The following is a 57,671-nucleotide window of genomic DNA, read 5'->3' as shown; positions in this document are numbered from 1 at the left end:
GCGCAGGATCGCCTTCGAGGAGGAGTACAGGAGCGCGGTCTGCTCTTCGGTGAGGAACGGCGCCGGAGCCTCCTCCACGAGCTTCTGGTGTCGGCGCTGCAGCGAGCAGTCGCGGGTGGAGATGATGACGACGTTGCCGTGCGCATCCGCGAGGCACTGCGTCTCGACGTGCCGCGGCTCGTCGAGGTACTTCTCCACGAAACACTCACCGCGACCGAAGGCGGCGACCGCCTCGCGCGTCGCGGAGTCGAACAGTTCGGGGATCTCCTCGCGGGTGCGGGCCACCTTGAGCCCGCGACCGCCACCGCCGAACGCGGCCTTGATCGCGACGGGAAGCCCGTGGGTGTCGACGAAGTCGAGCACCTCGGATGCGCCGGAGACGGGATTCAGGGTTCCGGGTGCCAGCGGCGCGCCCACCTTCTCGGCGATGTGTCGTGCGGAAACCTTGTCGCCGAGCTTCTCGATCGCGTCGGGCGATGGGCCGATCCAGAGGATGCCTGCGTCGATGACGGCGCGGGCGAATTCTGCGTTCTCGGCGAGGAACCCGTAGCCCGGGTGGATCGCATTCGCCCCGGAGCGCCTGGCGATGGAGAGGATCTTGTCGATGACGAGGTAGGTGTCTGCGCTGGTCGAGCCGTCGAGCGCGTAGGCCTCGTCGGCGAGCTTGACGTGCCGCGCATCCCTGTCCTGGTCGGCATAGATCGCGACGGAGGGTATGCCGCTGTCCTTCGCTGCCCGGATGACTCGTACGGCGATTTCGCCGCGATTGGCGATCAGGACCTTCGTGATACTGGGCATAATTCCTTAGCTTATTGGTCGGTGGTCACGGGTCTTTGGCACAGACCTCCAAAAAAGACGGGCGAATCTCTCGCAGGCCCTACAAGTGGCCCTCGACCGTGCGGGTGTCCGTCTCGGATGCCGCACCGCGGTTCCAGAGGCTCGGCCAGCTCACCTCGAACCCCAGCAGCAGTTGCCTGAGCATAGCGAGCGAGAGTCCGACGATCGCGTGAGCGTCGCCCTCGATGGAGGAGATGAACGGCGCACCGAGGCTGTCGATGGTGAATGCGCCGGCGACCTTGAGTGGCTCGCCGGTGGCGACGTACGCGTCGATCTCCTCGTCGGAGATGTTGTCGGCGAAGGTGACGGCGGAGCTCGAGACCGCGCCGCGTGCGTCGCCAAGCACGCCGCCTCGGTGATCGATGAGCCAGTGGCCGCTGTGCAGATGGCCGGTGCGGCCGCGCTGCAGCAGCCAGCGCTCCCTCGCGACCTCCGGCAGGTGCGGCTTGCCATAGGTCACGCCGTCGAGCTCGAACGCAGAGTCCCCGCCGAGAACGAAGCCATCGATGGGCTGCCCGTCGACCAACCGACCCGTCACGGCCTCTGCCTTCAGACGCGCGAGCAACTGCACCATCTGCGCGGTCGTGAGCGGGCCGGCGGCGGCGACCGCAGCATCCTCGTCGACCTCGGAGGGGAGGACAACAGGCTCGATGCCGGCCGCGCGCAGCGTCGCGAGCCTGGCCGGTGAGGTCGAGGCGAGATACAGTCGCACGGCACCTCCTGTGGGAGTCTTGGGGGATGGCTGAAAATCAGGGCACGGAGATCGAGCTGGAGGTTACCAAGGTAGCCCACGGCGGCATCGCGGTCGCGCGGTACGAGGGCCGGGTCGTGTTCGTGAGCGACGCGATTCCGGGTGAGACCGTGCGTGCGAGGGTCAGTGATGACTCCAGGCCATCGTTCTGGCGAGCCGAGACGACGGAGGTGCTCGAGCCCTCGGAGTTTCGGCAGCCACACATCTGGGCGGCCGCTTCTGTCGAACGCGCTCCGAAGAATCGCGCGGGCGGCGCGGAGTTCGGCCACATCGTGCCAGATCACCAGCGTGAGTTGAAGCGGCAGGTGTTGACCGAGGCGCTGCAGCGTATGGCGGGCATCGACTCCGACGTCACCGTCGAGGCACTGCCCGGCGCCGAAGATGGCACCGGATGGCGCACCCGCGTGCGCCTGCATGTAGCAGAAGACGGCACGCCCGGCCCCTATTCCGCGCGCTCGCATCGTGTGGTGCCCGTGCAGGAGCTGCCGCTGGCCACGCCGGAACTCGCGGCGATCGCGCCGCTCACCGAGACCTTTCCCGGCGAATCCGTCATCGACGTCATCGCGCCGTCGAGCGGCAACCCCTGGGTGCTCACGGGCGAGACGCCCCAGTCTGCACGGCAGCAGCGCGGTCGAGGCAAAGGTGCGCGACAGAAGAAGGCCGCGGCACCGAAGCCGCAGACGATTGTCGAGACCGTCGGTGATCGCGAGTTCCGGCTCGACGTTCGCGGCTTCTGGCAGGTGCATCGCGCCGCCCCCCAGACGCTCACCCGCGCCGTGCAGGAGGCCGTCGACGAGTCACTCTTCGACCCGCACGCGGCGAACCTCGACCTCTATGGCGGCGTCGGACTGCTTGCCGCTGCACTCGGCGACCGCTTCGGGCAGGCCCTGCGCATCACGACCGTCGAGAGCGACTCCCGCGCGACGGAGCACGCCGCGGAGAACCTGGCCGAGTGGGTCGGTGCGGTGTCGGTGACCGCGCGAGTGGAGAGGTACCTGCAGCAGCTGCGCGCATCCGCGGGGCCTGCCGAGAGCGGGCGCCTCAAGCAGGCGACGGTGATTCTCGACCCGCCGCGCTCCGGCGCGGGCAAGGCGGTCGTCGATGAACTCGTCCAACTGGCGCCCGCCCAGCTGATCTACGTCGCGTGCGACCCGGTCGCTCTCGCGCGGGATGTCGCGCTGTTCAGCGCGCGGGGCTATGAACTCGTGCGCTTGCGCGCTTTCGACCTATTCCCGAACACGCACCACGTCGAGGCCGTCGCGACCCTGCGGCGCTAGGAGCAGGATCACGGCGCGAGAGCACGTATCGCTGCTTGCCGCCGACGGTGGCGTTCTTATTGCCCACCCTGATCTGCAGTGCGTTCGACAGCCTCGTTGAGAACAGGGCGGATGCTCCGCTCGGGCTGGTCACCGAGACGTTGCTATAGCGATACACGCGCTCGGTGCCGTCGGCATTCGCGAAGCGCGAAGCGAGGAATCGGTTACGCGAACTCGAGCACCCGCACAATGCCAACAGGGAGACCGCCGTCGCGAGCAGGACCTTGGCGACGCGGGAATTCATCTGCAGACTCTATCGGCGCGTGAGCGCTGCCGCCCGATACGATGGGGGCGGCAGCCGGTGGCTGCCGCGTTGGCGGGGGAGACAGGAACGGCGATGGTCGAAGAGAAGGTATCCGAAGGCGGCACAAGGGCCCCATCCGGCATTCGCGTCGCTGTCGTCGATGACCACGAGTCCGTTCGATTGGGCCTCAAGGCCGCCTGCCTCGAGGCCGGCTTCGACTTCGTCATGGCGGCGGCATCGGTGCGCGAGCTCGTGGATGGACTCGCCGGTCGCGAGTGCGACGTGGTCGTGCTCGACCTCTCGCTCGGCGATGGATCGACGGTCACTGACAACGTCAAGCGCGTGCAGGCCATGGGCTCGGCCGTCCTGATCCACAGCATTGCCGACCGCGTTGCTTCGGTGCGCGAGGCGCTCGCCGCGGGCGCTGCCGGCGTCATCCCCAAGGCCTCCGCGACCAAGACGGTCATGGCCGCTGTCGAGACGGTGGCCAGGGGAGATGTGCTCAACAACCTGGAGTGGGCGACCGCGATCGATGCCGACCGCGACTTCTCGAAGGCCCAGCTGGGGCGCCGCGAGCGCGAGATCCTGCATCTCTACGCCTCCGGTCTTCCACTCAAGCTTGCGGCAGAGCAACTCGGCATCGGCTACTCGACCGCCCGGGAATATCTCGATCGCATCCGGGTCAAGTACGTCGAGGTCGGCCGACCGGCGCCCACCAAGGTCGACCTCCTGCGCCGCGCGGTCGAAGACGGCATCCTTCCGGGTCTTGATCCGGATGGCGGAGATGGCCGCTAAGACTTACGAGGCCGCTGCGGCGACGGCGAAGCAGCCGCGCAGCCCCATCAGCAGGCGGCAGATCGAGACGGTCGTGTCGCGATCCGTGGGGATCGTCGGCCTCGTGTTCGGGGCGCAGACCTTTCCGATCACCCTCGGCCAGTTCGGCGGTCAGCGCCCCGGGTGGGGGCTCGCGATCGTGGTTGCGATCTATGGCGGCATCGTGCTGCTGCTCATCGCGGCATTCACCAAGCGGCTCGTGCGACCTGCCGGTGCGTTTCTCTGCTTTGCCTGGCTGATCGCCATGGCCACCTGGTCGCTCACCGTCTCACCCTCGCTCGTCGCCTCGAACGAGCGCCCGTGGTTGTGGTATCTCTGCACGATCGCCACGGGTGCCGCGGCCCTGTCGTTCAAACCGTGGCCCGCCACGGTGTATCTCATCGCCGCGCCGGTCGCCTACGGCCTCACCCGCACCGCGGAGGCGGGGGGAGCACGGGGTTGGGGGCCGGCCGCGCTCGACACGCTCTACGCCATCATTCTGGGCGGCGCGGTACTGATCCTCATCACCCTGCTTCGCCAGGCCGCGGCCTCGGTCGACTCCGCTCAGGCGACCGCGCTCGAACGGTATTCGCACGCCGTGCGCCAGCACGCCACCGAGGTGGAGCGCGTGCAGGTCGACTCGATCGTGCACGACAGCGTTCTGACCACGCTTCTCTCGGCCGCATCCGCCGACACTCCGGAGGCTCAGGAGCTGGCGACGCGCATGGCGAGGAACGCGATGGGCCACCTCAAGGCGGCCGCCGCCGCCTCTCCCGATGACGACGCCGTCGTCACGAACAGCCAGCTTTCGCACCGGATCATGGGGGCGACGGCGACGCTCTCGGCGCCATTCGAGCTTCGCACCACCGACATCGGGCAGGGCTCGATCCCTGTTCACGTGGCCGAGGCTCTGTATTCCGCGTCGGTGCAGGCGATGGTCAACAGCCTCCAGCACGCAGGTCAGGGCCCGGGAGTCTCGCGCTGGCTCAGCATCCGCGGTAAGGCCTACGGCGGCATCCAGGTCGATATCGGTGACACGGGATATGGATTCGACGCGTCCACGGTTCCGACCGAGCGCCTCGGCTTGCGGGTATCGATCCTCGAGCGCGTCGCGAGCGCCGGTGGCGCGGTCAAGATCGATTCCGCGGAGGGTCGCGGCACGGTCATCACGATCCAGTGGCCGGATCCTGCACACGACACCGTGGACCGCGACGAGTCCCCGATCGAGGAGCTGCTGCCGTGATCATTTCGGTTCCCCGATACCTCATCGTTGGCCTGGCCGCCGTGTTCTCGGCCTATCACGTGCTTCTCGGCGTCGTCTCGCTGGGTGTGCCACGGCACCCCGGACCCTACGTCGCAGCCCTTCTCTTGTACGCCCTGGCCACAATCGCGAGCCTGTGGCCTTCGAAGCGATCGCGGATGCCCGTCTGGGTGGCCTCGTTCAACGTCGCGGTGGCGGTCTCGGTGCCCTTGCTCGTCACGAGCCAGTTGTCGGGCCCGGTGGGCGACAACTACGCCGCGTGGTACGTGGCCGCTGTCGGAACGCTGATGGTGATCACCTCGACGAGGCGACGGCACGGCTTCGCCTGGCTCGGCGTCGGCGCGCTCGCAGTGCAGACCGTGGCGTGGGCCGGTTTCGGTGCGCTCACCGCTCTCGGCGTCGTCGGGAGCGTCTCGTGGGTAGCGATCTCGCATGTGTTGTCGCGATCGCTCGCCAAGGCGGGCAGAGACGCCAGGCAGTACGCGATGGCCGAGCGCGAGGCCGTGGAGTGGCGTGCGGCGCAGGAGGCGCACGTCTCCGAACGACAGTTCCGACTCGGCCAGACCAGCCGGATGGCCCTGCCCATGCTGCGACAGATCGTCGCGAGCGGCGGCCAGCTCACCGCGGGCCAGCGTCGCGAGTGCCTCTACCTCGAGGGAGCCATCCGTGATGAGATCCGCGGCCGCAAGCTGCTGAACGACCGCGTGCGCGAGCAGATCATGATCGCCAGGCGTAAGGGCACGATCGTCACGCTCCTCGACGAGGGCGGCCTCGACGACCTGCCGGATGACGAGCTCGAGCGGGTGCACAACCGCCTCGCCGTCGCCATCCGCGACACCGTGACAGGCAAGCTCATCGCGCGCACCGTTCCCGAGGGTTCAGACACGGCCGTGACGGTCGTCGGGCTGAGCTCACCCGACGACGGCCACTCGAGCGCTCTCGGCGAACACGCGGCCGAGGAAGGCGATGGCGACCGGGTGGACCTCTGGCTCGAGATTCCCCGGGTGGCCGCGGAGTAGCTCTCGCGCCCGGGAGGGCGAATTCGGCCTCAGCGCACCCCTCTGATGGGCAGGACGAGGAGCGCCGCCGCGATCACCGCGACGATGCCCGTTCCGAAGAGTGCCGGATAGCTCACGGCGCTCCCGATGAGGGCGGCCGCAATTGCGGGAGCGAGCACCTGGGCGAGATTGGTGGCGACGTTGAAGATGCCGAGATCCTTCGCCGCTGAACCGCCATCGTGCGGCAGTACTTCGGTGAACAGCGCGGCAGCGCTCGAGAGGAAGATGCCGAAGCCGAGTCCCTTGACGGCTGCGAACACGACCATGCCGCCGACCGTGGGCACCAGCAGCGGGGCCGTGAGCGCGATCACCAGGAACACGGATGCCGCCGCCACGAAGATCTTCCTCCGCCCGGCACGATCGCTCCACCAGCCCGCCACCACCACGGCGAGGAGCGTGGTGATGAAGGTCAGCACGGTGAGCAGACCGAGCAGTCGGTTAGCGTCGTCGAGCGGCATCCCGATGTAGTCGGTGAGCACGAACAGCTGGAAGCTGTAGACGAGGTTGTAGCCGAGGATGAACAGGAAGCGCGCGGCGAAGGCCCAGGTGAAATCCGGATGCTGCCGCGGATCGACCCAGAAGCCGCGCAGGAAGCCGCTCCACGAGAACGGTGGCACGCTCGCCTGCCGCGCGAGGGTGATCTCCGCGGGTTCTCGGCCGAAGACCGCGAAGACTGCCACGCCGACGATCACGGCGACTCCGAGCGCGGTGTAGGCGACGGGCAACTCGTCCGCTAACTCGGCGGCGCCCACCGTGCCGAGGGCCGCTCCAGCCATCATGCCGATGCCGATGATGGCGGATGCTGTGCCGCGCCTCGATCGCGGAATCCGGTCGGGCACGACGGCGGACACGGGGCCGTCCACGGCGTTCAGCGCGAACTGAATGACGACCCAGAACACGCAGACCCAGAGCACGCTGCCGATCCCGCCGAGCGCGAAGAGGAAGGCCGCCGCGACCACGGCGCCACCCGCCATCCACGGCAGGCGCCTGCCGAGCCTGCCACGAGTGCGATCGCTGAGCGCTCCGACGAGCGGCTGTGCGAACAGGGTGAAGCCGAAGGACACGGAGGTGACAATGGCGAGGCTATGTACTTTGTTCGCGGGGTCGATGTGAGCGATCTGGTTGGGAAGCAGCACCGCGATGATCGCCGCGAAGTTCGCCGAGAGCACGAGCGCAACGACCGACAGGGAGGGCAGCAGGGCACGCCCGCCGCTGGTCGTCCGACGAGGACGGGCGCGCGAGGGTGCGGTCGCGCGGTTAATCGCGGATCACCTGGCGCTCCGTGGCGACCAGCAGCGCTTCCTCTCGGGAACTCACCCCGAGCTTGCGGTAGATGCTGCGCAGTTGGCTCTTGATCGTATTCGTGGAGACGAAGAGTTGTTCAGCGATCTCCGCAACGTTTCCCGTGGTGATCAGATGCTCGAGGACCACCCGTTCGCGCTCTGTCAGGGAGGCGGTGGCGAGCGACGCGGGCAGGACATCCGGGATGTCGTCGAGCGTGTCGAGAATTCCGCCCGCGAGCGTGACTCCGTTGTCGTCCGCACTGCGCTTCAGAGCCTCGAGGTCTTCGTGCGGGATGAGCATGAGTGGAAAGCGCATGCGGTGGTCGCACAGCACCACCGCGGCGCGCCCGAGCGCCGACAGGGCGCGCTCGTCGTGTCCGCGGCGCAGTGCAGCAGCGGCCTGCACCAACAGAATCTGGGCGAGCGTGCGCGGCGACAGTTCCTGTTCCTTCGATGCCATCGCCGCAAGCAGTCGCGTCGCCTCCTCCGGCCTGTTGCCGACCAGCGCGATCCTGGCGAGCGCGAGCGCAGCTGCAGGCAGGGTCTTCGGCAGCTTCCTGACGGCGGCGTCGGCCTCGGCCGGACGGCCCGCGGCCAGCAGGAGGAGCGAGGTCGTTGCGTCGAGCTGCGCGCTCGTGAAGGAGTTCGGCCTTCGAGCGTGCTTGGATGGCTCGCTGCCCAGAAGGGCGAGACCTTCGGCGGCGCGGCCCCCGGTCAGGCAGATCATGGCATTCAGATGCAGGATCAGCGGCCAGTGCTCGATCGTGTCGAGGTGCGGCGCAAGCGCCTGGATGTGCCTCTCGGCCAGGTCGGTGTCGAACGCCTCGAGCGCAAGGAAGGACTCGGCCAGCTGATACATGGCGCCGTAGTATCCGTCGCGCCAGCCCTCAGGCCAGGTCTCGGTGCGGGCGGTCTCGATGAACTGCGCAGCGTCATCCATCTGCCCGCGCACCGCGCTCGCGCCGGCGGTGAGGGCCAGGCCGTGGTACCAGCCCCGTGGCGCCCTGCTCTTCGGGTAGGCGAGTGCCTCCCGAAACAGCTCAAGTGAACGGAGCACCTGCCCGTGGTAAAAGTAGGTCTGGCCGATCTGGTTGAGGAAGGTCGGCAGGGTGCGTGCGAGCGCGTCCTGCTCGTCGAAGCTCAGCTCTCGTCGCAGCTCGATCGCGCGATCTGCCGCCCGCACTGCGCCCTCGATGCGGCCGGTCAACCGCAGCGCGCTGCTCTCGAGGAGGAGCAGAAGCAGCCGCATCGTCTTCGGCTGAGACTTCGCCCGCACGCGGGTCGACAGCGCGACAATGCCGAACATCTCCATCGCGCGGATCTTATGCACCGCAGTGGCGTTGTAGGTGAGCCCGAGCATCATGGCGAGGATCGGATGCCGATGCAGCGCTCGCAGGGACAGCGAGCCGAGTTGGTCAATGATCGTGGCGCGCCGATGCGTCGCCGTCATGGCGTGCCAGTCCTGCATGACGATCGTCGAGGCGAGGTCGAGGTCTCCCGCGGCAAGCGCATGGGTCAGCGCCTCGAAGACGCGACCGTTCCGGTGCGCCCACTCGGCCGAGATGCGCTCGAGCCGCGCGATCTCGCCGGGAAAACGGCGACCGAGTTCGGCTCGCAGAATTGATCTGAAGACGGGCGAGAGCGAGAACACGAGCCCCTCGGCGCCGTCGGACCACATGCCGATTCCCGATCGCTCGCCCTTATCGAGCAGCGCCCCGGCGTCACGGCGACCGGTCAATTCCTCGGCCAGCTCTGCCGTGAGCACGTCAGGGACCGAGCAGCGCACGGCGAAGTCGATGTCCTCGGACGCCGCGGAGCGTGCAAGCACCGCCTCGATCAGCGACTCGGTACCCGGAGCGGTGAGCACGTCCTGAATCGAGACGACGCCGGCAGGCAGTTCGCCTCGCTGAATCGCGAGGATGATGCCTCTGACGAGGAGTGGGTTTCCTCCCGTGGCGGTGCGGAGTGCGCCGGCGAACTCGTGGCCGGACACCTCGAGCCCGCCCGCTTGGAGTGCGGCCATGGTGTCGTCAAAGTTCAGTTCCAGGTCCTCCGCCCCGACGATCACCGGCGAAAGCGACAGCCGAACGCCCGCCGACTCAAGGGGGCTCAGTGCCCTCGAGATCACGATGGCACGCAGCCGCGGGGTGCTGGCGAGCAGCTCGGCCAGGTCTTCGTAGAACTCGGGATCGGTGATCGGCTGCACGCCGTCCAGGATGAGCACGATCGGTTGCGGCACCTGCGCGAAGCCGCGGATGAGCAGGTCGCGTAGCCGCACGACCTCGTCGAGTGATTCCATCGATCGCTCGAGCACGCCGTCTGGAGGAAGCAGGTTCGCGTCGGCGAGCACCCGGAGCAGGGCAGCCCAGAGCGCTCGCGGGCTGGACATCTCCTCGCGCACGCTGAGCCAGACGCCGTCGGTCACGCACTGTGTGGCCCAGTCCGCGACGGCGACGGTCTTGCCTGCACCTGCCGGAGCGCGAACAACGACGAGCGCGCTATCAGTCTCGAACCGTGTTCGGATGCGGGATCTGGGCACGAAGGCCTGAGGAATGCGGGGTGTCCCGTAGATTCCCGTCACAGCGCGTGTCCCCTCCGAGCACGTGCCACTCTACCGGAGCGACACGTAAGGGTTCGGGCGTCGCGCTGCGACGAGTTCGGTTCCGCGGGAGCCCGACCCGTCGTCGGCGCAATCGCGGCGGAACGGCAGAAGGGCCGGAACGATTGTTCCGGCCCTTCGCAATTCCCCGGGTCAGGACGATAACCCGAATATCGTCCTGACCCGCCCCCAAGTCATTAGCCCGCTTACCCTAGTCGGCTAATGACCGGTGGTGTAACTCAAAGAGAGACACCTAGCACTAGTTATTCTGCAACGTCGTAACCCCCGTGCAAAGTCGTCTCTTTGGGGGACTAATGGGGGACAATTTGATGGAACGCCCCCCAAACCCCAGCAGAAAGTGCCGATTTTCCGGGCTTTAGGCTCCGAAATCAGGGGTACATTTTGCGAAATCCGGGCAAAGTTGCCGTGGCGAGCACGTTCCGCGGACGGATTCCGCTGCCATTGCTTCGGATTTCGTTGTCTCGTACCCCGAAATATCGCGACTGCGTAGGTTTGACCCCCGTTTGGGGGCGGTATCGGTTGCTCAGCCGCTAAAGCTGCGCCACGTTCCGGCGCCGCGCGACAGGGGAACGCGAATGGGCCGCTGGACGCGCTGCCAGGCGCTGCGTCTCGGCTCCGCCGTCTCGGCTCCCGAGCTGCGCGCATCCTCGATCGCGGCGGAGAGCACAGCGGTGACCGCCGCGAGCTCCGTCGGGGTGGGCGCACCCGCGACAACCATGAAGTCGGTGCTCGCCGAGTGAGCTCCGGATGCGGACGCGGTCACAGTGGAATGTTCCCGTGCTTCTTCGGGGGCAGCGCCGCACGCTTGGTCCTGAAGGCTCGCAGCCCCTTGATCACCGTGACCCTGGTGGCCGCCGGTTCGATCACGCCGTCGAGCTCGCCACGCTCCGCCGCCAGGAACGGGCTTGCGACGTTGTAGGTGTACTCGTTGGCGAGCTTCGTGCGCACGGCAGCGACATCCTCGCCGTTCACCTCGGCCGCCTTGATTTCGCTGCGGTACAGGATCTGCACGGCGCCCTGGCCGCCCATCACGGCAATCTCAGCGGTCGGCCACGCGTAGTTGAGGTCCGCGCCGAGTTGCTTGGAGCCCATCACGATGTATGCGCCGCCGTAGGCCTTGCGCACGATGACTGTCACGAGCGGCACGGTTGCCTCGGCATAGGCGTAGAGCAGCTTCGCGCCACGGCGGATGACGCCGGTCCACTCCTGGTCGGTGCCCGGGAGGTATCCGGGGGTGTCGACGAGGGTGATGATCGGAATCGAGAAGGAGTCGCAAAATCGCACGAACCGCGCCGCCTTCTCTCCGGCGTCGATGTTGAGCGTGCCCGCCATCGTCGAGGGCTGGTTCGCGACGATGCCGACGGACCGACCTTCGACGCGACCGAATCCGATGACGATGTTGGGGGCGAACAGCGGCTGCACTTCGAGGAAGTCCCCGCCGTCGACGATGTGCTCGATGACGGCGGTGACGTCGTACGGCTGGTTCGGGCTGTCGGGGATGAGCGTGTTGAGCCGGCGGTCCGCGTCGGTGATCTCGAGCTCAATGTCGTTCTCGTAGACGGGCAGCTCGGCCAGGTTGTTGTCCGGCAGAAAGCCGAGGAGCGTGCGCGCGTAGTCGAGCGCGTCATCCTCGTCGCTCGCCAGCCAGTGCGCGACCCCCGAGATCTTGTTGTGGGTGAGCGCGCCGCCGAGCTCTTCCATCCCTACGTCTTCACCCGTAACGGTCTTGATCACGTCGGGGCCGGTGACGAACATCTGGCTCGTCTTGTCGACCATGATCACGAAGTCGGTGAGCGCGGGGGAGTAGACCGCGCCGCCCGCGGCCGGACCCATGATGATCGAGATCTGCGGGATGACACCGGATGCCGCCGTGTTGCGGCGGAAGATCTCGCCGTACTTGCCGAGAGCGACGACGCCCTCCTGAATGCGTGCGCCGCCCGAGTCGAGGATGCCGATGATGGGCACGCCGGTCTTGAGCGCGAGGTCCATGACCTTGATGATCTTCTCGCCGGCGACCTCACCGAGCGAGCCGCCGAAGATCGTGAAGTCCTGGCTGTACACCGCCACCTGGCGCCCGTGGATGGTTCCGGTACCCGTGACGACGGCGTCACCATATGGCCGCTTCTTCTCCATGCCGAAGGCGTGGGTGCGGTGACGCACGAACTCGTCGAGCTCGACGAAGGAGCCGTGATCGAGCAGTTGCTCGATGCGCTCGCGGGCGGTCTTCTTGCCCTTGGAGTGCTGCTTCTCAATGGCGGCCTCGCCGCTCGCGGTCACCGCCTCGTGGTAGCGCTTCTTGAGGTCGGCGAGCTTGCCCGCTGTCGTGAAAATGTCTTGCCCGGCGTTCTCGTCTGCAGTCACGGCCTTCACTTTACCTGCGTGCCGCATCCGTGGGCCTGTAAGGAACCTCTGCCGTGTGCCGCGCTCGCTTGTCGGTATGGAACAACCCGTACGCTGGATGGATGGACCTTCCGCTCAGCTCCGCGCAGGCGGCCTCCCTTCTCATCCTCGACGAGACCGGTTCGACCAACGACGAGCTGGTGCGTCGCTCGGTCGCGAGCGAGCAGCCCGAGTTCGCCGTGGTGCTCACGACGAGTCAGACCGCCGGTCGTGGTCGTCTCGGGCGGGTCTGGGTGGCGCCCGCGGGCAAGACGCTCGCGGTCTCGGTGCTGCTGCGTCCGGCCACTCCCGCCGGTCAACCGCTCGGCTTCGAGCATCTCGGGTGGCTTCCGCTGCTCGCGGGCGTCGCGATGACGCGCGCGGTAGCCTCGCAGGTTCCCGAGCGACGCGTCACGCTGAAGTGGCCGAACGACGTGCAGGTCGACGGGGCAAAGATCGCGGGCATCCTCGCGGAGCTTCTGCCGAACGCGGGCGGCGTGGTCATCGGGGTCGGGGTGAACCTCTCCTTCGAGCGAGACGAACTGCCCACTTCGACATCCACCTCGCTCATGCTCGCCGGTGCCGAGCGCACCGGCGACGAACTGGTGGATGCGGTGCTCTCGGCATACCTCACCGAGCTGCGCGCCCTCTACCGCGACTTTCTCGATCACGGTGCGGACCCCGACGCGAGCGGACTGCGCGCGGCCGTCGTCGCGCTGTGCAGCACGCTCGGCCAGCGAGTCAAGGTGCAGCTGCCCGGCGACGAACTACTCTTCGGCGAGGCGACGGGGATCGATGAGAGCGGCAGACTACTCGTCGCGGGCGATGGCGGCGTTCAGGCTGTCGCCGCAGGCGACGTGACCCATCTGCGGTATGAATGACACATGTCGAGCCAGAATCCGGACGGTGAGCGCGTCGTCGCACGACTGCGCCCGCACGGCCGGGCGCTCTTCTGGCCCTCGATCATCCTGATCGCGGCTGTCGGGGCGGCGGGTTATCTGCAGGGCAGCTTTCCGCTCGACTGGGAGAACCTGCTCGTTCCCGTGGCGGCCGCGATCGTCGCGGTACTGCTGTGGCTCCTGCCCCTGCTGAGTTGGCTCGGCACGCGCTACATCATCACCACCCGGCGCGTCGTGCTGCGCCACGGCCTCTTCACCAGGGTGCGTCAGGAGTTGCTGCACAGCAGGGGCTACGACGTGACGGTGCGTAAGGGCGCGATGCAGAGCATGTTGGGAAGCGGCAACGTCGAAATTAACACCGGCCTCGATCATCCGGTCGTGCTGAGCGATGTGCCGAATGCCGACCTGGTGCAGGCGGCGCTGCACGACCTCATGGAGGCGAGCCTCAATCCGATTGCCGCCAGGCGTCAGGCGGAGGCCTCGCGCGCGCCAGACGAGACGACGGCCTGGGGCACGCGCTAGCGGCCACCCTCGATCCGATACCCTGCGTTAGGGTCCCTGCAGTATGGAGCGTTAAAACAACCTATGAAAATCTCAGTGATCGGTTGCGGCTATCTTGGCGCAGTCCACGCGGCGTGCCTTGCTTCGTTGGGCCACGAGGTCGTCGGAATCGACATCGACAGTTCCAAGATCGAGATGCTCGCGAACGGCAATCCGCCGTTCTTCGAACCGGGGCTGCCGGAACTCCTCACCTCCGCGGTCGCGAGCGGGCGCCTCACATTCAGCACCGAGCTTTCCGCCGCAGCGGGCAGTCGCGTGCACTTCATCGCGGTAGGAACGCCACAGCTCCCCGACAGCTACGCCGCAGACATCAGCTACGTTGACGCAGCATTCAATGCTCTCGTTCCGCACCTCGCCGCGGGGGACCTGGTCGTCGGCAAATCCACCGTTCCGGTGGGAACCGCGGCGCGGCTTGCGCAAGTGCTGAAGGACAGTGGCGCGGATGCCCGACTCGCCTGGAACCCGGAGTTTCTTCGGGAAGGGTTCGCCGTCAAAGACACCGTGGCACCCGACCGACTGGTCTATGGCTTCGACCCCGACGATTCTCTGAGCGAGGCCATCCTCGACGAGGTCTACGCAACGGCGGTGGCGAATGGAACCCCCAAGGTCGTCACCGATTTCGCTACAGCGGAGTTGGTGAAGGTGTCGGCGAACGCGTTTTTGGCGACGAAAATATCGTTCATCAACGCCATGGCCGAGATCGCCGAAGCGACGGGTGCTGACGTCACGCAGTTGGCGGACGCCATCGGACACGATGTGCGAATCGGTCGCCGCTTTCTCAACGCCGGCCTCGGCTTCGGCGGAGGCTGCCTGCCGAAGGACATCAGGGCATTCCAGGCGCGGGCTTCCGAATTGGGGCTGGATCAGAGCCTCGGCTTCCTCCGCGAGGTCGACGCCATCAACCTGCGCCGTAGAGAGCGGATGGTGGCGCTTGCCGCAGAAGCCGTCGGCGGCTCCGTCGTCGGCAAACGCATCGCGGTGCTTGGACTCGCGTTCAAGCCGAACTCCGATGACGTGCGAGACTCCCCGGCCCTCGACGTGGCCATGCGATTGGCTGAGCTTGGCGCGACGGTGGTGGCCACGGATCCGCAGGCCGTCGAGACCGCGCGCGCACGGTATCCGCACCTCGACTATGTCGCGTCGGCCGAGGCCGCGGCGAAGGATGCGGATGCGGTGCTGGTGATGACAGAGTGGAAGAATTACCGCGAACTCGACCCGAGCGTGCTCGGCGCGTTGGTGTGGCAGCGAAGCGTGGTGGACGGCCGCAATTGCCTCGATGCCGCGCTGTGGCAGGGCGCGGGCTGGAACTACCGAGCACTCGGCCGTCGCTGACCTCGGTGCGGGGCGTTTCCCACATCACATAATCGTTCTGGAGGAAATCTGGTGCTCACTGTTGGCGTGATCGGTGGCGGACAACTCGCCCGGATGATGATCCCCGCGGCGGTCGCCCTCGGCATCCGCCTGCGGGTGCTCGCCGAAAACGCGGGAGAATCGGCCGACCTCGCCACCACGGCGCTCGGTGACTACCGCAATCTGGATGATGTGCTGCGGTTTGCGCGCGAGGTGGACGTGGTCACGTTCGACCACGAGCACGTGCCGCAGGAGGTGCTGCGTGCGCTCGTCGAGGCCGGTATCGCCGTGAGACCCGGACCGGATGCGCTGCTCTACGCCCAGGACAAGCTTCTGATGCGCGAACGGCTGAGCGCTCTCGGCCTTCCCGTGCCCGAGTGGGCGAGGGTCGAGTCCACGGCCGAGCTGCAGGCCTTTCTCGACGAGAACGGCGGCAGGGGCGTCGTGAAGACGCCGCGGGGCGGCTACGACGGGCACGGCGTGCGCGTCGTCTCGAGCGCGGAGGAGGCCGCCGACTGGTTCACCGGTGACGCCCTGCTGGTGGAGGAGCTGGTCGAGTACCGGCGGGAGCTCGCCCAGTCCGTGGCGCGCCGACCCTCGGGCGAGATCGTCGCGTGGACCGTGGTCGAAAGCGTGCAGCGCGACGGTGTTTGCGCCGAGGTCATCGCGCCGGCCCCCGCATCCGCCGGGAGGATCGCCGAGGTCGCCTCGGACATCGCCTTCACCATCGCCGAGAGCCTCGGCGTCACGGGTGTGCTCGCGGTCGAGCTGTTCGAGACCACCGACGACCGGCTGCTGGTGAACGAGCTCGCCATGCGCCCGCACAACACCGGACACTGGAGCATCGACGGCTCCACCACGAGCCAGTTCGAGCAGCACCTGCGGGCCGTGCTCGACCTGCCGCTCGGGGCCACGGGCTGCCGCGAACCCTGGTCGGTGATGGTCAACATCCTCGGCGGACCGGAGCACGATTCGCTCGACGACCGTTACGCGGCGGCGATGGCGGATGAGCCCACGGTCAAGATCCACAACTACGGCAAGGACCCACGGCCGGGTCGCAAGGTTGGCCACGTCACGGCCGGTGGCGACGTGCTCGATGACGTCGTGTACCGGGCGCGGGTCACTGCCAGCCATTTTGAGGGTTGACCCATAGCATGGAGCCCATGCCAGCCCCGCTCGTTGCCGTCGTCATGGGCTCCGATTCCGACTGGAGCGTGATGGCGGATGCCGCCGCCGCGCTCACCGAGTTCGGCATCGCCCACGAGGTCGAGGTGCTCTCCGCGCACCGCACGCCCGAGCGGATGATCGCGTTCGGCAAGGCGGCCGCCGGTCGCGGCATCCGGGTCATCATCGCCGGTGCGGGCGGCGCCGCCCACCTGCCAGGCATGCTCGCCTCGGTCACGACGCTCCCCGTCGTCGGAGTGCCGGTGCCGCTGTCGAGGCTCGACGGCCTCGACTCGCTGCTCTCGATCGTGCAGATGCCCGCGGGCATCCCCGTCGCCACCGTCTCGATCGGCGGCGCGCGCAATGCGGGGCTCCTCGCCGCGCGCATCCTCGGCTCGTCCGACCCGGATCTCGCTACCGCGCTCGCCGAATACGCCTCGAGCCTCGAGGCCATGGTCGACGAGAAGAACCAGGCTCTTAAGTCGAAACTGTGAGCCAGTCTGCTTCCGCGGCCGCGCATCCGGTCCGTTACCCCGACCTCGGTTCGCGACCGATCATGACGAAACGCGCCTGGTGGCTGATCGGGCTCAACCTGCTCATCCCGGGCTCTGCGCAGATGCTCGCGGGCAACCGGCGGCTTGGCCGATTCGGGGTGGGCACGACGTTCCTGCTCTGGGCGCTCGCGATCATCGGGCTCGTCGTGTTCTGGTTGGCGCCCACGGTGATCTACTCCGTCGCAACGAACGTGATCGCGCTCACGGTCGCGCAGATCCTGCTCGTCGGTTACGCCCTCCTCTGGATCGTGCTCACCCTCGACACACTTCGGCTCGTGAAGCTTGTGCGCACTCGTCCGGCAGCCCGCGGGTTTCTCGCCGCTCTCGCGGTGCTCGCGCTCGTCGTCACGGCGGGGACCGCGAGCTACGGCGCGGTCATCGCCGCCTCGGCACGGTCATCGATCTCCTCGGTGTTCAGTGTGGGCAAGGGCTACGTTGCGCCGGTGAATGGGCGGTACAACATCCTGCTGCTCGGCGGCGACGCCGGATCGGACCGGATGGGCCTGCGGCCCGACAGCACCTCCGTCGCAAGCGTGGACGCCGTCACCGGCGACACGACCATCATCGGCATTCCGCGCAATCTCGAGCGTGTGCCCTTCGTCGACAACTCGCCACTGTGGGGCCCTTTCCCGAACGGGTACGACTGCGGCGACCAGTGCCTCATCGACTACCTCTACACGTACGGCGAGGAGCACAAGAGCCTCTATCCGAACGCGGACAAGGAGGGCAGCAACGCCGGTGTCGAGGCGATGAAAGACGCCGTGGAGGCCGTGCTCGGACTGAAGATCCAGTTCTATGCCTTGATCGACATGCAGGGCTTCGCCGACCTCGTCGACGCGCTTGGCGGAGTGACCGTGGATGTGCCGACGCGCACGCCCATCGGAGGCGTCACGGGCAAGCGGCCGGCCGGGTGGATCGAGGCCGGAACGCAGCACATGAACGGCGCCACCGCGCTCTGGTACGGCAGGTCGCGGTACGACTCGAACGACTTCGAGCGGATGGCGCGCCAGCGGCAGGTGCAGGAGGCGATCATCCGGCAGTTCAAACCGGGGGTCGTGCTGAGCAAGTTCCAGGCGGTGGCAAAGGCTGGCACGCAGGTCGTCAAGACGGATGTGCCCGCCGAGATGCTCGGTTCCTTCGTCGAACTGGGGGAGCGCGCACGCAAGCTGCCGGTGAAGCACCTCGAGTTGGTGCCGCCGGAATTCGACTCTGCGCATCCCGATTTCGACAAGATCCGTGCCGCGGTGAAAGCGGCGATAGCTCCGGTCACGCACACGCCGAAGCCCTGAGACGGTCCGAGGCTCTGTCCCGAAGAGTTAGTTGACATCAGTCAACTAGCTGCCTATAGTTGACCTTCGTCAACCATTGGCCCAGCGTCGAGCCGATTTCACTCTTCACTCTTTTCTGGAGTCGCTCCATGTCGCATCCTGTCGACACACCGGCCACTGACGCCGCAACCGAATCACCTGTCATGTCGCGCCGCCAGGTGCTCGAGGCGCTCTCCGGGCTCCTGCTCGGCATGTTCGTCTCGATCCTCGCCGGCACCGTCGTCTCCACGTCGCTGCCCCGCATCATCGCCGACCTGCACGGCGACCAGGCCGCCTTCACCTGGGTCGTCACCGCGACCCTGCTGGCGACGACGGTGTCGACTCCCATTTGGGGAAAGTTTGCCGAGCTGTTCAGCCGCAAGCTGCTCATTCAACTCTCACTCGTGATCTTCGTACTGGGTTCGGCGCTCGCCGGCTTCTCGCAGGACACCGGAACGCTCATCGTCTTCCGGGTGCTGCAGGGGCTCGGCGCCGGTGGCCTCACCGCGCTCAGCCAGATCATCATGGCCGACATCATCAGCCCGCGTGAGCGTGGCCGCTACATGGGACTGTTCGGCGCCGTCATGGCGCTCGGCACCGTCGGTGGCCCGCTCATCGGTGGCGTCATCACCGACTCGATTGGATGGCGTTGGAACTTCTTCGTCGGCGCTCCCGTCGCAATCGCCGCGATCATCCTGCTGCAGCTGACCCTGCACCTGCCGAAGCTGCGCAAGCAGAAGGTGCGCATCGACTACCTGGGCGCCATCCTCATCGCCGGTGGCGTCTCGCTGCTGATGATCTGGGTGACCATGGCCGGCAACCAGTTCGACTGGATGAGCTGGACAACCGCATGGATGGTCGGCGGAGCGGTCGTGATGCTCGTCGCCGCGGTGATCGTGGAACTCAACGTGGCAGAGCCCATCATCCCGATGACCCTGTTCACGAACCGCACGTTCACGCTCGCGGTCATCGCCAGCATCTCCGTGGGTGTCGCCATGTTCGGCACCTCGGTGTTCCTCAGCCAGTACATGCAGCTCGCCCGTGGCGCGACGCCCACCGAGTCCGGCCTGCTGACGCTGCCGATGATCATCGGACTTCTCGTCTCGTCCACCGTGATCGGCCAGCTGATCAGCAAGTACGGCAAGTGGAAGCGCTACATGGTCTCCGGCGCGGCGCTGCTGACCATCGGCATGTTCCTCATGGGAACGATTCACTACAACACGAACTACGTGCTCGTCTCGATCTACATGTTCGTGCTCGGCGCCGGAGTCGGCATGGTCATGCAGAACCTCGTGCTCATCGTGCAGAACACCGTGTCGCCCGCCAACATCGGAACCTCGAGCGCATCGGTGTCGTTCTTCCGCAGCCTCGGTGGCACGATCGGCGTCTCGGTCATGGGATCGGTGCTCGGCACGCAGGTGCTGAACATGATGACCGAGCGTTCGGATGACCTCAAGGCCGCCCTCATGAAGCTGGGTGCCGAAGGGGCCAAGATCGGTCAGGCGCTGCAGAGCGGAACGATCCCGAAGGTCAACGATCTTCCGCCGAGCGTTCGCGTGATCATCGAGTCGATCTACGGACAGTCGGTCGCCGACATCTTCCTCGTGGCCGCGCCGCTCGCCATTGTGAGCCTCATTGCGATCGCCTTCCTGCCGAACATCAAGCTCGGCTCGAAGACCACGATCGAGCAGCTCGCCGAGGAGAAGAAGGCGGTGGGTGAGAACACCGGCTCGATTCTCATCGACATGAGCGAGGGCTTCGTCGCCCAGGAGCCGATCGAAGATGCTCTGCAGCGTCAGGCCGCGGGCAGTGAGTCGACCACTCGGTCATAATGAATGGCATGAGTCTCGACCAGGCGATCGACGGCATCCCCGTGCAGACAACGGATGCCGCGATCGCCCGGGTCGAGGACCAGTTCAGCGTGATGCACCGCCACATGAAGGCCGGAATGCGCAGGCGTGCCAGTCGGGTGCATCCTGATCTCGCTGTGCTCGGATACATGATCCTCAGCACCATCCAGAAGTGCGGACCGACGCATGCGGGCGCATTGGCCGAGCGGCTGGATATCGACAAGGGTTTGCTCAGCCGGCAGCTGCGAGCCCTCGAGGAGCTCGGCCTGTTGGCTCGCGAGTCCGACCCGACAGACAAACGTGCCGCGTTCATCTCGCTCTCGCCGGAGGGCGTCGAACGGGTGGCAGCCGTGCGCGCGGCCGATCGTGCGGTGCTCTACGACCAATTGCGCGACTGGGAGGTCGACGACCTCGAGAAGCTCGCCGAGCTGCTCTCGAGAGTCAACGCGATCGACGCCTGACCGGCACGGTTTCGATACGCTCGTACCTCGCTACTCAACCCGCTGTCACAGGTCGGCGTGCAGCTGCCAGACCTTCTCGGCCGAGTCACGCCAGCTGAAGTTGCGAGCTCGATCCAACCCGCTGAACCGCAGCCTCTCGGCCAGAGCCGGGTCATCGAGCACCGAGCGAACGGCTTCCGCCAGCCGCTTCGGATAGCCCTCACGGTCGTCGCGCTTCACGGTGACCCCGGCGCCCGCGGCGACCTCGACGACGGCCGCATCATCCGAGTGCACCACCGGGGTCCCGAAGTTGAAGGCCTCGATCACCGGCAGGCCGAAGCCCTCGGCGAGGCTCGGGAAGACGAAGACGGATGCGCGGTCGAGCGCGACCGCGAGGTCGGCGTCCGCGAGATACCCGAGGCTCCTCACGCGACCCTCTTCGAGTCCTGCCTCCGCGGCGAGTGTTTTCACATCGAGCCCGCTCGACGTCTCCGGGCCGGCGATGAGCAGCGGCACGCCGGCCAGTGCGGGGTCGGCCATGGCCGAGATGAGCGCGCCGACGCCCTTGTGTGGCTGCAGCGATCCGACACTCAGGATGTAGCGATCCGGGAGTTCCAGTCGCTCGGCACGCACGTCGGGATCCACCGGAACGGTGAGCTTCGAGCTGACCGCGCCGCCGATCACGCGAATGCGATCGCCGAAGTCGTGGATCTCCGCCAGCTGTGAGGCGACGGCGTGGGTGGGCACGACGACCGCATCCGCATATTTGTATGCGCGCTTCGCCATCGCGCGATACCAGTGCACGCGCCGCGACGAGAGGATGTCCGGGTGCGACCACGGAATCGTGTCGTGCACGGTGACCACGACCTGGTCGCCCGCGTTGTTCAGTCGGTCGTGCCTGGCGAGGGGAGCGAAAAGGCTGGGTGCGTGCAGCATGCCCTTGCCGGGCAGACGCGTGAAGCCGTACTGCCAGGCCAGCTGCAGTTGCTTGCGGTCGAGCGCACTCTTGAACAGGCCACTCATGCCGGGAAGCAGTGTCGCGAGTCGTTGGTAGTCGCTCTCGGGTGAGGCAGAAACGATTCCCGTGACCTCGCAGCCCGCGGGCGCTGCATTGATGAGTTCGCGGGTGAGCTCTTCGGTGTAACGTCCGATTCCGCCTGGAGTCGGTCCGACGATCCGATCGACGATCACTCGCAGCGTGGTCATTCCTGCTCTGTCACTCCCGCTTCGTTATTCGTGATTCAGTACCCCGTTCGCCGCGGCGTCCTGGAGGGCAACGCGCCAGTCGCGCATGGCTTCGAGTCCGACCCTGCTCCAGGAGTCGTGGCCAAGCACCGAGTACGCGGGCCGCGGAGCCGGCCGCACGAACTGTGAGCTGTCGGTGGGCCTGACCCTATCAGGATCGAGTTTGGAGACCCTGAAGATCTCCCGGGTGAAGTCGTACCAGCTCGCCTCGCCCGAGGCCGTGGCGTTATGAATCCCGGATGTCGCCCCGGAGTCGAGCAGCGCGACGATCTGCCGTGCAAGGTCGAGGGTCCAGGTCGGCTGCCCCACCTGGTCGGTGACCACGCTCACGGTCTCATGGGTGGCCGCGAGTCGCAGCATCGTCTTCGCGAAGTTCGGGCCGTGTGCGCCGTAGAGCCAGGCGGTGCGGATGATGATGGTGCGTTCCGGGTTCGCCTCCAGTGCCAGCCGCTCGCCCTCCGCCTTCGTGCGGCCGTAGGCGGACACCGGGTTCACCGCGGCGTCCTCCGCATACGGCGAGGTTGCCGCGCCGTCGAAGACGTAGTCGGTGGAGACCTGCACGAGTACCGCTCCGTGGGCGGCGGCCGCGGTGGCGAGGTTCGCGGCGCCCGTCGCGTTGATGGCGTAGGCGTCGGCCTCGTGGGTCTCGGCGTCATCGACCTTCGTGTAGGCGGCAGCGTTGATCACCACGTCGTGGCCCGCGACGGCTGCAAGTACCGCATCGGCGTCCGTGACATCGAGTTCGGCGCGGGACAGTGCGGTGACGTCGCGGCCGGCCAGGGCATCCTGCAGGTCGCGGCCGAGCATCCCGCTGGCCCCGGTGATCAGATATTTCATGTGGCTCCTCAACGTGGGCGACCGCCTCGAGCATTTCGCGGTGGTGGTCTCGAAGCCAACTACTTCCGTGGCCTTACTTAGCCCGGGCAAGCGCGGCCCAAAACAATCCTAGGGTCGAGCGGGGGAGGAGGAGACGGCGGCGCTCTGGGCGCGACGGCGCTGAGTGCCACGGTACCCTTGGTGCGGGCTTCACACTTCTGCTCGACCTTCGGGATTCTCTCGCGGCCATGGTGTGACAGCATGAAAGCGAGCCAATCGCGTGCTTCATCCCTCGTAACCGGAGATTATCTGTGGCAGCTAACAACGACGAAAGCGCACCCCAGGACACTTCTTACGTTGAGTGGAAGGGCTGGGTCACTGAGGTTCCGTTCGGAGACCTGCCTCGCGGCGAAAAGGCGTACTTCAACCGTGAACTTCGAGATGTTACTCGTCGCGCGCGTCCCATCCGCAGCGTGCTCGAGGTGGGCTTTGGAAACGGAGCCTTCCTTGAATATTGCCGCGGGCGCGGCTGGCAGGTTGCGGGCACCGAACTTGAACTCGAGCTTATAGATGCGGCGCGGATTCGCGGTTTCACCGCGTATTCACCGGCCGATGTCGACAAGATCCCGGATGACTCGTTGGACCTGATTGCGGCATTTGATGTGCTCGAACACATTCCTCAGGAACACGTTGTCGCGTTGTTGCAGACTCTGTCCACCAAGCTGCGAAGCGACGGCTGCATGATCTTCCGCTTTCCGAACGTCGACAGCTGGCTCGGGAATCCACTGCAGTTTGGTGACCCGACGCATGTCACGGCGATCGGCTATCTCAAGATGACCAATTTCGCCCTGCGGTCCGGCCTCAGGATCGTCACGTTCCGGGCCGCGACGAGGCACGGTTTCGCCACCTCGATTCCGCACGGAATCTATGGCGTTGTGGTGGCACCGATCGTCGACACCATCGCGTATCTCAAGCGGCTGCTGTACTTCCCGGGAATCCCGGTTGTGCTCTCAACGTCGAATGTCGTGTGCGTGGTGCAGCGGCGATAGCAGGCAGTTCGCTAGAGCGCTGCCCGCTCCTTGAGCGGCTCCCACCAGGCGCGGTTGTCGCGGTACCACTGCACGACATCCGCGAGCCCCTGCTCGAAGGGAACCTGCGGGGCATACCCCAGCTCGGCGCTGATCTTGGCGATGTCTACGGAGTAGCGCAGGTCGTGACCGAGGCGGTCCTCGACGCGGTCGACGTACGACCAGTCCTTGCCGGTCGCATCGAGCAGCAGCTGGGTGAGCTCCTTGTTCGTGAGCTCGGTGCCGCCGCCGATGTTGTAGATCTCGCCCGCGCGACCGCCGGTGAGAACGAGGGCGATGCCGCGGCAGTGGTCGTCCACGTGCAGCCAGTCCCGGATGTTGTTGCCCTCGCCGTAGAGCGGAACGTGCTTGTCGTCGATGAGGTTCGTGACAAACAGCGGGATGACCTTTTCTGGAAAGTGGTAGGGCCCGTAGTTGTTTGAGCAACGCGTGATCGAGAGGTTCAGCCCGTGAGTGCGGAAGTAGCTGCGCGCGAGCAGATCGCTGCCCGCCTTGGACGCGGAATATGGCGAGTTGGGTTCGAGCGGTCGGGTCTCGTCCCAGGAGCCCTCTGCGATCGAGCCGTAGACCTCGTCAGTTGACACGTGCACGAAGCGCTGGAGGTTCGCGCGCAGCGCCGCGTCGAGCAGTCTCTGCGTGCCGAGCACGTTGGTCTCGACGAAGATCGAGGCGTCGCGCACCGAGCGGTCGACGTGCGATTCCGCAGCGAAGTGCACGACGGCGTCGACGGTCGGCAGCAGCTGGTCGAGCAGGTCTGAGTCGCGGATGTCGCCCTGCACGAAGCTGTATCGCGGTGAGGAGGCGACCGGCGCCAGGTTCTCGAGGTTGCCCGAGTAGGTGAGTGCATCGAGCACGACGACCTCCGCGCCCTCGAGGCCGGGGTAGGCATCCTGCAGCGTGCGCCGCACGAAGTTTGAGCCGATGAAGCCGGCTCCGCCGGTGACGAGAATTTTCATGCAATATCCCTTGGTCTTTACAAGCCTTGACGATTCTAACGGGGACGCCCGGCGTGCCGACTGTTCATGGAGGGACCGTCTCCCATCGGCATGTCTTCGGGGGCCGTCGGGCGCGGTGTCGTTTTGACAACGCAACGAGAGGCTAAGCATGCGGACCAGGAATGCCACAAGGCGCCGGACTTCCGCACTCGCGAGCTTTTTACTCGTCGGTCTAGTTGCGTTCGCTCTACCACCCGCGGCAACGGCCGCCGGGCAGGATCACCCCGTCGCTGCGGCATCCAGTACCCCCGCGGACGACACCGTCAGCGCGGCGCAACTCCTGGGCTCGGCGTCCGACCACTTCTCCACGCAGCGTGACGCTCCGCTCAATGCTGCACAAGAGGTGCGGATCGCCGGTCTGGTGCAGGCCGATCACACGATCGATGTCGCGGTTGTTCTTCCGGCTGGATACACCGGATCGTCGTCCTTTATCACCGACAGCGCGGTGTCATCTCTCGTTGCACAGACGGCGAGCTATTGGGAGTCCCAAACCCAACTGCAGGTCAAATCTCTTTCCGAGCCACTGGCACCGGTGCACTATTCCAGCTCCTTGGGCTGCGGCCAGCGCGAGGCCATGTGGCAGGAGGCCGCGCTCAAATTCGGTCACTCCAGCCTGAGCTATTACCTCTCAGCTGCGTCTCATCACCTTCTGGTTATTGTCCCGGGCTCCCCTTCGAGCGGCGGCTGTGCGGCGGCAGGTTACGGGAGTGTCGGAACAGACTCGGTAGGGACTCCGAATACTGCCAACGGCGGCACCCTCTGGATGGGTTCGCTGGGCACGAATGACCTCGACATCCTCGCCCACGAGTTCGGGCACAACCTCGGCCTGGAGCATTCCAATGGGCATTCCTGCCCGACCGTCGGCATGACGGAAGGCGTCTTTGATCCGGCTACCGGCGCTTTTTCGGATGGGTGCAGTGATGACGAATACGGCGACGAGTACGACGTCATGGGTGCTGCCTGGTCCGTTCAATCACAAGGAACGGTCCACGTCAACGCCAAGCCACCTTCGCTGAATGTGACTCACAAGGAGCGGCTGGGAGTGGTCGCGACCGGAGAGGTGCAGGACATATCACTCGCCGCGACTTCGGCAACGTCCTCGACGACGGTGGCTATAGGAACGACGGGCGCTGCATCCGGACGCCGCGCCGTTCGGGTAACGGATCCTCGCACGGGGCTGATCTACTTCGTTGATTTCAGGGGAGGCGGCGGGAACGACACCGGTGCTCTCTACGCGACTGGCCTCTTGAACTGGTACGGCGCAGACATCGGGGTGCGTGTGCTGACGATACGACCCGACGGATCATCGGTGGTATTTCGATCTCCTGGCGCGACCATTGACGGCCGTAAGGAATACCTCACGTCCGGCCAAAGTTTTTCGACGCGGTCGGGAGGCATCACCGTCAAGGTGGTGAGTATGGTCGCGGGGGGAAGTGCGACCATCACGGTGAGTCTCACGAAACTGGCGGCGGGCGCTGCCGTTACCCGTGTGTCAGGCGTCGATCGCTACGCGACTGCTGCGCAGATCTCTCTCGCTGGCTATCCGGGCACGGCGCCGATCGTGTACGTCGCGGCGGGAACAAATTACCCCGATGCGCTAGCTGCTGCGCCCATTGCGGCGCTCAAGGGCGGCCCCTTGTTGCTCACCATGCCGACGACATTGCCCACGGTTGTAGCTGATGCGATCAAGCGGCTAAAGCCCCAAAAAATCGTCATCGTGGGTGGTTCGAACGCCGTATCGTCCGGCGTGGAGGCGAGCTTGCGGCTTCTTGCTCCCACGACCCTTCGATTGGCTGGGACCGATCGATATGACACCGCACGCGCGATTATCGAGGACGCCTATCGGGTCGCACCAGGGGCTTATTCGCCCGTGTCCAGCGCCTACATCGCGACCGGCAGCAACTATCCGGACGCTCTCTCAGCTGCGGCAGCAGCCGGCGCGCGAGGGGTACCTGTTATCCTGGTGAACGGCACGGCCAGCAGCGTCGACGCGGCAAGCCTCGCCCTCATCCGTCTGCTCGGAATCTCAAACGTGACGATAGCGGGCGGCACCGCGGTGGTGTCAGCCGGCGTGGAATCCTCATTGAGGAGTGCTGGGCTGACTGTGTCGCGCAAGGGCGGCGTCGACCGCTTTCAGACCTCCCAATTCGTGAATGAGGCCTTCACGAGCGCCACGCAGGCCCTGTTCGCCACCGGATATCAGTTCCCTGATGCGCTCGCCGGCGCCGCACTTGCCGGCGCGCGCAAGGCGCCGCTCTATGCCGTGCCGTCGACATGCGTCCCGGTTGCGGTTCTGGACCGGCTTTCGAGCCTCAATGTCACGTCGATCACTCTGCTCGGCGGAGAGAACGCTCTCACCGCGGCGGTGCAATCGCTTGCACCATGCGTGTGACTGGTGTTGCAAATGTTATGTCACTGGCTAGTATCGAGTGCAGACAATCTAAACGGGGGCACGGATAGATGAGTATCGTCTCGAGGGGCAGGGCTGTGCGCAGCCAGAGTTGGTTGAGACGCGCGAGTGCCGTACTCATGGCTGGAGCGATGGTCACGCTCGCCTTGATCGCGGTTCAACCTGCTCAGTCGGCCGCGGCACTCGACGGCTCGCAGTTCAACGCCGGCAACATCATCGACGACGCCAAGTTCTACGACGCCAACGCAATGAGCCAGGCTCAGATCCAATCATTCCTTGAGGCGCAGGAACGGGGAACGTGTACCAATGGCTATTGCCTGAAGAACTACCACGAGACAACGCCCAGTCGCTCACTCGTCACGTCCCGCGATACCGGCAACACGCGATGCGGAGCGTACACAGGCGGGACCAACGACAGCGCGGCAGCGATCATCTTCAAGGTGCAGAGGGCCTGTGGGATCAGCGCCAAGGTGATCCTCGTGACCCTTCAGAAGGAGCAGGGTCTGGTCACAAAGTTAGGCCCGTCAGATCCTGCGATGAAGCGTGCCATGGGGTATGCCTGTCCCGACACCGCGCCGTGCGCGACAAACTCCTTGGGATTCGGTAACCAAGTCTACATGGGCGCGCTGCAGCTGAATACCTACAAGGCCGCCAAGTTCGGAAAGCAGCCCGGCCTGCAGACGATCCTCACGGCGCCTCCCTGGAGAGATTCGAGTGGGGTTTGGCACTCGTGTCCTTCTAAGACTTTCGTTGTCGCCAACTACGCGACCGCCGCGCTGTACAACTACACGCCATACACGCCGGATGACGCCACGCTCGCCAATCTCAGTGGCCTGGCGCCGCCGTGTGGTGCCTATGGCAATCGCAACTTCTGGGTGTACTACTCGAACTGGTTCGGTAGCCCCAATGGTGACCCGACGGGTGCACTTCAGTCGGTCACGGCCAGCAATAACCGGGTGACCGTCTCTGGGTGGGCCGTGGACCCGGATGTGCCGACCTGGGCGGTCGACGTACGTGTTCGAGGAGCCGGATGGAGCTACGTCCTCAGAGGACCGCAGACCAGCGGCAACAGTCCGGACTCTGAAGCGGGGATCGCCGGTTCTGGCACGAATCACGGATTTGCCTCGACCCTGTTCGCGTCGGTCGGGACCCAGAGCGTGTGCGTTGACGCCCTCAACCACGGTCTCGGCTCGGATGTGACTCTGGGGTGCTCCACAGTGACGGTACCGTCGGGGATCGCGACCTCAACCAGACTCAGCGACGCGGATCGCTACGGCACCGCCGTCAAGATCTCGCAGCAGTTCGCCGCCGGCGTCCCTGTCGCCTATGTTGCCTCTGGTGAAGATTTCCCGGATGCGCTGAGCGTCGTTCCTGCCGCCGGAAAGCAGGGCGTGCCGTTGCTCCTCGTGACGCAGAACAGCGTCCCCACGACGGTCAAATCCGAGCTCGCAAGGCTCAGGCCCGCGAAGATCGTCGTCATTGGCGGAACGGCGAGAATTTCACCGGCCGTGGCCGCTGACCTGGCAACGATTGCGCCCACCACTCGCATCGATGGAGTGGACCGATACCAGACCTCGTTGAACGTTGGCGATCTGCTCGGTAGCGCGAGATCGGGTCGCGCGTACATTGCCACCGGCTCGAACTTCCCTGACGCGTTGTCGGCGGCGGCGGCGGCCGCGAGTCAGAACGCGCCCCTGCTGCTTGCTGATGGCTCGGCGGGCACTGTTCCGCCCGCGCTCGCAGCAGCTCTGGCGCGCTGGGGGGTCACCCAGGTCGCACTTATTGGTGGTCCAGAGGTCATGTCTGCGCAATTTGAGGCGGCGCTCAAGTCACTGCCAGGTGGGATTGCCGTGACCCGTATTTCCGGAACAGACCGTTACGGCACGTCGAGTGCAATCAACACCACCGTCTTCCCGGCCGCAACGAGCGGTTACGTGGCGACGGGCAACGCCTACGCTGACGGCCTCACCGGTGGTGCCCTCGCCGGTCGTGACGGGAGACCGCTCTACCTCGCACCGTCAAGCTGTGTTCCGCTGGCCACGTTGACACAGCTCGTGTCGGCTCACGCGACTTCGCTCACCCTGCTGGGCGGAACCGAGGCGCTGGGTTCAGGAGTCGTGTCGTTGACGCCGTGCACCTAGCCAAGGTCCTCGCATCGCTTTCACCCCGGTTCATTCAGTAGATTGTCAGGGATGAACCGAGAGGACGATGACGTGACCTCTGCCCCAAAGCGAGTCGTGTATTCCGCACTGACTGGTCGATATGAGAAGCTCAACGAACAGCCGATGGCACGCGACACGGGTGTTGATTTCATCTGCTTCACGGACGATCCGGAGCTCACGAGTGAGACCTGGACGATCCGCCAGATCGATCTGCGTTTTCCCATGGACACCGTTCGGAGTGCTCGCTACCTCAAGGTGCGGGGGACAGAATTATTGTCCGAGTACGACGAGTCACTGTGGATTGACAACAGTGTGATCCTGCAGGCGACCCCGGATGCGCTGCTGGACAGTTGGCTGTCTTCTGCGGATATCGCCATCCCACGCCACAGTTACCGCGGAACTGTCATGGGAGAGTTTGACGCGGTAGTGGCCGACGGTTATGACGATCCCAGCCGCGTATATGAGCAACTCATCCAGTACGCGGCGTTGCGGCCCAGCGCGCTTGAAGAGCATCCGTACTGGACGGCATTGGTGGCCCGCAGACATACGACGCAGGTCACGCACGTCATGCAATTGTGGTACGACCACATCCTGCGCTACTCGCGGCGCGATCAACTCTCGATCAACTTCGTGGTCGGTGCCCTCGATGTCGTGGTGAACCAGCTTGATATCGACAACATGCAGTCGCAGTGGCATCAGTGGCCGGTGCGGGCTGAAAAGAAGTGGGACGTCGCACAGGATCGCTTGGCGAGAGCTCTGAGAACCCCTCACGCTGAATTGGGCAGGTTGGAAAACCTCGTCACGAGGCTTCAGGCCGAAGTGGAGGCTCTCACCGCTGGATTAGAACCGGTACTCGAGCAGCAGAGAGAGCTCGTACGACGCGATTTCCAGTCGAGTTGGTCCTGGAGGCTAACCGGACCATTGCGTGCGCTGACCGGATTGTTCAGAAGAAACTAGGTTCGGGGCAGAGGCCGCAGCAATTCGAGGTGTCGGTTTACCGAGCTCCTAGCCGTGACGGCTCGTTTGACCGTTTCCTGGGGCCCGCGGGATATGGGCCGGGCGCTGCAGCCAGCGATAAAACTCTTCCTTGTACGGGAAGAGCGCGTGGCCCTGATCTAGCTCGCTCATCGTGAATTCGAACGGTGAAGAGACCATAGTGAGTCGGCCGCCGTTGCGCTGCACGTAGTGGCTCATCCAGATGTCCTCCATGAAGAGGAATCGAGTTGGAATCGCGGTGAAGAACCTCTCGTCCGTGACCAGCGCCGAATCGCAAATCGATCCGCCGGTTCCGACGTGGTCTGCCGGCGCTCCCGTTGTCTCCAACTGGCTTCGGTTCCAGTAGGCACCGGAATTGGTCCACGCCCAGACGCCTGCAAAGGAGCCGGGGTGTGCCACGGCGAGGAGATCTTCGACGAAGCTCGGAGTGAAGTTCTGGTCGTCATCCATCATGATGAAATGACCGGTGTACCCGCGCGCAACGAGTTCTCGTGCTGCGACGAATCTTCCCATTCCACCGATGTTGGTCGGCGAGTTGACGAACTCGACGCTGTCTAGCGCAGCGAGCGGTGTGAACCCCGCGATAACGCTTCGGTAGTACTCCAGATTGCGAGCATCGTTGTTCCACAGGACGAGACGGAGCCTGCGGGTGGTGTGCTGTGAATCGACGATGCGCAGCACCTCGGCAAGGCGCTCCGGTCGATTCCAGAGGCACACCACGATGGCGAGCGCGTCGGTGCTCGGTGTGCCCACGAGTTCGTCAAAATGTATCCGCTGTTTCAGCATCCGCCGGTAGCGCCCGGTCAGCGCCCATTCTCCCGGTAGTTTGGCACTGCGGCGCGCAGCGCTGGCAAGCCGTGACGAGGCGGTGGCCGCACTTGCGCGTGCACGCCGGGCTGTGACGAGGGACCGCCTGGCAATGGGTTCAAGCCGAGGCCGACGGATCAGGCCGATCAAGCTGGAGCGCAGAGTCATCGCTGCCTACTCTCGTGACATTCTGTGCCGGACGAGAGCGGACCGCACCGATAGTCCCACGGTGAGGGCGGAGCGAACCGGCCACAGCCAGGCAGCGGAGTACTTCTTCTTCAAGAACCGTTTGGCACTCTCATGGTGCGCGGAGATCATGTGACTGGATTCGGTGCTCGTGGAGTGAGCGCCAGCGTGGGTCACGACCGCGGACGGTTGATAGACGTTGCGATATCCGAGCTGGCCCAGCCGAAATCCGAGGTCGACGTCTTCGAAATACATGAAGTAATCGGAGTCGAACCCGCCGATCTCATCGAATGCAGATCTGCGCACAAGAACGCAGGCACCGGAGAGCCAACCGACATCGCGACGGTGCGGGGGCGTCTCGGACTCATTGCGGTAGGCGCGACTCCAGGGATTGCTGATCCAAAGATTCGCAAAGAGCGCGTGCCCCACGCCGTTTCGGAGTGAGGGCACTGAGCGGGCAGAGGGGTAAACGTCTCCTGTGGCGGTGAGAATGACGGGTCCCACCGAGCCGATTCGGTCATCCTCTTCGCCGGTGGCGACCATAAGATCAATGGCCTCGGGCGCCAGAATGACATCGGGATTACTAATCAACACCCAGCGGATCTCGCGAGGGAGCGACGCCGCTGCGGCGTTCATTCCGGCGCCATACCCGCGGTTATCGCTGAGCGGCAGGTATGCGGCACCGGCCTCGTCGGCGATTCTCGCCACGGCAGTGCCCGAGGCGGCCTTGTTGTCGGCTACCACGATTAAGCATCGTTCAGTGCTGGCAGCGGAAATCGACGCAAGAAAGCCTGAAAGGACGGCCTCCGATCCATAGCTCACCGTGATGACCGCGACGGTCGGCGAATCGCTCGGAGGTCTCAGGGTGGCCATAGCTGTTCAATCCTAGTTAGGGACCCCCAGCGACTAGGGATACTGTCTCCTAGGCTAGATTGTTTCGAGTCCGACCCGTTCGATTCCAGTGAGGTTGAATGAACTACCTGAAAGAAGTGTGGGCTTCGCGTGAGCTCCTCTTCAACCTCACCATGCGTGAGGTGCGGGGTAAGTACAAGAGGACGGTATTCGGTCAGCTGTGGTCGTTGGCGAACCCGCTCGCGCTCATGCTTATTTACACTTTCGTGTTCGGCATCATCTTCCGCAGTAAGCCAGACCCTGGGGATCCGAGCGGGCTCGACGTCTACGCGCTGTGGCTGTTGTGTGCCCTGTTGCCCTGGACCTTTTTTGCGAATGTCGTCAGTCTCGGACTCGGCTCCTTGGTCAGCAATGCGAATCTGATCCAAAAGGTCTATTTCAGCCGAATCGTGCTCCCGCTGTCTGCCGTGGGATCGACCGCGTACAACTGGTTGTTCGAGATGGCTGTGCTTCTCGTCGCACTTTCCATCGTCGGGGGTTTCGTCCTGCCGTGGATCCCGCTGCTCCTGGTCATCATGGTCCTGCTCGCGATGTTTGCGGCTGGCATTGCATTCATGCTCGCGGTGGCCAACGTCTACTTTAGGGACACGCAGTACTTCCTCACCATTGCGCTTCAGATGTGGATGTACCTCACGCCGATCATCTACCCTGTCTCTCTGGTCAAGACCGAGTCGGACAAGCACGGTGGTCTATTCGGAACGCCATTCACGATCCTCGATATCTTCCACCTGAATCCGATGGAGCACTTTGTCAACGTGTTTCGCCAGCTCATCTACGACAACCGTTGGCCGGATGGCCAGGAATGGCTGATCTGCGTGTGTTGGGCGGTTGCGTCTCTCGTCATTGGCCTCATCGTGTTCCGTCGCAATGAGAGAAATCTGGCGGAGTTGCTATGAGCGCAGTCGCCGTGACGATCGATGACGTCAGCAAGAGCTTTCGGATGTACAAAGAACGCAACCAGACGATCAAGGCTGCAATCATGCGTGGTCGCACCTCGGTTCATGAAGACTTCTGGGCTTTGAAGGACGTCAGCTTCGATGTCCCCGCCGGGTCCACGTTCGGTCTTATCGGCAGCAATGGCTCCGGCAAGTCCACTCTCCTGAAGTGCCTGGCCAATATCTACTATCCGAACAAGGGCTCGATCACCCACTTCGGCAAGATAGCGGCGATGCTGGAGGTCGGGTCAGGATTCCACACGGAGCTCTCCGGGCGCGAGAACATCTTCCTCAACGGGTCGATTCTCGGCATGTCCAAGAAAGAGATCACGAGCAAGTTCGACACGATCGTGGACTTCTCCGGCGTTGAGAAGTTCATCGATCAGCCCGTCAAGAATTACTCCTCGGGGATGTACGTACGGTTGGGGTTCGCCATCGCGATCAACGTGAATCCCGACATTCTCGTCGTCGACGAGGTGCTCGCTGTCGGAGACGCCGAATTCCAGGAGAAGTGTTTCCAAAAGTTCCGTGACCTGAAGGCCGAAGGCAAGACCGTCATTCTCGTCAGCCACTCGATGGATACCGTGCGCTCGATGTGCGACCATGCCGCATGGTTGAGCAAGGGTGAGTTGAAAGCGGTTGGCGAGGCGGGCCCTACCATTCAGGCCTATCTGGACTCCCTGTCGAGCGACGCGGAATAGCGAGCACCGTGACTACGGCCCATCCCGTTTCGGTCGCTCTGTGCACGCACAATGGCGAGCGTTTCATCGGTGAGCAGTTGGCCAGCATCCTCGACCAGTCACAGCCGCCAACAGAGATTGTCCTGTCGGATGATGCCTCCAGCGACGAGACCGTGCCGCGAGCGCGGGCCGTCATCGCGAGGTTCCGCGCCGAGCGGCCGGACAGCGCGGTTCAGCTCCGGATAATCGAGAACCCGGTCGCACTGGGAGTGGCACGGAACTTTGAGCAGGCGCTACTCGCCTGTACGAACGAGCTGATCGCACTGAGCGACCAGGACGACATCTGGCTGCCCTCACGGGTCGAGCGTGCCGTCGCAGTATTCGATCTGCGCCCCGACCTGCTGCTGCTGCACAGCGACGCCTTTCTGGTTGATGAGTCGGGCCGGCGACTCGATGCCACGCTCTTTCGCGCCCTCGAGGTAAGCACTTCGACGCAGGATGCCATTCATGTTGGCGCCGCGTTCGAGCAGTTGATGAAGCGCAATCTGGTGACCGGGGCAACCACCATGATCCGCCGCAGGCTTCTGGACTCGGCGACTCCGTTCCCCGCGGAATGGGTGCACGATGAGTGGCTTGCGATCGTTGCTGCGGCGGTCGGCGAAATCGACGTGCTCCCTGAGCCTCTCGTCTCCTACCGCCAGCACGCATCCAATCACATCGGTGCGCGCCGGCTTTCCGTGCTGGGTAAATTCGGAAGGCTGATGGAACCGGGCACAGGGCGCAATCGACGGCTGCTGGATCGTGCGACTGTTCTCGCCGACCGCCTTCCCTTGCTGGGCAATGGGGTGTCAGAGGCGCGGCGAGCCGCGGCGCGGCGCAAGGTCGTGCACGAGCGGATGAGGAGGGGCCTTCCCGCAAATCGAATGCTTCGGATCATGCCCGTACTGAGGGAACTGGGGACGGGTCGGTACTCAGAGTTTGGCCGCGGAGCACTGGATGCCGCCCGTGACCTGCTCCAGCCTCTGGAGGTCGACAGGTAGGATCGTCCACGTGCAGATCCGTGAACTTTCTATCCCGGACTCCTACGAAATCACCCCCATCCTTCGTGGTGACGATCGCGGAGTCTTTCTTGAGTGGTACCGTTTCGATCTTCTCGAGCAAGCCATAGGTCATCCGCTCGATCTCCGCCAGGCGAACACCTCCGTCTCGAAGCGCGGCGTGGTTCGCGGCATACACTTCGCGGATATTCCGAGAGGGCAGGCCAAGTACGTCACGGCCACGCACGGTGCGGTGCTGGATTATGTGGTCGACATCCGGGTCGGCTCGCCTACCTTCGGGCAGTGGGATTCGGTTCGCCTCGACGACGTTGACCGCAAGGCCATCTACCTCGCGGAAGGGCTCGGCCACGCCTTCGTGGCACTCACCGATGACGCGACCGTGAGCTACCTTGTCTCAGACACCTATAACGCGCCGCACGAGCATGGGATCGATCCCCTCGACGCCGAAGTCGGATTGACATTTCCGGCGGAGGCAGGCGACCCATTGCTCTCACCCAAAGACACCGAGGCTCCGACCCTGGCTGAGGCCGCGGCACGCGGACTTCTGCCGAATTGGGACGAGGCTCGTCGGTTCTACGATTCTCTGAATCAGGCGGGACGGTAGACGATGCGCGGAATAATTCTGGCCGGTGGCTCTGGCTCAAGGCTCTGGCCCATTACTCGTGGCATTTCTAAGCAACTGATGCCTATCTACGACAAGCCGATGATCTATTACCCGCTGTCGACGCTGATGATGGCGGGTGTCAGGGATGTTCTGGTTATCACGACGCCCGAGTACAACGCGCAGTTCAAGGCACTCCTGGGCGATGGTAGTGAGTTGGGCATTCGAATCGAATATGCGGTGCAGCCTTCTCCAGACGGTCTCGCGCAGGCATTCATCATCGGCGAAGAGTTCATCGGTGACGACAGCGTCGCGTTGGTTCTGGGTGACAACATCTTTCACGGAGCCGGCCTCGGAAGCTCCCTTCGCGCGCACGGCGCAATTGATGGCGGGTTGATCTTCGCGTATCACGTCTCCAACCCGACCGCGTATGGCGTCGTCGAATTCGATGACCAGATGACCGCAATCTCCATCGAGGAGAAGCCGGTAAGACCAAAGAGCAATTACGCAGTGCCGGGCTTGTACTTCTACGACAATGACGTCATCGAGATCGCCAAAACAATTGAGCCGAGTGCCCGCGGAGAGCTTGAGATCTCCACGGTGAACGATCGCTACCTCCAGGCGGGCAAGCTTCGTGTGCAGGTTCTGGACCGAGGCGTGGCCTGGCTCGACACCGGAACGTTCGAGTCGATGATGCAGGCGTCCGAATATGTGCGCGTGATCGAGGATCGGCAGGGCTTCAAGGTCGGATGCATCGAGGAAATCGCCTGGCGCGCAGGCTGGATCGATGACGCGCAACTTGAAAAGCTTGCGGAACCCCTGGCTAAGAGCGGATACGGCGTTTACCTCAGCGGTTTGCTGAACCTTACCGACTAATCTCCGCTCGGCTGTGTGCAGGTCAGTGCAGGTAGAACGCGCGGCCGATCACGGCGACAGTGAGCACTATGCCGTAGCCCAGCACGAGGTAGCGCGACAGTTTGTTATGTGCTGTGAACGCTATTGCGGCGAAGAATGCGGGCATGAGCGATTCTGAATATCGCGGCACGACGGGGAATGCCGCGCCCAACACGATGCCCATGACAACGAGGAGTAGCGGACCGAAGAGGGTCGCTGACACGACCGTAGCGATGCTCAAAGCTCGCTTTTCTCCGGAACCTTTGGCCTGGAGGAAGAAGCCGAAAATGCCCACGATAATGAGCAGCGCGAGAGGCAGCTCCAACAGCCCATCCACGGTGCGGGTCCCGGGTAGCTGGAAGAACGTAGTGACGGTGGCCGCGACGCCACGGATCGAGATCGGCACATCGACACCCTGATTGGGCCCGTCGCCAACGGCGATGGCCGCGCGTATGACGAGCCACACCCCCTGCGTCAGGAGTGACGCGAGAACGAACGTCCCCGTCAGAACCCCGATCTTGAGCGGCGAGGGCCGGTCAGGCGGCCAGTTCCGTCGCTGCCGCCACTTCAAGAGTGCGAAGGTCAGCAGAAATACTGCGACCAGTCCCACCGCGAAGATATTGGTTATCTTGAGCAGTACGGCGAGGACTGCCACAGGCACAAGCCACCAGCCGGATGTCTTGCCTCGAATGAAGCGCAAGGCCAACAACAGCAATACAGCCCCGGAAACAAAAGCGGATGCGTCGGTGCTGATGTAGGTAAAGGCATATTTCGAAGCGGCCGACCCCACCAATACCAGGCCGAGCCCGACCGTGAGAAGTTTGTTGATCTTCAGCTCGCGTGCCAAGGCGCTGAATGCGATCAGCCCCCCGGCGAGCCAAAAGAATCCGCTGAGCCTGGCTGCGGTGAGAAAGTCGAGCCCAGTCACGAACTTGATCGCCGTTCCAAGGCCCCACGTCACGTCAAAGTAGAGCGGTGTGTACGCATCAGCCGTGGTCTTCCCCTCCTGGGGGTAGTGGGCTGGAGCTTGATAGTGGCCGTTGGGGCCAGTGCAGACTTGCCCCCTCGCGCCGTACGCGTCCCCGACGCAGGCCATCGCTTCGAGGGCGGTGCTGCCCACATACTCGCCCTGTCGAACGATCCCCTGGGTGGGGATCTTCGTGACGTAGTCGTAGTAGACCCATTCGTCGTAGGGGGAGAACTGGTGGTGATGTTGCACGGTGACCGTGCCGCACATCGCCAAGGCTGCAGCGACCAGCACCAACGGAACCCAGGAGCGCCTCAACCAGGCGACGAACGTTTCTCGTCGCGAACGTTCGGGCGCCTGAGCGGGGCCATCGGGTGTCACTGTCATGGCGGTCGTCGACGGTTCTGCCATAGTGGTACCCCTTCCTCTGCCGGTGTCTGCTGCTCCCAGCCTGTCCGAGCGGGGCGGTGTTAAGATTACCCACGTTCCGCGTGGACGACTTCTGCGCTTGCGTAGCCGCGACCGACTAACAGCATGAACACACAACACTGACAAGGAAAATCGCCTGCGATGTCGTCGACCCCCAACATTCTCGTCGTAACAGCTGACACCCTGGGCGCGCGGATGGCCGGACCGGCCATCAGGGCATTCGAGATGGCCAAGGCGATCTCCAAGGTCACAACCGTTCGCCTCGTGTCGACAACGTTCTCGTCGCTGACGCACCCCGACTTCGAAGTCCTGCACACGACGCCTCCCGAGTTGCACGCGCAGGAGCGATGGGCAGACGTCATCATCTTCCAGGGGCACCTGTTGGCCAGCCACCCGTGGATGAAGAAGTCTTCGAAGATCATCGTTGCCGACATTTACGACCCGATGCACCTGGAGCAGTTGGAACAGGGCAGTGATCTTCCGACTGAGGAGCGATTCCTCGCTTCCGCATCGGTTGTCGGCCTGCTCAATGAACAGATCGAACGCGCGGACTACATGCTGTGCGCGTCGGAGAAGCAGCGTGATTTCTGGCTCGGCCAGCTTGCCGCCGTGGGACGCATCAATCCGGCAACTCACGATCAGGACGCGAGCCTGCGAGCGCTTCTTGACGTTGTTCCGTTTGGGGTCGCGGATAGTGCACCGGTTCAGCGGGCGCACGGGATCAAGGGCACCGTGCCGGGAATCGGGCCGGACGACAAGGTCATCATCTGGGGTGGCGGAATCTATAACTGGTTCGATCCGCTCACCCTCATCAGGGCCGTCCACAAACTATCCATCAAGCGCCCGGACCTCAGGCTCTTCTTTCTCGGAGTCAAGCACCCGAATCCGTCCGTGCCGACCATGAGGATGGGCTTTGAGGCGCACGCGCTCGCCCGCGAACTCGGCATCCTCGATTCGGTGGTCTTCTTCAACGAAGGATGGGTTCCTTACGAGCAACGCGCCGACTACCTTCTCGACGCTGATGTCGGGGTGAGCACCCACCTTGAGCACCTCGAGACCGCATTCAGCTTCCGTACCCGAATCCTCGACTATCTCTGGGCCGGGTTGCCCATTGTGAGCACGACGGGCGACACCTTCGCGGACATTGTGGACAAACAGCAACTCGGCCGCACGGTGCCACCACGGGATGTCGATGCCCTCGTGCAGGCGATTGACGAGGTCCTCTACGACGAAGCCGAGAATGCGCGAGTCTCCGCGCGCGTCACCGAGTTCGCCGCAACGATGACCTGGGCGATCGCGCTGCAGCCCCTCATTGAGTTCTGCATGAACCCGCACCAGGCGCAGGACCGCGCCTTGGGAATCGAGCCGGCGAGCAGTTATCAGGTGCGAAGGCTGACCACACGCGTGGCGGGTCTGGAGGCCAGTTTGTCCTGGCGGATAACCGCGCCGCTGAGGGCCACCGCCGACGGCGTCAGAAAGCTCCTCGGTCTGCGTCGCAAGCTCTAGCCGATAAACTCTTGACCACAATCCGTGCCAGAGAGAGGTTCGACATGGCCGAATCCAGGCCGGGCGTTGTGTCCGTCGTTCTCGTCAATTTTCGAGGCGCGGAGCTGACGATCGAAGCGGTGAACGAGCTTCGGAAAGTCGACTGGCCTGAAGATCGGCTCGAAGTCATCGTGGTGGAGAACGCCTCGGGGGATGACAGTGCGGCAAAAATCAGGGCCGCAGCCCCGTGGGTCACACTCGTTGAATCGACGGAGAATCGTGGCTTTGCCGGCGGGTGCAACCTGGGCGTCGAGCACAGCACGGGAGAGTTCGTTGCCTTCCTGAACAGCGATGCCAAGCCCGACTCCCAGTGGATTCGCGCTGCCGTCGAAACCTTCGGTGAGTCGGACCAGATCGGGGCCGTCGCGAGCAAGGTCCTCGACTGGGAGGGAAACCTGGTCGACTACGTCGACGCGGCGATGACCTGGTTCGGGATGGGATACAAGCCCTTCGTGGGCCAGAGGGAAGCCTCGTACCCACATCGCGCAACCGACGTGCTGTTCGGTACCGGATCGGCAATGTTCGTGCGCCGGAGCGTCTATCAACTCCTTGAGGGCTTCGACGAGAGATTCTTCATGTTCTTCGAGGATGTGGATCTCGGCTGGCGGCTCAACCTTCTCGGCTATCGCTATCGCTACCAGCCCGAATCCATTGCCTTCCACAAGCATCACGGGTCGGTGAACAAGTTCGGTTCGTTCCGAGAGGACTATCACCTCGAGCGCAACGCCCTCTTCACCCTGTACAAGAATCTGGGGCAGGAACGGCTCGACGAGGCACTTCCGGCCGCCATCGCCCTGTCGATCCGGCGCGGGGTGTCCAAGGCGAGTGCCGACTCGACGGAGTTCGATTTTCGGAATCCCAGCGGCAGCGCGGAGCCGGAACAGTTGGTCTCCCGGCAACTGCTCGCTAGCGCCTACGGGGTCGATCAGTTCGTGCAGCAGCTCGCTTCGATGACCGCGTCACGTGACCGCATCCAAGCAACCAGGGTGATCTCCGACCGCGCAATCTGGTCACTGTTCCGTCGCGTCGATGCGCCATCTAATGATGATCAGGGTTACCTCGACGGTTACGAGAACATCGTGCAGGCCTTTGCGGTGCTTGAGCGCCCCGAGAACACGAAAGTGCTCATTATCACCGGGGATCCTATCGGGGCGAAAATGGCAGGTCCGGCCATCCGTGCCTGGCACATGGCGCAGGCGCTCTCCGCCGGCAACGACGTAAAACTCGTGACCATGTCATCGCTCGAGATTGTCGAGGCACCATTCGGTCTCGAACATGTCAGGGCCGGGGATAACCGCGCCTTCGCTCCGTTAGAGGCGTGGGCCGACGTGATCATTTTCCAGGGGCATGCGTTCGCGGTGTTTGACGCGCTGCAGCATTCAGAGAAGATCATCGTTGCGGACATCTACGACCCCATGCACCTCGAGCAACTTGAGCAGGGTCGCGAACTGCCCGTGGCCACCTGGGACAAGCAGGTTGCCGACGCCACGGAAGTGCTGAACAATCAGCTGTCCCGCGCCGACTTTCTTGTCTGCGCGTCTGAACGGCAGAGGTTGTTTTATCTGGGTCAGCTTGCGGCGCTCGGGCGGATCAACCCCGCCAACTATGAGAACGATACCGACCTCAGCGGGCTGATCGACATCGTGCCATTCGGCCTCGACAGCACGCCGCCGGCGCATCGCAAGGCTGTGCTGAAGGGCGTGCTTCCTGGAATTGCGGCGGATGACAAGGTCTTGCTGTGGTCAGGGGGACTTTACAGCTGGTTCGACCCCAAGGGACTGATTCGCGCCGTTGCAATGCTCTCGGAGCGGCATCCGAACGTGCGCCTGTTCTTTCAAGGCACGAAGCATCCCCACCCTGGGGTTCCGGAGATGGCGATCGTGAGCGAGTCGCGTGCACTGGCCGCGGAACTCGGAGCGCTCGACACCACGGTCTTTTTCAATGCGTCCTGGGTCGACTACGCCGACCGTGAGAACTTCTTGACCGAGGCGGATGCCGGGGTCAGCACGCACTTCACCCACGTCGAGACCACCTTCTCCTTCCGCACCCGCATCCTTGACTACCTTTGGGCGGAATTGCCCATGGTTGTCACCGAGGGTGACAGCTTTGCCGAGCTGGTAGAGGCCGAGGGCCTCGGCGTGGTCGTACCGTCCGGCGATGTGGAGGCGCTCGCGAAGGCGCTTGAGCGAATCCTCTTCGACGACGAGTTCATTGCGGCGAGCCGGGCCAACATTCATCGGGTGCGCGAGGTTTTCTTATGGGAGCGGACGCTTGCTCCTCTGGTCGAGTTCGTGCGTCACCCGCACCGCGCCGCTGACCTCGTAGAACGCCGCCTGGCCACGCAGGACATCAACGCGACCGTCCTTGCGCGCAAGAAACGGCGTAAGCCTTACGGATTCCGTCATAATCTGCGCCTCGTGCGGCACTACCTGAGCAACGGCGGTCCGCGGGTTGTGTTGGGGAAAGTACGCAATCGCCTTCGGCGTCGTTGATGCCCAACGCTGAGGACCGGCGTGATGACCGGCGCCGAGAGGGCCGACGAGCGACTGAGTTTGCGGGGATGTGTGCTGCGACGGCTTTGAGGGCCAGTCCCTTAGAGTTCCTATTACCACGATCAGAGAGTGCGACCCCTGCGTCATGACCAGCTCAACCGCAACCCGGGCAGAAAACCAACCGCCGCCGCGTGACACAGCGGCACTTTCCGCGCAGCCGCGGCTTAGCCTCAAGGATGGCCTGGCCGGCCATCAGAACTCCTTTGGGGTCATTCGTCTTGTTCTCGCTGCGGCGGTCATCTTTTCCCATGCGTTCCCGTTGGGCGGATGGGGCGAAGATCCGTTCGTCACTCTGGTCAGGCATCAGCAAAACCTGGGCGGCATGGCCGTTCTTGGATTCTTCGCCATCAGTGGTTACCTCATCACCAAGAGTGGAACCGGCGCAGATGCGCTCCAGTTCATCTGGAGACGGTTCCTGCGCATCTTCCCGGCTTTCTGGCTCGTGCTGCTGGTCGCCGCGCTCATCGTGGGACCCGCGGCCTGGCTTATTATGGGCCGCAACCTCGGCGACTACTTCGGTCCGGGGGTCGGCGGCCCCCTGCATTACTTTGTCGCCAACTGGAAGCTCACCGTAGGCACCTACAGCATCTACGACATCTTCCAGACAACGACTCCCTATGGCCTCTCCGGTGCCGGCTCCGTGTTCAACGGGTCGCTATGGACACTCGCCTATGAGTGGGGTAGCTATCTCATCATCTGGGTGTTCGTCATCTTCGGGGTGCTGAAGCGTGCGCGCATCCTGGTGCCGGTCGTCACGGCGTTCTATTTCTTGCTCCAGGTCGCCTCGAAGATCGTCCCCGGTGCTCCCGGGCAGATATTCCCGTACTTCGCAGACCCGTATCGGGTGAGCCTGCCACTGATCTTCCTATTCGGCGCGTGCCTGGCGCTGTACTCGCACAAGGTGCCGCTCGATGCACGGTTGGCTGCGCTCTCGGCCGTCGTCGTTCTGGTGACGCTGCGCTATGGCGGACTGGACATCCTCGGGTATCCGGCAATCGCGTACTTCGTGATGTGGCTTGCCGCAGCGCTGCCTCGTTCGTTCCAGTGGATAGGCGCCAAAAACGACTACTCCTATGGCATCTATGTGTATGGGTTCCTCGTGGAGCAGTTCACCGCTTTCCTCGGGTGGAACCGCTGGGGGTATGTTCCCTGGGTTCTGGTCTGTCTCGCCATCACCGTGGGCTGCGCGTGGCTGAGCTGGCACGGCCTGGAGAAATGGGCGCTTGCGCTCAAGGACTTCGGCCCGGGCAAGGGACTTCGCTTCTGGTATGACCGGTCGCGGGCTCTCATTGCGCGTGGTCGCGGCCGTGACCGCGGGCAGGAGCGTGCTGCCTCTACTTCCGAGTAGGGGCACGTGTGCCGTTGTATAAAGTCGGATGCGCCGTGAAAGGCGCTTGAGGAGAAGGACGTTCGTGTCAGGATCAGCTATCGGAACCGTTTTGGTGACCGGCGGAGCAGGCTTCATCGGCTGCGCTCTCTCGAGTGAGCTCGCCTCTCGCGCTGAACGATGGGTGGTACTCGACAACCTTCACCCGCAGGTTCATCCTTCCCGGGGCCGGCCAGCCGACCTCCACGAGGCCGCGGAACTCGTCGTGGGCGATGTGACGGATGCTGCGGTCTGGGACGCTCTGCTCAGCGACGTTCGCCCGGACCTGGTCGTGCATCTCGCGGCGGAGACGGGAACGGCGCAGTCGCTCCATGAGGCCACTCGGCACGCTCAGGTCAACGTGGTCGGTACCACCGAGATGCTCGATGCGTTCGGTAGGGTGGGCCACATTCCTCCGCGCTTTGTTCTGAGCAGCAGTCGCGCAGTCTACGGCGAGGGCGAATGGCAGCATGCGGACGGTTCAACGTTCCTCCCCGGCCAGCGCTCACACAGCCAGTTCGAGCGCGCGCAATGGGACTTCGAAGGTGCCGTTCCCCTGCCGAGTGAAGCGGCCCGCACCTGGCCGGCGCCCACGAGCGTCTACGGAGCTACCAAGCTCGCGCAGGAGAACATCCTCTCGTCCTGGACCAGCTCGCATGATGCTCAGCTGACGATCCTGCGCTTCCAGAACGTGTACGGCCCCGGCCAGTCACTGATCAACTCCTACACGGGCATCGTGTCCCTGTTTTCGCAGTGGGCGCGCGAGGGCAAGTCGATCCCGGTTTACGAAGATGGCCGCATCACGCGTGACTTCGTCTACATCACCGATATCGCCAAGGCGCTCGCCGCGGTGATCGTTGACGCCCCCAAGGGCGACGTGACCCGTTTCGACGTCGGCTCCGGCGTCGGCACGACGATCATGGAGCTCGCCGGTCAGATCGCGAAGTATCACGACGCGCCGGCCCCCCACATCACCGGTGCGTACCGTGATGGCGATGTGCGGCATGCGGAGTGTGACATCACGCGCACGGTGGCAACGCTTGATTGGGAGCCGTCGTGGGATGTCGAGCACGGCATTGCCGCGCTCCAGGAGTGGATCGCATCGCAGGACTAGCGGTGTCGAGAGCGCGCAGGTGGAGCTCTAACGGAGCTCTGCTGATTCTTGCTGCCACGGTCGTTGCTGGCATTGCCGGATACCTCGTCACGCTGGTCGTCTACCGCTTCATCGGACCCGCGGCCTATGCCGTGTTTGCGATCTTCTGGGCCACGCTGTATCTCGTTATCGGCGCGAGCTCCGGCGTGCAGCAAGAGATCACGCGGGCGACCAGTCCGATCGGTTCCCTGCGCACTACGCATTCGGCCAGTGCTCGGAATTTTGCCCTCGTGGCCGCGGCGGTCATCGTTGCGGCAATAGTCTGCAGCGCGCCGCTCTGGGTCGATTCGGTGTTTCCCGCCGAGGGATGGGCACTCGTCTGGCCGCTCGCCGTCGGGGCCGGGGGATACGTACTGGTGGCGGTGCTGGCCGGCTCGCTCTATGGCGTGAGGCGGTGGTCGTCGCTCTTCTTGATGATCGTGGTCGACGGCCTGATGCGATTCGGGTTCGTGATGATCGTCCTGATCTTCACGCAGAACGTCGTCGCGCTCGCCTGGGTCGTGGCCGTGCCCTTCCCGCTGACGCTCGTGGTGCTCTGGCCGTTCATCCGTGCGGGAATCGTGGGCAGGTCCGAGCTGGATACGAGCTATCGCACGCTCAGTTGGAACTCCGCGAGAACCGTACTCGCCTCCATGGCGACCGCCGTGTTGGTCAGCGGTTTTCCCATGCTCCTCGGCGTCACCTCTCGGGGCGAGTCCGCTGTGCTGATGGGCCAGCTGATCTTTACCATCACCCTGACGAGGGCCCCCCTCATTGTCACCGCGATGTCGCTGCAGAGCTACTTCGTCGTGCACTTTCGTCACCATCGCAGCGGGTGGTGGAGGTTCTTCCTCGGGATCCTTGGGCTTATCGTGGCCGGTGGCGCAGTGCTCGGTGCCCTTGGATGGTGGCTCGGGCCCGCGGTGTTCGAGTGGGTGTCCGGCAAGCCCTTTGCGCTCGGCGGCGGGCTCATTGCGGTGCTGGTTGCGTCATCCGCTCTCGTCGGTGCCCTGTTTGTCACTGGGCCCGCTGTTCTCGCGCGGGGACAGCACCGCGTCTATTCTCTGGGTTGGGTCGCTGCGGCGTTGCTCACGATCGGGCTGATGATCACGCCGATCGATTTTCTCCCGCGAGTGACCCTCGCGCTGCTGATCGGCCCGGTCGCGGGCCTGCTGGTTCATCTCTCGTGGCTGGTCGCCTCACGCGCGGAGCCCGTCGACGAAACTCAGGATTCGTCGATCGAGCTGTGAGGCTCCTGCTCAGTGAGCTTGAGTTCGAGCAGCGCGAGACGCTCGGCCAGCGCTCTCGTCTTGCTCTCCAGCTGAGTCAGCTCTGAGCTGTGCTGGAGACAGACCAGGAACAGGATGGCGATGCTCACGAAGAAGACCAGGTTGATCGGCACCTCGATGCCGATGAGGTTCGCCGCCCAGGTCAGGGTCGCCGGGAAGATTCCGGCAATCAGCGTGAAGATCCCGGCGACCAGCCACCAGATCGCGTGGCGCTCGCGCAGACTTCTACGCCGCAGCAACTCGATCACGATGGCGAGCACCACAAGCGCGGAGACTATCCCGAAGACGTAGCTGGTGATCGTCATGAGGCACCCCCAACCCGGTATGCCGTTGCTGGCCGGATGAACGCGAAGGTGAGCGCCAGCACCGCGCGACCAAGATAGGCGGCCGACTTGAAAGGGTTGTGCGACGGTACGCCCGCCGCGCGCAACCGCATGGCCACGGGAACCTGCTTAATAACCAATCCGCACCGGGATGCGATGACCAGGGTTTCGATGGTGTCTCCGAGATACTCGGCGGGATAGTGCTCCGCGAAGACGGCGACGGCTCGTGGACCCGAGGCGCGAAACCCCGATGTGGTGTCGGTGAGATCCGTCCCGGAGCTGCGACTCAGGATCTTGCTCAGCACAACCATTGCCCAGCGGCGCGGCCCGCGAACTGCGTACTCGCCTTCGCCGGCGAAACGGGCTCCCAGTACGAGGTCTGCTTCACCGAGCGCCTCAAGAAGCTCGGGAACTCCTGCCGGGTCGTGCTGGCCATCGGCGTCGATCTGGATGACATTGTCATAGCCGTTCTCGAGCGCGTAGCGGAAGCCCAATCGCATCGCGCCGCCCACGCCGAGATTGTACGCAAGCCTTGCAACGTGTGCGCCGGCATCGCGGGCGACCCGGCTCGTCGCATCCTTCGATCCATCGTCTACAACGAGCACGTCAACACCGGAGAGCTTCGCGAAAACTTCACGCACGACGTCGCCGACCGATGCTTCTTCGTTGAAGGCCGGCATCACAATGAGCGTCTGGTTACGCATGTTGGGCACAATCATGATCTTATCGAGTGACCCTTATGGCTTGGATTCACTGTAGGGGCGTCTGAGTACGTGTTCCAGAAGCGTTCGCTGCCCTGCTCGAGTGCCGTGGGCGATTGCGCTCGGCAACTCCGTGAGCGCGTTGAGACGCGAGGAGATATGGCGCCGCGCCGCCCGCGCCGCGCGGTGCCATCCCAGAGCATCGCACGCCTCTGCTGCTGCATAGAAAAGGGTGCGTTCCTGCATGAACTTTGACCCGTCCGGAGCTGTCAGGGCCGACACGCTGCCGGAGTGGCGCCGATAGTTGAACACTATGTCGTCGTCGAGCACGAGGCTGCCACCGGCCTTGGTGATCTCCATGAGCATGGCCAGGTCCTGCACAACGTCGAGGTCGGTGCGGAAGGTGAATCGTGAGAGCTGGGAGGTGCGCCAGACAAGGGAAGGGAAGTATGTCCAGTTCCCGCGCAGCAGGCTGAGCGCAAGTGGCTCGCCACTGAACTTTCTGGCGCCCGTGCCTGAGAAACGGTAGAGGCGCTTGACCACGTCAGCGAGCGGGCGCGAGGGTGCCCCATTCTCGTCGATCGTCGACACCCCGGGCTGAATAATGTCGGCGTCGGGAAACTGCCGGATGAGTTCATGCACTCGCGAGACATATCCGGGGAGCATGACGTCGTCGCAACCCATGATCACGACGAATTCGGACTGTGTGAGACTCACGCACTTGTTGTAATTGCGGCTTGGGCGAAGATTCTGCTCGTTGCGGATGTACGTCACACGGGGATCATCGATGGCCTTGGCCCACTCGCCAGGCGCTGTGTCCGGGTAGACGTCGTCGACGATCGTCAGGCGCCAATCCGGGTCACTCTGCGCAAGAACGCTCGTCACCGCTTCTTTAAAGTGGTCAAAACGTCCGTAGAAGGGCATCATGATGTCGAGCGTCACGATCGACCAGCCTACCCGTCGTTACCCGACCGCCACGGTCAGGGAGTGCGTTGCACCACCCGGTAGATCGTGAGGGAGGTGGCCGGAAGGTCGAAACTCTTTGTCTTCCTCAGGCACGGCGAGCTCAGGTCGAGGTGATCGGAGAGCACGTAGTCGACATTCTTCTGTGCGAACGACGAGCAGGCATCGAAGGTCACGAGGATCTGATCCGGTGCGGGATTTGTCATGGTCGGTTCACCGGTGCCCTGCCCCCAATTGACCCCGGCAAGGCGATTCCATACGAGATTGGATGAACCCGTGGGGTCGATCTCGCGCCACATCTTCTGTGACGGCGCGCCCTGGGTGCCGTTGAGGGCATGTGTCCCCGTTTCGAGCAGTAGTGCCGTCACCTCGGGGCCGCCCATGCCGACCCACGTTCCCGGGTCAGCCTTCTGCACCTGCATGATCTTCTTGGCCACCGGCGTCGTGCGCAGGTCGAAAACGCCGAGGTAGACCGGGTTCACGGCGATGGTCGCCGTCACCGTCACCAGGGCAAACGCGACGGCACCGAGCGCGAAGCGGCGTCGGGAGAAGAAGAATATCGCTGCTGCTGAGACCGCCGCGTATGCCCACCACAGGGGGGAATCGTGCCAGAGCTTCTCCGGGCCCGCCGCGACGACGATGGCCGCGGCGATAGCAGTTTGCGAAAGGAGAAATAGCACTGCCGTGATGACCGTGACCGCCATGCCCGCTTTGACTTTGTGCGAGTCGAGCGATCGGATGATGTATCCGAGAATGGCGAATGATGCGAGTCCGAATCCGATGCGGGTTCGCCCCTCGGTCGTGCGATCGAGGAAGAGAATGTGGGCGAGCCAGTCCCATCCTGGTACGTAGAAGAACGCAATGAACAGCACGACCGCCGCGCATAAACCGATAAGCGCCCAGGGCAGGGGTTTGCGCTGCCTTGCGGCGCGCCACACGATCCAACCGGCTATCGGCAACATGAACACGCCGATGAAGAAGAACGTCGAGGCTTCGGAGGAATTAGTGCCGAGAAAACCGCCTCCTCGACTGAGCGACTCTGAAAATGAAGAGCCAATCGCGCGCACCAGCGAGAGGAGGTTGCTGGCGCCCGTGGGAGTGAGCCGCTCGCCGGGGTAGGCGGTTGAGAGAAATTTGTCCACGGTCGCACGTTCGGACTGGAGCCAGACGAAGGTGACGAGAGCGCCCGCTACTCCGCCCGAGAGCAGCGGCGTGACCCGCTTGAGGAGCTCGAGCCACGTTGAGCCGCTTTGCTTGTGCTCGACGAAATATCCGATGAAGAAGAAGGCGACGACCAGCACGACCGGAATGATGAACGGCGCATAGACGCCCATCGCCATCACGGCGGTCAGAAAGGCAACAACCGTCGCCCACCCCCAGCGGGAGCGCGATGAGTCGCTTTTGATGGCCCAGATCAATGCCGTCATGGTCGTCAGTGCCCAGGCGACGGACCAGAACATCGCGGACTGAAACCACCACTGAAAGAACGGGCTGTAAAAGAACCCGACGGCCAGCGCCGCAGAGAGGATCGGTCGGCGCGGGAGCAAAGTGACGAGGAAGCAGAATGCGGCCGCCATCAAGGCGAGGGCGGGCATCCACCACTTCCAGGCGGTGGCATGCCCGACATCCATGATCAGGTAACCCCAGAGCTGAGGTTGGAAGGCCACAGACCAGTCGAGCCTGGGAAGGTTTTGCGGTAGGGCGGCATCCATCCCTCCCGGCATCACAGAGTTGCGTTCCGGCAGGCCCAGCTGCACTTGCGAGATCGACCAGGCGGTGGTGACGTACCACTCATCGGAACGGATGAGCTGCGGATGACCAGCAATAAGCTGCGGATCGTGGCTCGTGTACATGAGGTCGTGCATCGCGCCCGATGACGTGCCACTGAGGCCGATTCCCACAAGGATCGCGCCGAAGATCAGCAATAGCGCGGGAAAGCTCAGCAGCACACGATAGCGGGGAAGACCATTGGCTCGCGGCTCGGTCGCGGCCAGATAACGGGAGCGCAGTGTGTTCCACCTGTCAGCCGGTATGCGCGGCCGTGTGGTCTGGCTTTCGTGCATGAGGCTCCAGGACGACGGGTTGCCAGAGCCTATGTTCGGCGCTCTACAGGGTTGGCATTCGTCATTGTACGGGAGCTTCGAACGGCTGGACTGCTAACCTTCGGTGGGTATCTGGTGGGTCGCGCGCGCTCGAATGCAGTCGAGTCCAGCTCGCGCAGGGAATGGGTCTTAACGAATGGACGGCACCGCGCGAAACGACGACCTGAGGGTCGCCTTGTCGATGTTGACGCTCGTTCCGGGTGGCATGGGCGGCAGCGAGACCTACGCTCGGGCGCTCACCCGCCACCTGGTGGGCATCCCCGGTTTCACCGCAACGGCTTTCGTGCCGGCACTCGCTGCGGGATTCAGTGAGGGGGCAGCAGAAACGGTAATCGAGTCCGTGCAGGGTGGCTTGTCAACTCGCGCGAGGCTACAGGCCGTTGCCGCCGCCATAACCCACGGCCCTTCGATTCGAGCGGCCATGTCGTCCGCGGATGTTGTGCATTATCCGTTCACGGTCGAGGCTCCGAAAGCGGCCAGGAACCAGGCTGTGGTGCAGAGCGTTCACGATGTGCAACACCTGGATCTGCCGCACCTGTTCAGCAGAGCCGAGCTGCTGTATCGACGCTATTTCTATGAAGCCGGTGCCCGGCGCGCAGACATCGTCGTGACCATAAGCGAGTTCGCGAAACAGAGAATCGTAGAACTGTTGGGCATTCCAGAGGAGAAGGTGCGAGTCGCCTACCTCGGCGTCGACAGCGCGAGCTTCATTCCTCAGCACGGGCCGCGCGAGAACTTCGTGTTGTATCCGGCGCGAGGATGGGCTCACAAGAACCATTCGCGCCTGATCGAAGCGGTGCGCATCGCCCGCATCTCAAACCCGGAGCTTCGGTTGGTGCTCACCGGCGGTGGGCTTGACGCTCTCGGGTCTGTACCCGAGTGGGTGGATCGCAAAGGCCTCGTGAGCACGGAAGAGCTGCGCGCCCTGTACAGGTCTGCCGCGGCCCTCGTCTTCCCGAGTCTCTATGAGGGGTTTGGACTTCCCCCGCTGGAGGCGATGGCCTCGGGGTGCCCCGTCGCAGTGTCCAACGTCGGGTCCATTCCCGAAATCTGCGGCGACGCTGCCGTGTTCTTCGACCCCCTCGATCCGGAATCGATCGTGCAGGGGATGACCAGTGCAATTGCGCGCACCGAAGAGCTCTCCTTGGCCGGGGTCGTGCATGCGGCAAAGTTCACCTGGGAGGCGTGCAGGGACTCGCATTTATCGGCCTATCGTGATGCCAGAGACCGTAAGAGGAACTAGCGCCGAACTGCACTGGTGAGTCACGGTTCGCAACACCAGAGTTGAATCCTCACGTTTTTCGTTCTGCCGGTAGACTCCGCTCGTCTGCTTTATAGAGTGAGGTAATTATGACGCGAGCACTCATCACCGGCATCACCGGACAAGACGGTATGTACCTCGCCGAGTTGCTGCTCGCCAAGGGGTACGAGGTGTTCGGGGTCGTCCGCGGCCAAGACAATCCGAAGTACGCCACCCTGCGGGATATGCTCCCCGCAGTCACCCTGATCAAAGCCGACGTGATGGACATCTCGGGTCTGGTGCGTGCGCTTCGCATCGCGCGGCCTGACGAGGTGTACAACCTCGCGGCCATCTCCTTCGTGCCGTACTCGTGGGAGAACCCCGGCCTCACCAGCGAGGTCACGGGAAAGGGAGTGCTCAACGTCCTCGAGGCCATCCGCCTCTGGGCGGGCGATGACCTCTCGGGAGTGCGCTTCTATCAAGCGTCCAGTTCGGAGATGTTCGGCCGTGTTCAGCAGGTTCCGCAGACAGAAGCAACCAAGTTCTGGCCGCGGTCGCCCTACGGAGCGGCCAAGGCGTTCGGGCATCACCTCACCGTCAATTACCGCGAGTCCTATGGTTTGCACGCGTCCAGCGGAATCCTGTTCAATCACGAGTCACCTCGCCGTGGCGCGGAGTTCGTCACCCGCAAGGTGACCCGGGCGGTCGCGCGCATTTCGCTCGGCCTGCAGAACAGCTTCACGCTCGGAAACCTCGACGCGGAGCGCGACTGGGGATTCGCCGGAGACTTCGTCGAAGCGATGTGGCTGATGCTGCAGCAGGAGACCGCAGACGACTACGTGATCGCCACGGGTAAGACGCACTCGGTTCGACAGCTTCTCGACATCGCCTTCAGCGAGGTGGGAATCGACGACTGGAGTCAGCTGGTGCAGCTGGATTCGAACCTCCTGCGTCCGGCAGAGGTGGATCACCTGGTCGGCGACTCGACCAAAGCCAGGGAGGCGCTGGGCTGGAAACCGACCGTCGAATTCCCGGACCTCATCCGCATCATGGTGCAGGCTGACCTGGCGGAGCAGAACATGCTGCAGGCGCAACTCCGGGCACTGCAGCTCTAACTGCTCGGTTCTTCGCCAGCCAGCACCTGTGGCTCAGTTGCAGCGAAAGCGCGCCGCCAGCTCAATTCCCGCGCGGCCTTCACGCAGCAGATCACGAAGGTGAGCCAGCCGAACTCGTAGAGAATCGAGCTCTCGAACAGCGCCGTGGAGATCAGCACGACGAGCACGAGCGCGGGCCAGGTGTAGACGATGCTGCGCTGCTTCGAGGCCAGCAACCAGGAGCGCACGAAGGCGAGCCCGATCAGCCCGATGAAGAGCAGCAGGCCGACGAATCCGATCTGGAACCAGATGTCGAGAAAGGCGTTCAGGCCGGATGTGGGCGTGCGGTCGTAGTAGTTCAGGAACGCCTCAAAGGGGTGCACATCGTGGCGCCAGTGCCCGACCCAGCCCCACCCGAGCAGGTTGTTCACGGGGATGAGCGCCCGCAGCTGTTGCCACAGCGTAAGCCGCAGCGACAGCTCGCCCGTGCCCGCCAATGCCGCGATGATCGGTGCGCGCAGCGCCCAGGCCGTGGTGACCGCGGCGATGGTGACGGCCGCGAGCCCGAGCTGCCAGTAGCGCTTGTGATCGGCCCGGATGCGGCGGAGCACGTAGAGCGCCAGGGTTGCGAGCCCGAGCACCACGAAGGCTCCCGCGGCGATCGGCGAGCGGGCGAGGAGCAGGCAGATGGCGGCCAGCGTGAGCGAGCCGATGCCGAGGTGTCGAGAGATAGATTTCGTGCGCAGTTCCGTGCCGAAGGTCACGAGGGCGACGAGGGCGACGATTCCGAACTGGTTGCGTCGGCCGAAGATTCCCTGCAGTGGCCCGAAGTGCTCGAGGTTGCCCTGCACGAAGAGGAAGCGGATCGGCGAGTCGATGAGCAGCCCCGAGAAGATCTCGAGCGCGAGTGACAACACGAGGGCGATCCTCAGAATGTCACCGAAGGCCCTGGCGATCTGGATCGTGTCGCGCACGAGCGCGACGTAAATGCCAAGCATCGTCACCGCTCCGAAGTACACCAGGCTTCCGAACGTCGCCCACTGATACTGGCTCCAGAAGACGGATGCGCCCGCCCACGCCACGAACACGAGGAGCGAGATCGGGAGCAGGCCGTGCCACTCGATCTCCCGCTGCTTCGCGATGAGTGACAGCGCGGCCAGCAGCACGAGCGGGGCCATGATGCCCAGCAGCCCGGCCCATCCGATCAGCTGTTGCAGCAGCAGTGAACCGAGCTCGGTCGCGATGATGGTGTGCGTGAGAGCGGCGGTGAAGCGGGGTGCCGCGAAGAAGTATCGCGCGGCCTCGACGACCGCGGAAGGTGGCTTGACCGTGCTCACCGCGACCGCTCCGCTGCGCTCTCCGTCGCGGCCTCGAGCTCGATCGCGAGCGGCCGCAGCTTGGTCTTCACGGCCAGCACGACGAGTAGCACCCAGCCGCCCTCGACGAGAATGCGGCTCTCGGCGAGTGACTGCACGAGCAGCGCGGCAAGCACCAGCAGCGGCAGCATCGCCACCCAGGCGGCGCGCGCAAGCGCCGCGGACGGAGATGGCCGCTGAGGCTCGAGCGCACGCCCTTCGACAAGCTCAGGGAACGACGGCTCGGGGAACGGCAGCGTGGTCGCCATGGTCCACGAGCGCACGAGCGTCGAGACGACAAGCAGCCCGAAGACGACGAGCCCGAGGATGCCGAGCTGCAGCCACACATCCAGCCAGGCGTTGTGCGCGTGCATGACCTGCACTCCGCCGCGCACGATCAGGTGTTTGAACGGCTCGACCCAGGGCGTCCAGTAACTGACCCAGCCCCATCCGAACGCCGGGCGCTGCTGTGCCAGCGCGATCACGGCATCCCAGATCCCCTGCCGGCCGGTGAGGGTGCCGCTCTTACCGAGCAGGTCGAGCAGCTGGCTGCGGAACACCACGCCGAGCGCCCCCGCGAGGCCCACAACGGCGAGGATTGCGGAATAGCTCAGGGCACGCGCCCTCCCGGTTGCCGCCCTTCTCACGATGAGCGCTGCCGCCGCCAGAATCGCCACCGCCACGATCGCGATGAAGATCGTTGCGCTGCGCGTGATGCCGATCGTGCCGAGGGCAACAATCACCCAGAACCAGCCCCAGAGACCCACGGAGCGGCAGGCGAGTTGAATGGCGAACACGATGAGGGCGATGAGGGCGATCATGGCCAGCAGGCTCGAGTTGCCCACGATGCCTTGGATCTTGCCCGTGGAGAACAGCAGGTCACGCGACCAGTACAGCAGTTTTGACACGTGCCCCGGGTTGTCGGGCACGACCCACACGGGAAATACGGGGTGCCGGATGAAGGCGGCCACGACAAACTCGAACAGGAACGAGAGAGCCAGAATCACGCGAAGTACCCGGCCGAGCACTGCGAGCAGCTCGGTCCAGGTGAGCAGGAGCGCGATCGGGAGCGCTGCGATCGTCGTGATCCACTGTGCGATGATGCCGAGCGCCGTCGAGCCGGGATAGAAGGACCATGCGATGGATGTGGTCGCCAGCGCGAGGAACGCGAGAAGCGGGTACGGCATCCGGCCCACTCGGACCGCGTCGCGGTTGCGAGCGAGCAGCACGATCGCCGCCGCAAGGAGCAGCAGCACGATCGCGCCGAAGCCGTACCAGCTGAGCAGGTTACGCCAGAAGTCGCCCGCGAGCCCCGTGAACAGCGCGAGTCCCGCGAACCACAGACGAACCGGGCGGGCATCGAGCTTGCTCATGTGTAGAGGCTAGTCGGTGCGGTTCTGTGGTGACGAAGCGGAATTTCGTGTGGGAAAGTTCGTCTCAACACCGAGCTGACTCAACAGTGAGTCCCGCTCAATGAGCTAATCTGGACAGAAGGCCGCGGGTTTTGGGTCAACCCGAGTGCGCTCGTGAGCGCGTAGCACGCAAGCCAGGTTTGCAAATGTAGCCCGGCAGAATTCAGAGGCAGCAGGAACTATGGGTAGAGCTAAGGTTGCAACCTCTGGCGAGGACGTGCGAGCAAGGCGACCCATAGTCTCGCTCGTCAGGGGGCGTTACCAATACGCCATGGACTCGGCTGTGTGGTCAGTCGCGATAGTGGCCGCGGTGCTGGTTCGTTTTGATCTTGATGTCACACAGGTCCGCTGGTCACCGCTGCTCGTCATCTGCGCGGTTGCCGCCTTCCTCCAGCTGCTGATCGGCTGGTGGCTCCGGCTGTATTCCGGTCGTTTTGTTCTGGGCAGTTTTCACGAAATGCAGGCGGTCACCGTCTCCACTCTCGTCGTCGGAACGGTCCTTGGGCTTCTGGTGCTGCTGGGAGGGAGTGCGGTTGCAACACCTCGAAGCAGTGGATTTGTGGCGATCCCCTTTGCGCTGGTGTTCATGGGGGCATTGCGCTACGCCCAACGCGTCTATGTGGAAGGGCTATCGCGTCCAGGGGATTCTGCCGAGCGCACGATCGTCTACGGAGCGGGATATCTTGCCCGATATCTCGTGCACCGCATGCTGACTGACGCCCACTCGCCTTACATCCCGGTGGCTCTCATCGACGATGACGAGTTCAAATCGCAGTTCTCCATAGATAACGTGCCTGTTCTGGGCAAGGGAGAGGACCTCCACGCAATAGTCGCGAAGACTCGGGCGACCGTGCTCATCATCAGCATCGGCAAGGCCGATGCTTCACTGATCCGCAAGATATCGGATGCGGGGGAGGCGCAGGGACTGCGCGTTCTCGTCATGCCGCTCCTGCATGAGATTCTCGACGGCAAGTCGCGGCTGAGCGATCTGCGTGAGGTGGCGATCGAAGACCTCATCGGTCGCAACCCGATCGACACCCAGGTAGAGGCGATCGCGGATTACCTGACCGGCAAACGTGTGCTTGTCACGGGGGCGGGCGGATCGATCGGGTCCGAGTTGTCGCGGCAGATCGCGCAGTACAACCCGGCGGAACTGATCCTGCTCGACCACGACGAGACCGGTCTGCAGACGGCGGAGTTTCTCATCCTGGGCCATGGCCTCATGGAAACCAAAGAGACGGTGCTCGCAGATATTCGTGACACAGAGGCACTGGCGAAGATCTTTTCTGAGCGTCGGCCCGACGTCGTTTTCCACGCAGCCGCGCTCAAGCACCTGCCGGTGCTCGAACGCTACCCGGAGGAGGGGTGGAAGACGAACGTGCTCGGCACGCTCAACGTGCTGGAAGCAGCGCTGGCGGTCGACGTGGAGATATTCGTGAACGTCTCTACTGATAAGGCGGCGGATCCAACTAGTGTTCTGGGCTACTCGAAGCGTCTCGGAGAGCAGCTGACGGCGTGGGCTGCAGAGAAGAGTGGCAAGCGCTTCCTTTCCGTGCGGTTCGGAAACGTGTTGGGCAGCCGGGGGTCACTTTTGCCACTTGTGACTTCCATGATCCGCTCTGGTGGACCTGTCACCGTTACCCACGCGGACGCAACGCGATACTTCATGACCATTCCGGAGGCAAGCCACCTCGTGATTCAGGCCGGTGGAATTGGGAGTCCCGGGCAGGTATTGATCCTCGACATGGGGGAGCCCGTGCGGATCCTTGACATCGTCCAGCGTATGATCGCGCGCTCCGGACGTGACGTGGGCATTACGTTCACAGGCCTCCGTGAGGGAGAAAAACTGCACGAGGTACTCATGGGCGAGAACGAATCTGACGAGCGGCCCATACACCCAAAGATTTCGCACGCGGCCGTTCCCGCACTCGACCCGTCGGAACTCGAACACGCGCGATGGGATGCGCGGGTCACCCGATGAGTGACCGGATATACATGTCCTCGCCCGACGTAGGCGAGCTGGAGGAAGCCGCGGTCGTTCGCGCGATGCGCTCCGGTTGGATCGCACCCCTCGGACCAGACGTTGATGCGTTCGAAGCAGAACTTGCTGCTCGAGTAGGGGTGGCATACGGCGTGGCCCTGAGTTCGGGTACGGCCGCGCTCCATCTTGGGCTCCTCGGACTCGGGGTTGGCGCCGGCGACGTGGTCGTCACGTCGACGATGACCTTTGCGGCCACCGCCAATGCGATCACCTACACCGGAGCCGAGCCGTTTTTCGTCGACTGCGAATTGGAAACCGGAAACATGGATCCGGAACTTCTGCGCTCGGCCCTCAAGCAGTTGGCGGATGCCGGAGAAACGGTTGCGGCCATCGTGCCGGTCGATCTGCTGGGCAAGGCTGTCAACTACACGGAGATCCTCGCGATCGCAGACGAGCACGGGATTCCGGTGCTGGCGGATGCCGCGGAATCACTCGGTGCGTCACACCTCGGCAAACAGGCCGGATCTTTTGGCAGGGCATCGGTGGTCTCGTTCAACGGAAACAAGGTCATGACCACATCGGGGGGCGGAATGCTCCTCACCAACGATCACGACCTCGCTTCGCGCGCGCATTATTTGTCGACGCAGGCTCGCCAGTCCGTCTCTCACTATGAGCACGTCGACATCGGGTACAACTACCGCATGAGCAACCTCTTGGCCGCATTGGGCCGTGCACAGCTTTCGAGGCT

The 57,671-nt window shown here is 64.0% G+C and carries 48 protein-coding genes (2 of these 48 cut by a window edge); 30 read left to right on the top strand and 18 right to left on the bottom strand.

All coding sequences use genetic code 11. The features are described 5' to 3' along the window. Together ABUA37_RS12390 and ABUA37_RS12385 are read right to left on the bottom strand one after the other, a co-directional pair. A protein-coding gene (locus ABUA37_RS12390; RefSeq protein WP_349899515.1) for an acetyl/propionyl/methylcrotonyl-CoA carboxylase subunit alpha crosses the window boundary here: on the bottom strand, window positions 1-798 show its 5' end (the start). The gene continues 954 nt to the left of window position 1, outside the view; 798 of the gene's 1,752 nt are visible here — the first part of the coding sequence; the start codon lies at window positions 796-798; its stop codon lies off the left edge, out of view. 79 nt (window positions 799-877) lie between these two features. Further along, a complete protein-coding gene (locus ABUA37_RS12385; RefSeq protein ID WP_349899514.1) occupies window positions 878-1,549 on the bottom strand; it encodes a Maf family protein in 672 nt (223 codons plus the stop codon). Between the two features lie 26 nt (window positions 1,550-1,575). Here ABUA37_RS12385 and ABUA37_RS12380 point away from each other — a divergent pair, with 26 nt between their 5' ends. From ABUA37_RS12380 to ABUA37_RS12365, 4 genes are all read left to right on the top strand, one after another. Further along, a complete protein-coding gene (locus ABUA37_RS12380) occupies window positions 1,576-2,865 on the top strand; it encodes a class I SAM-dependent RNA methyltransferase (protein ID WP_349899513.1) in 1,290 nt (429 codons plus the stop codon). A 376-nt stretch (window positions 2,866-3,241) separates the two neighbouring features. After that, on the top strand, window positions 3,242-3,943 hold the full coding sequence (locus ABUA37_RS12375; RefSeq protein WP_349899512.1) for a response regulator transcription factor: 702 nt from the start codon (window positions 3,242-3,244) through the stop codon (window positions 3,941-3,943). After that, window positions 3,933-5,204, top strand: coding sequence for a sensor histidine kinase (locus ABUA37_RS12370; RefSeq protein WP_349899511.1), 1,272 nt, complete (start codon window positions 3,933-3,935; stop codon window positions 5,202-5,204). The genes ABUA37_RS12375 and ABUA37_RS12370 overlap by 11 nt, the downstream gene beginning before the upstream one ends. Continuing rightward, window positions 5,201-6,241 (top strand): hypothetical protein, encoded by a 1,041-nt coding sequence (locus ABUA37_RS12365; protein WP_349899510.1) that lies wholly within the window; start codon window positions 5,201-5,203, stop codon window positions 6,239-6,241. The genes ABUA37_RS12370 and ABUA37_RS12365 overlap by 4 nt, the downstream gene beginning before the upstream one ends. Before the next feature lie 29 nt (window positions 6,242-6,270). Here ABUA37_RS12365 and ABUA37_RS12360 read toward each other — a convergent pair whose 3' ends face one another. The 4 genes from ABUA37_RS12360 to ABUA37_RS12345 form a co-directional block, all read right to left on the bottom strand. Next, window positions 6,271-7,449 carry an MFS transporter gene (locus tag ABUA37_RS12360; RefSeq protein WP_349899509.1) on the bottom strand — a complete coding sequence of 393 codons (1,179 nt, stop codon included), beginning with the start codon at window positions 7,447-7,449 and terminating at the stop codon, window positions 6,271-6,273. A gap of 88 nt (window positions 7,450-7,537) precedes the next feature. Next, window positions 7,538-10,102, bottom strand: coding sequence for a helix-turn-helix transcriptional regulator (locus tag ABUA37_RS12355; protein ID WP_349899508.1), 2,565 nt, complete (start codon window positions 10,100-10,102; stop codon window positions 7,538-7,540). A gap of 604 nt (window positions 10,103-10,706) precedes the next feature. After that, window positions 10,707-10,946 carry an acyl-CoA carboxylase subunit epsilon gene (locus tag ABUA37_RS12350; RefSeq protein ID WP_349899507.1) on the bottom strand — a complete coding sequence of 80 codons (240 nt, stop codon included), beginning with the start codon at window positions 10,944-10,946 and terminating at the stop codon, window positions 10,707-10,709. Continuing rightward, a complete protein-coding gene (locus ABUA37_RS12345) occupies window positions 10,943-12,571 on the bottom strand; it encodes an acyl-CoA carboxylase subunit beta (RefSeq protein ID WP_349899506.1) in 1,629 nt (542 codons plus the stop codon). Before ABUA37_RS12345 ends, ABUA37_RS12350 begins: the two co-directional genes overlap by 4 nt. A gap of 74 nt (window positions 12,572-12,645) precedes the next feature. On the opposite strand from ABUA37_RS12345, the gene ABUA37_RS12340 reads away from it, so the two are divergent. The 8 genes from ABUA37_RS12340 (at window position 12,646) to ABUA37_RS12305 (ending at window position 20,708) form a co-directional block, all read left to right on the top strand. Then, the gene (locus ABUA37_RS12340) at window positions 12,646-13,443 is read left to right on the top strand and encodes a biotin--[acetyl-CoA-carboxylase] ligase (protein ID WP_349899505.1); all 798 of its coding nucleotides are present in this window, start codon (window positions 12,646-12,648) and stop codon (window positions 13,441-13,443) included. A gap of 3 nt (window positions 13,444-13,446) precedes the next feature. Next, the gene (locus tag ABUA37_RS12335; protein ID WP_349899504.1) at window positions 13,447-13,983 is read left to right on the top strand and encodes a PH domain-containing protein; all 537 of its coding nucleotides are present in this window, start codon (window positions 13,447-13,449) and stop codon (window positions 13,981-13,983) included. A 63-nt stretch (window positions 13,984-14,046) separates the two neighbouring features. Beyond that, window positions 14,047-15,354, top strand: coding sequence for a UDP-glucose dehydrogenase family protein (locus ABUA37_RS12330; RefSeq protein ID WP_349899503.1), 1,308 nt, complete (start codon window positions 14,047-14,049; stop codon window positions 15,352-15,354). Between the two features lie 48 nt (window positions 15,355-15,402). Next, a complete protein-coding gene (locus tag ABUA37_RS12325) occupies window positions 15,403-16,518 on the top strand; it encodes a 5-(carboxyamino)imidazole ribonucleotide synthase (protein WP_349899870.1) in 1,116 nt (371 codons plus the stop codon). A gap of 8 nt (window positions 16,519-16,526) precedes the next feature. Beyond that, complete coding sequence (gene purE, locus ABUA37_RS12320; protein WP_349899502.1) at window positions 16,527-17,030, top strand: 5-(carboxyamino)imidazole ribonucleotide mutase; 504 nt, start codon at window positions 16,527-16,529, stop codon at window positions 17,028-17,030. Beyond that, entirely contained in the window at window positions 17,027-18,379 is a 1,353-nt protein-coding gene (locus tag ABUA37_RS12315) for an LCP family protein (protein WP_349899501.1), read from the top strand. The genes purE and ABUA37_RS12315 overlap by 4 nt, the downstream gene beginning before the upstream one ends. Before the next feature lie 182 nt (window positions 18,380-18,561). Further along, entirely contained in the window at window positions 18,562-20,229 is a 1,668-nt protein-coding gene (locus tag ABUA37_RS12310; protein ID WP_349899500.1) for an MDR family MFS transporter, read from the top strand. Window positions 20,230-20,237: 8 nt separating this feature from the next. Beyond that, the gene (locus tag ABUA37_RS12305; protein WP_349899499.1) at window positions 20,238-20,708 is read left to right on the top strand and encodes a MarR family winged helix-turn-helix transcriptional regulator; all 471 of its coding nucleotides are present in this window, start codon (window positions 20,238-20,240) and stop codon (window positions 20,706-20,708) included. 45 nt (window positions 20,709-20,753) lie between these two features. On the opposite strand, the gene ABUA37_RS12300 is transcribed toward ABUA37_RS12305, so the two are convergent. After that, window positions 20,754-21,893, bottom strand: a complete 1,140-nt coding sequence (locus ABUA37_RS12300; protein WP_349899498.1) for a glycosyltransferase family 4 protein — start codon at window positions 21,891-21,893, stop codon at window positions 20,754-20,756. A 24-nt stretch (window positions 21,894-21,917) separates the two neighbouring features. Then, window positions 21,918-22,769: a dTDP-4-dehydrorhamnose reductase gene (rfbD, locus tag ABUA37_RS12295; protein WP_349899497.1), complete on the bottom strand. Its 852-nt coding sequence runs from the start codon at window positions 22,767-22,769 to the stop codon at window positions 21,918-21,920. 290 nt (window positions 22,770-23,059) lie between these two features. Here rfbD and ABUA37_RS12290 point away from each other — a divergent pair, with 290 nt between their 5' ends. Then, complete coding sequence (locus ABUA37_RS12290; RefSeq protein ID WP_349899496.1) at window positions 23,060-23,797, top strand: class I SAM-dependent methyltransferase; 738 nt, start codon at window positions 23,060-23,062, stop codon at window positions 23,795-23,797. Between the two features lie 11 nt (window positions 23,798-23,808). On the opposite strand, the gene rfbB is transcribed toward ABUA37_RS12290, so the two are convergent. Next, on the bottom strand, window positions 23,809-24,792 hold the full coding sequence (gene rfbB, locus ABUA37_RS12285; protein WP_349899495.1) for a dTDP-glucose 4,6-dehydratase: 984 nt from the start codon (window positions 24,790-24,792) through the stop codon (window positions 23,809-23,811). A gap of 148 nt (window positions 24,793-24,940) precedes the next feature. Here rfbB and ABUA37_RS12280 point away from each other — a divergent pair, with 148 nt between their 5' ends. From ABUA37_RS12280 to ABUA37_RS12270, 3 genes are all read left to right on the top strand, one after another. Continuing rightward, complete coding sequence (locus ABUA37_RS12280) at window positions 24,941-27,223, top strand: cell wall-binding repeat-containing protein (protein WP_349899494.1); 2,283 nt, start codon at window positions 24,941-24,943, stop codon at window positions 27,221-27,223. Between the two features lie 137 nt (window positions 27,224-27,360). Beyond that, window positions 27,361-29,382, top strand: a complete 2,022-nt coding sequence (locus ABUA37_RS12275) for a cell wall-binding repeat-containing protein (protein WP_349899493.1) — start codon at window positions 27,361-27,363, stop codon at window positions 29,380-29,382. A gap of 51 nt (window positions 29,383-29,433) precedes the next feature. After that, window positions 29,434-30,360 carry a glycosyltransferase domain-containing protein gene (locus ABUA37_RS12270; protein ID WP_349899492.1) on the top strand — a complete coding sequence of 309 codons (927 nt, stop codon included), beginning with the start codon at window positions 29,434-29,436 and terminating at the stop codon, window positions 30,358-30,360. A 48-nt stretch (window positions 30,361-30,408) separates the two neighbouring features. Here ABUA37_RS12270 and ABUA37_RS12265 read toward each other — a convergent pair whose 3' ends face one another. Both ABUA37_RS12265 and ABUA37_RS12260 read right to left on the bottom strand, forming a co-directional pair. After that, window positions 30,409-31,152 carry a glycosyltransferase family 2 protein gene (locus ABUA37_RS12265; RefSeq protein WP_349899491.1) on the bottom strand — a complete coding sequence of 248 codons (744 nt, stop codon included), beginning with the start codon at window positions 31,150-31,152 and terminating at the stop codon, window positions 30,409-30,411. A gap of 228 nt (window positions 31,153-31,380) precedes the next feature. Beyond that, on the bottom strand, window positions 31,381-32,265 hold the full coding sequence (locus ABUA37_RS12260) for a glycosyltransferase family 2 protein (protein ID WP_349899490.1): 885 nt from the start codon (window positions 32,263-32,265) through the stop codon (window positions 31,381-31,383). 98 nt (window positions 32,266-32,363) lie between these two features. On the opposite strand from ABUA37_RS12260, the gene ABUA37_RS12255 reads away from it, so the two are divergent. From ABUA37_RS12255 to rfbA, 5 genes are read left to right on the top strand one after another with little or no spacing between them, the layout of a single operon-like run. Further along, window positions 32,364-33,200, top strand: coding sequence for an ABC transporter permease (locus tag ABUA37_RS12255; protein WP_349899489.1), 837 nt, complete (start codon window positions 32,364-32,366; stop codon window positions 33,198-33,200). Then, window positions 33,197-33,940: an ABC transporter ATP-binding protein gene (locus ABUA37_RS12250; protein WP_349899488.1), complete on the top strand. Its 744-nt coding sequence runs from the start codon at window positions 33,197-33,199 to the stop codon at window positions 33,938-33,940. Before ABUA37_RS12255 ends, ABUA37_RS12250 begins: the two co-directional genes overlap by 4 nt. Before the next feature lie 8 nt (window positions 33,941-33,948). Then, entirely contained in the window at window positions 33,949-34,959 is a 1,011-nt protein-coding gene (locus ABUA37_RS12245; protein ID WP_349899487.1) for a glycosyltransferase family 2 protein, read from the top strand. Between the two features lie 10 nt (window positions 34,960-34,969). Next, window positions 34,970-35,581, top strand: a complete 612-nt coding sequence (locus tag ABUA37_RS12240; protein WP_349899486.1) for a dTDP-4-dehydrorhamnose 3,5-epimerase family protein — start codon at window positions 34,970-34,972, stop codon at window positions 35,579-35,581. A gap of 3 nt (window positions 35,582-35,584) precedes the next feature. Further along, window positions 35,585-36,454, top strand: a complete 870-nt coding sequence (rfbA, locus tag ABUA37_RS12235; RefSeq protein ID WP_349899485.1) for a glucose-1-phosphate thymidylyltransferase RfbA — start codon at window positions 35,585-35,587, stop codon at window positions 36,452-36,454. Between the two features lie 22 nt (window positions 36,455-36,476). On the opposite strand, the gene ABUA37_RS12230 is transcribed toward rfbA, so the two are convergent. Then, the gene (locus ABUA37_RS12230; protein ID WP_349899484.1) at window positions 36,477-37,850 is read right to left on the bottom strand and encodes a hypothetical protein; all 1,374 of its coding nucleotides are present in this window, start codon (window positions 37,848-37,850) and stop codon (window positions 36,477-36,479) included. 159 nt (window positions 37,851-38,009) lie between these two features. Here ABUA37_RS12230 and ABUA37_RS12225 point away from each other — a divergent pair, with 159 nt between their 5' ends. From ABUA37_RS12225 to ABUA37_RS12205, 5 genes are all read left to right on the top strand, one after another. Then, window positions 38,010-39,374, top strand: coding sequence for a glycosyltransferase family 4 protein (locus ABUA37_RS12225; protein ID WP_349899483.1), 1,365 nt, complete (start codon window positions 38,010-38,012; stop codon window positions 39,372-39,374). A 44-nt stretch (window positions 39,375-39,418) separates the two neighbouring features. Continuing rightward, window positions 39,419-41,905 (top strand): glycosyltransferase, encoded by a 2,487-nt coding sequence (locus ABUA37_RS12220; protein ID WP_349899482.1) that lies wholly within the window; start codon window positions 39,419-39,421, stop codon window positions 41,903-41,905. Between the two features lie 145 nt (window positions 41,906-42,050). Further along, the gene (locus ABUA37_RS12215; protein ID WP_349899481.1) at window positions 42,051-43,313 is read left to right on the top strand and encodes an acyltransferase family protein; all 1,263 of its coding nucleotides are present in this window, start codon (window positions 42,051-42,053) and stop codon (window positions 43,311-43,313) included. Window positions 43,314-43,377: 64 nt separating this feature from the next. Beyond that, the gene (locus tag ABUA37_RS12210) at window positions 43,378-44,445 is read left to right on the top strand and encodes an NAD-dependent epimerase/dehydratase family protein (RefSeq protein WP_349899480.1); all 1,068 of its coding nucleotides are present in this window, start codon (window positions 43,378-43,380) and stop codon (window positions 44,443-44,445) included. A 2-nt stretch (window positions 44,446-44,447) separates the two neighbouring features. Further along, the gene (locus ABUA37_RS12205) at window positions 44,448-45,713 is read left to right on the top strand and encodes a lipopolysaccharide biosynthesis protein (RefSeq protein WP_349899479.1); all 1,266 of its coding nucleotides are present in this window, start codon (window positions 44,448-44,450) and stop codon (window positions 45,711-45,713) included. On the opposite strand, the gene ABUA37_RS12200 is transcribed toward ABUA37_RS12205, so the two are convergent. Genes ABUA37_RS12200 through ABUA37_RS12185 form a run of 4 tightly spaced genes read right to left on the bottom strand, consistent with a single transcriptional unit; the run spans window position 45,689 to window position 49,802 of the window. After that, a complete protein-coding gene (locus ABUA37_RS12200; protein WP_349899478.1) occupies window positions 45,689-46,057 on the bottom strand; it encodes a DUF2304 domain-containing protein in 369 nt (122 codons plus the stop codon). The two genes, ABUA37_RS12205 and ABUA37_RS12200, sit on opposite strands and share 25 nt — an antisense overlap. Next, entirely contained in the window at window positions 46,054-46,794 is a 741-nt protein-coding gene (locus ABUA37_RS12195; RefSeq protein WP_407075382.1) for a glycosyltransferase family 2 protein, read from the bottom strand. Before ABUA37_RS12195 ends, ABUA37_RS12200 begins: the two co-directional genes overlap by 4 nt. Window positions 46,795-46,812: 18 nt before the next feature. Further along, entirely contained in the window at window positions 46,813-47,718 is a 906-nt protein-coding gene (locus ABUA37_RS12190; protein WP_349899477.1) for a glycosyltransferase family 2 protein, read from the bottom strand. A gap of 38 nt (window positions 47,719-47,756) precedes the next feature. Further along, the gene (locus tag ABUA37_RS12185; RefSeq protein WP_349899476.1) at window positions 47,757-49,802 is read right to left on the bottom strand and encodes a DUF7657 domain-containing protein; all 2,046 of its coding nucleotides are present in this window, start codon (window positions 49,800-49,802) and stop codon (window positions 47,757-47,759) included. A 175-nt stretch (window positions 49,803-49,977) separates the two neighbouring features. Here ABUA37_RS12185 and ABUA37_RS12180 point away from each other — a divergent pair, with 175 nt between their 5' ends. Both ABUA37_RS12180 and ABUA37_RS12175 read left to right on the top strand, forming a co-directional pair. Next, entirely contained in the window at window positions 49,978-51,084 is a 1,107-nt protein-coding gene (locus ABUA37_RS12180; protein ID WP_349899475.1) for a glycosyltransferase family 4 protein, read from the top strand. Between the two features lie 107 nt (window positions 51,085-51,191). Next, the gene (locus tag ABUA37_RS12175) at window positions 51,192-52,196 is read left to right on the top strand and encodes a GDP-mannose 4,6-dehydratase (RefSeq protein ID WP_349899474.1); all 1,005 of its coding nucleotides are present in this window, start codon (window positions 51,192-51,194) and stop codon (window positions 52,194-52,196) included. Here ABUA37_RS12175 and ABUA37_RS12170 read toward each other — a convergent pair. Both ABUA37_RS12170 and ABUA37_RS12165 read right to left on the bottom strand, forming a co-directional pair. Then, window positions 52,193-53,512 (bottom strand): O-antigen ligase family protein, encoded by a 1,320-nt coding sequence (locus ABUA37_RS12170; RefSeq protein WP_349899473.1) that lies wholly within the window; start codon window positions 53,510-53,512, stop codon window positions 52,193-52,195. The two genes, ABUA37_RS12175 and ABUA37_RS12170, sit on opposite strands and share 4 nt — an antisense overlap. Continuing rightward, window positions 53,509-54,903: an O-antigen ligase family protein gene (locus ABUA37_RS12165; protein ID WP_349899472.1), complete on the bottom strand. Its 1,395-nt coding sequence runs from the start codon at window positions 54,901-54,903 to the stop codon at window positions 53,509-53,511. Before ABUA37_RS12165 ends, ABUA37_RS12170 begins: the two co-directional genes overlap by 4 nt. Window positions 54,904-55,213: 310 nt before the next feature. Here ABUA37_RS12165 and ABUA37_RS12160 point away from each other — a divergent pair, with 310 nt between their 5' ends. Together ABUA37_RS12160 and ABUA37_RS12155 are read left to right on the top strand one after the other, a co-directional pair. Further along, a complete protein-coding gene (locus ABUA37_RS12160; RefSeq protein ID WP_349899471.1) occupies window positions 55,214-56,923 on the top strand; it encodes a polysaccharide biosynthesis protein in 1,710 nt (569 codons plus the stop codon). A gap of 14 nt (window positions 56,924-56,937) precedes the next feature. After that, on the top strand, window positions 56,938-57,671 hold the 5' portion of the coding sequence (locus tag ABUA37_RS12155) for a DegT/DnrJ/EryC1/StrS family aminotransferase (protein ID WP_349899470.1). 385 nt of this gene lie beyond the right edge of the window; only the first 734 of its 1,119 coding nucleotides appear in the window; it begins with the start codon at window positions 56,938-56,940; its stop codon lies off the right edge, out of view.

The sequence above is a fragment of the Parafrigoribacterium soli genome (assembly GCF_040227235.1).
GTDB classification, from domain to species: domain Bacteria; phylum Actinomycetota; class Actinomycetes; order Actinomycetales; family Microbacteriaceae; genus Parafrigoribacterium_A; species Parafrigoribacterium_A soli.
Note: the sequence above shows the minus strand (reverse complement) of the source record. Positions and strands in the feature narration are given on the sequence as shown.

Excerpts from the sequence above, each read along its gene's own strand:
- rfbB (WP_349899495.1), bottom strand. The coding sequence starts at position 24,792 with ATGAAAATTCTCGTCACCGGCGGAGCCGGCTTCATCGGCTCAAACTTC.
- ABUA37_RS12185 (WP_349899476.1), bottom strand. The coding sequence starts at position 49,802 with ATGCACGAAAGCCAGACCACACGGCCGCGCATACCGGCTGACAGGTGG.
- ABUA37_RS12255 (WP_349899489.1), top strand. The coding sequence starts at position 32,364 with ATGAACTACCTGAAAGAAGTGTGGGCTTCGCGTGAGCTCCTCTTCAAC.
- ABUA37_RS12225 (WP_349899483.1), top strand. The coding sequence starts at position 38,010 with ATGTCGTCGACCCCCAACATTCTCGTCGTAACAGCTGACACCCTGGGC.
- ABUA37_RS12200 (WP_349899478.1), bottom strand. The coding sequence starts at position 46,057 with ATGACGATCACCAGCTACGTCTTCGGGATAGTCTCCGCGCTTGTGGTG.
- rfbA (WP_349899485.1), top strand. The coding sequence starts at position 35,585 with ATGCGCGGAATAATTCTGGCCGGTGGCTCTGGCTCAAGGCTCTGGCCC.
- ABUA37_RS12260 (WP_349899490.1), bottom strand. The coding sequence starts at position 32,265 with ATGGCCACCCTGAGACCTCCGAGCGATTCGCCGACCGTCGCGGTCATC.
- ABUA37_RS12165 (WP_349899472.1), bottom strand. The coding sequence starts at position 54,903 with ATGAGCAAGCTCGATGCCCGCCCGGTTCGTCTGTGGTTCGCGGGACTC.
- ABUA37_RS12375 (WP_349899512.1), top strand. The coding sequence starts at position 3,242 with ATGGTCGAAGAGAAGGTATCCGAAGGCGGCACAAGGGCCCCATCCGGC.
- ABUA37_RS12310 (WP_349899500.1), top strand. The coding sequence starts at position 18,562 with ATGTCGCGCCGCCAGGTGCTCGAGGCGCTCTCCGGGCTCCTGCTCGGC.
- ABUA37_RS12270 (WP_349899492.1), top strand. The coding sequence starts at position 29,434 with ATGAACCGAGAGGACGATGACGTGACCTCTGCCCCAAAGCGAGTCGTG.
- ABUA37_RS12330 (WP_349899503.1), top strand. The coding sequence starts at position 14,047 with ATGAAAATCTCAGTGATCGGTTGCGGCTATCTTGGCGCAGTCCACGCG.
- ABUA37_RS12345 (WP_349899506.1), bottom strand. The coding sequence starts at position 12,571 with ATGCGGCACGCAGGTAAAGTGAAGGCCGTGACTGCAGACGAGAACGCC.
- ABUA37_RS12380 (WP_349899513.1), top strand. The coding sequence starts at position 1,576 with ATGGCTGAAAATCAGGGCACGGAGATCGAGCTGGAGGTTACCAAGGTA.
- purE (WP_349899502.1), top strand. The coding sequence starts at position 16,527 with ATGGAGCCCATGCCAGCCCCGCTCGTTGCCGTCGTCATGGGCTCCGAT.
- ABUA37_RS12370 (WP_349899511.1), top strand. The coding sequence starts at position 3,933 with ATGGCCGCTAAGACTTACGAGGCCGCTGCGGCGACGGCGAAGCAGCCG.
- ABUA37_RS12195 (WP_407075382.1), bottom strand. The coding sequence starts at position 46,794 with ATGATTGTGCCCAACATGCGTAACCAGACGCTCATTGTGATGCCGGCC.
- ABUA37_RS12335 (WP_349899504.1), top strand. The coding sequence starts at position 13,447 with ATGTCGAGCCAGAATCCGGACGGTGAGCGCGTCGTCGCACGACTGCGC.
- ABUA37_RS12250 (WP_349899488.1), top strand. The coding sequence starts at position 33,197 with ATGAGCGCAGTCGCCGTGACGATCGATGACGTCAGCAAGAGCTTTCGG.
- ABUA37_RS12280 (WP_349899494.1), top strand. The coding sequence starts at position 24,941 with ATGCGGACCAGGAATGCCACAAGGCGCCGGACTTCCGCACTCGCGAGC.
- rfbD (WP_349899497.1), bottom strand. The coding sequence starts at position 22,769 with ATGAAATATCTGATCACCGGGGCCAGCGGGATGCTCGGCCGCGACCTG.
- ABUA37_RS12275 (WP_349899493.1), top strand. The coding sequence starts at position 27,361 with ATGGCTGGAGCGATGGTCACGCTCGCCTTGATCGCGGTTCAACCTGCT.
- ABUA37_RS12305 (WP_349899499.1), top strand. The coding sequence starts at position 20,238 with ATGAGTCTCGACCAGGCGATCGACGGCATCCCCGTGCAGACAACGGAT.
- ABUA37_RS12230 (WP_349899484.1), bottom strand. The coding sequence starts at position 37,850 with ATGGCAGAACCGTCGACGACCGCCATGACAGTGACACCCGATGGCCCC.
- ABUA37_RS12160 (WP_349899471.1), top strand. The coding sequence starts at position 55,214 with ATGGACTCGGCTGTGTGGTCAGTCGCGATAGTGGCCGCGGTGCTGGTT.
- ABUA37_RS12300 (WP_349899498.1), bottom strand. The coding sequence starts at position 21,893 with ATGACCACGCTGCGAGTGATCGTCGATCGGATCGTCGGACCGACTCCA.
- ABUA37_RS12175 (WP_349899474.1), top strand. The coding sequence starts at position 51,192 with ATGACGCGAGCACTCATCACCGGCATCACCGGACAAGACGGTATGTAC.
- ABUA37_RS12340 (WP_349899505.1), top strand. The coding sequence starts at position 12,646 with ATGGACCTTCCGCTCAGCTCCGCGCAGGCGGCCTCCCTTCTCATCCTC.
- ABUA37_RS12180 (WP_349899475.1), top strand. The coding sequence starts at position 49,978 with ATGGACGGCACCGCGCGAAACGACGACCTGAGGGTCGCCTTGTCGATG.
- ABUA37_RS12215 (WP_349899481.1), top strand. The coding sequence starts at position 42,051 with ATGACCAGCTCAACCGCAACCCGGGCAGAAAACCAACCGCCGCCGCGT.
- ABUA37_RS12220 (WP_349899482.1), top strand. The coding sequence starts at position 39,419 with ATGGCCGAATCCAGGCCGGGCGTTGTGTCCGTCGTTCTCGTCAATTTT.